This is a genomic window from Diaminobutyricimonas sp. LJ205, assembly GCF_009755725.1.
Taxonomy (GTDB): domain Bacteria; phylum Actinomycetota; class Actinomycetes; order Actinomycetales; family Microbacteriaceae; genus Ruicaihuangia.
In genome coordinates, this window is sequence record NZ_CP046619.1 from 2,336,287 (window position 1) to 2,392,383 (window position 56,097).

The following is a 56,097-nucleotide window of genomic DNA, read 5'->3' on the forward strand; positions in this document are numbered from 1 at the left end:
AGTTCCTGCAGTCCCCCGACGTCGCCGTCCTTGAGTGCGTCGAAGAAGCGGGACGCCAACGCATCGCGCTGAATCCGGTCCGCCTCGAACCGAGGTCGCCCGGTGTCCATGTGCCGCCTGGCCCGCACCGCGAGCTGCCGACAGGCGGCCTCGGACCGTCCCACCGCGGATGCGATCTCGGGGAAGCCGAACGCGAACACCTCGCGCAGCACGAACACCGCTCGTTCGAGCGGGCTGAGCCGTTCCAGCAGCAGCAGGGCCGCCATCGACACCGAATCGGCCAGCTCCGCCGACCGCGCCGGATCCTCGTACGGGTCGGCGACCAGGGGTTCGGGGAACCACTCCCCGACGTACTGCTCGCGCCGGGAGCGGGCCGAGCGCAGCACGTCGATCGAGATGCGGGTGACCACAGCAGAGAGGAAGGCCTTGGTCGAGGTGGGCTCGGTGACCGAGCTTTCGTAGCGCAGCCAGGTCTCCTGGACCGCATCCTCGGCCTCGCTCACGCTGCTGAGGATTCGGTAGGCGATGGCGAACAGCAGCGGCCGCAGCTCTTCGAACTCTTCGGCCCGGCTCATGCGAGCTCCTCCTTGACCCTCTGATTTCAGATTCATCTTCTCGTACTCAAGACGAGACAGCCCGGCCGTCTGTGACATCCGCTGTCCATGTCACAAAACGGATCCCGGGGGAGTCATACCTAGTGAGACGCTTTGGAGGGTTGTCATGCGGACGACGCAGAAGACCGGAAATCATCACGCACGAGGCTCGATCGCGGAGCGAGCCGGCGGCTACCTCCGCACCCGCACCGCACTGGGTGGCAGCCTGGTCCGGATCGCCGCCGAGCTTAGGAGTCGGCGCGTTCCTGTGCGCTGGAGCAACCTGTTCGGGGTGGTCGCGTTCGCCAGCGTCGCCGTGCTGTTTGTCTCCGGGGTCATCCTGATGTTCTTCTACACACCGTCCAGCGAGCCGGTCACCTACAACGGCAGCTACACACCGCTGACCGGCGCGGAAGTGTCCAAGGCATTCGACTCGACCATGACGATCTCGTTCGAGGTGCGCGGCGGGCTGCTGCTGCGGCAGCTGCACCACTGGGCGGCCTTGCTGCTGCCGGCCGCGATCATCATGCAGCTGCTGGTGATGTTCTTCACCGGCGGATTCCGTCGGCCCCGCCAGGCCAGCTGGGTGATGCTGTTCCTGCTCTTGATCGTGGCGCTCGCCGGCGGATGGAGCGGCTATGCACTGCCGGATGACATGCTCTCCGGCTCGGGGCTTCGAATCGTCGAGGGCATCGTCCTCGGCATCCCGGTCATCGGCAGCTGGATGTCGGCGCTGCTGTTCGGCGGGGAGTTCCCGGGTTCGATCGTTGAGCACCTCTACCCGATCCACGTCCTGATTGTCCCAGTGGCCCTGGTGGTGCTGCTGATCGGCCGGGCCTGGTCGTCCTACACCCACAAGCCGCCGCAGTTCGCCGCGCCCGGTCACACCGAAGACAACGTTGTCGGCGTTCCTATGCTCCCGAACGCGACGGCCCGCGCCGGCGGACTGTTCGCGCTCGTTGTCGGCGTGCTGATGCTGATCTCGGCGACGGTGACGATCAGCCCCATCTGGCTGTACGGGCCAGCCGACCCAGGCAACGCGTCGGCGGGAAGCCAACCCGACTGGTACACCGGATTCCTCGACGGCGCCCTGCGGCTCGTCCCTCCGGGATGGGAGTTCGAGTTGTTCGGCTACACCTGGACCCTGGCGGTTCTCGTGCCGCTTGCCGTGGTCGGCGTGTTCCTGACCATGGTGGCGCTCTACCCATACATCGAGGGCTGGATCACCCATGACCGAGAGGATCACCACATCCTCGACCGGCCCCGGAACGCGGCCACCCGCACCGGGATCGGCGTTGCCGGAATGGTGTTCTACGGTGTGCTCTGGGGAGCCGCCAGCGCCGACATCGCCGCGACCCGGTTCGGGCTCGGCCTGGAGTCGGTGATCATCGGCTTCCAGATCGCACTCCTCGTCGGGCCGCTGATCGCGTTCGAGCTCACCCGCCGCGCCTGCCTGGCCCTGCAGAAGAAGGACCGTGAGATCGCCCTGCACGGCTACGAGACCGGCCGAATCGTGCGCCTCCCCGGCGGCGAATACATCGAGGTGCACGAGCCGCTCGACAAGTACGACCGCTGGAAGCTCGTCGCGCACGAACACCCGAAGCCGTTCATCGCCCGACCCGACGACCGCGGTCGCATCCGGGCCACCCACCTGGTCAGGGCCAGGCTGGCCAAGTGGTTCCTCGAGGACCACATCCCGCCCGCCGATGACCCGGCCGTTGAGGCCGCGGCCCGGACCAGGGAGACGCTCCACTCCGGTGTGGAATTCACGGAAGTGAGTTCACGGAGGTGAGCGCACGGAAGTGAGTTCGCGAAGATGAAATCACGGCCGTGAAGGTCGGATCACGGCAGCCGCAATTCGGCCAGGTCAGTGACCGGAAGGTTGCACACGAACTCAGCGCAGAGGTAGGCGGTTGCCCGGCCGTCCGCCGTCTGCCGACCGTCGAACAGTTCGAACCCGGCCTCGGCGAACGCCTGGGCCTGCGGGCTGGTCACCGCAGTCGAGACCGTTCCACTGCGCATCCACCGGCGAGCGGCAGCCACCAGCGGAGAGTTCGGATCATCGCTCACGACGACGAGCTGGCTGACCGGCGCATTCAGCGCACTCATCAATCCGATCGCCGAGCCGAACGACACCGGAGCCTGCCGGGCGAGACCCGCAACCAGGGCCATCGCGCGCTCGCTGGCGTCGCGGTAGCGCCGGTCACCGGTGAGTAGGTACAGCCGGTACGCGGCCGAGGCGATGGCACTGGATCCGCTTGGATACGCCCCTTCGCTGGGGTCGTGCGCGAGCGCGGTGCCGTGCGCGGCGAGCACCGGATCCGGGCCGCCCGGCACGCCGAACGGCAGCGCTCCCCCTGTCAGCGCGGCGGCCGCATCCACGCCGCCAGAGCTCGTGTCCTCGCCGCCGACCAGGCACGCATCCACGAGTTCCCGTGCCACTATCGCGTAGCGAACCTCCCCGGTGGACAGCGCGAGTTCGAGGAGCCCGCCTGCGAGCATCCCATAGTCCTCCAGGGTGGCAGAGGCCTCCGACATACGATCGCCGGTCGATGCGCGGAGGAGAGTGCCATCCGCTCGCCGGTGCCGTTCCAGCAGTCCGTCGGCGACTTCGCGTGCAACATCGATCCAGCCCGGCCGATCGAGCAACCGCCCGGCGAGTGCCAGAGCTTCGATCGCCAGGCCGTTCCAGCCGGTCAGAACCTTGTCGTCGAGCGCCGGCGGTTCCAGCTCGGCCCGGTCGGTGTACCGGTAGTACTCGCCTTCGACCTTGCGCCCATCGATCACGCTCTCGGAGTCCTGTCCGCTTGCGAAGCCTCCCGGCAGCCGCAGCACCCCGGTCAGGAAATCAGCAATGCCCTCGGCTACCTCGATGCGACGATCGCGGGCGTAGGCCGCCAGCAGGAGCGCGTTGTCATAGAGCATCCGCTCGTAGTGCGGCTCCGACCAGTCGCGCTCGGTTGCGTAGCGGAAGAATCCGCCCTCGACCCGGTCCAGCAACGGCGAGGCGGCCATGGCGGCGAGGGTGCGTTGGGCGAGTGCCCACGCCTGGGCATCGCCGAGCGATCCGAGATCGAGCAGGCCGAGCAGCACGGTCGCCACCGGGAACTTCGGGGCTCCCCCGAACCCGCCGAACTGCTGGTCCTCGTGGCCAGCAAGGGTGCGCACGATGCTGGTGAAGTCGTCATCGCTGAGCAGGGGGTTCGAGTCGAACCGAGTGGATGCGGCGAGCGCCTGCGCCACGGCATCCCCGGTCGCCTCCACCTCATCCCGACGTTCCGCCCAGGCATCGGCCACCGCGGCCAGCACCTCGCCGAAGGAGGGCACGCCGCGCAGGGTCACCGGTGGGAAGTAGGTGCCCGCGAAAAAGGCCTTCCCCTCCGGCGTCGCGAACACGGTGAGCGGCCAGCCGAGCTGCTGCGTGAACGCGGACGCTGCGGCCATGAAGCTGGAGTCGACGTCAGGATGCTCCTCACGGTCGACTTTGATCGCCACGAAACGCTCATTCAGCGCGGCCGCGAGCGTGGGGTCGCTGAAGCTCTCGCGGGCCATGACGTGGCACCAGTGGCAGGTGGAGTAGCCGATTGACACCAGCACCGGCACATCGCGCCGCGCGGCCTCCGCGAAGGGTTCGGCGCCCCACTGCCACCAGTCGACCGGGTTGTCGGCGTGGGATCTGAGGTAGGGACTGACGGCGTCCCGCAGTCGTTCGGCCATGCGGCCAGCCTACGACCCCGTCTGCCAAGGGGTCACGTGTACTACTTCCCGCGCGACCGCAGCGCGCGCACCGCGAGTTGCACCGCAGTGAACAGCAGCAGCAATCCGAACAGGATGCTGCCGAGCAGCGGCGGCAGCCAGACCGCGAGCGCAACGCCGCCGAAGGATGCCGGGATCGCGAACGCTCCGATCGTCAGCGCCGTGCGCACGTCGGTGTTTCCGCGCCGGACATTGGCGATGGTGCCGGTGATCGAGGTGGGGATCATCATGATCAACGACGTGCCCTTGGCGACCAGGTCCCCCATGCCGAAGAACACCATCAGCGCCGGCACCACGATTACTCCGCCGCCGACACCGAGCAACCCGGACAGGATCCCGGTCACCACGCCCAGCCCGACCAGCGCGACGGCGGTCGGCGCATCGAGGGCCAGATCAGCATCGCGCTCGGGGACGAGGAAAAACAGGCGCACCGCCATCGCCACCTGGAATGCGATGAACATCCACCGCAGCACGCCCTGGGGGATGCGCTGCAGCAGCCAGCTGCCCAGCAGCGACCCGCCGATCGCGCCGACGGCGAGGCACAGGGCCACGCCCCAGTTCACCTGACCCTGCAGCAGGTAGCCGACGCTGCCGGCGACCGCGGTCGGCAGGATTGCGGTCAGCGAGGTGCCGCTCGCAAGGCGTTGCCCGAACCCGAGCGCGAGCGTCAGGAGCGGCACAATGAGAATGCCGCCGCCGACGCCGAATAATCCCGAGAAGAATCCGGCGATCAGGCCGATGACCGCGAGCGTGAGAAGCCCGGGGCGGCGCACCGCCTAGTTCACCTCGGCGGGGTGCGATGAAACACGTCCGCCGCGCTCGAGCGCGGTGATCGCAGCAACCTCATCCGCGCTCAGCTCGAAGTTCAGCACGTCGAAGTTCTCCGCCATCCGCTCGCGCCGGTTCGACTTCGGGAAGACGATGTTTCCGGTCTGCAGGTGCCAGCGGATGACCACCTGCGCAGGGGTCTTGCCGTGTGCTTCCGCGGCCGAGGCGACTGCCGGCTCACCGAACAGGTCGTACTTGCCTTGGCCTAGCGGGCCCCATGCCTCGATCTCGATGCCCTTCGACCGGGCGAACGCGGTCACCTCGCGCTGCTGGTACGCCGGGTGCAGCTCGATCTGGTTGACCGCGGGCACGGTGCCGCCCTCGGCGATGACCCGCTCCAGGTAGGGCACGAGGAAGTTCGACACCCCGATCGAGCGCGTCCTGCCCTCGTCGCGCAGCCGCTCCAGGCCGTGCCATGCCTCGAGGTAGGTATCGCGCTGCGGCGCCGGCCAGTGGATCAGGTACAGGTCGACGTAGTCCAGCCCGAGCTTGTCGAGGCTTTCCTGCATGGCCGCGGGCGAGCGGTCGTCGGCCTGGTTCTCGTACCACTGCTTGGTGGTGATGAACAGTTCCTCACGCGGAATCCCGGATGCCGCGATCGCCCGCCCGACGCCCTCCTCGTTGCCGTAGATCGCCGCGGTGTCGATGTGCCGATAGCCGATCTCGAGCGCATCACTGACGTTGCGTTCGGTCTCGGCCGGGTCCACCCGGAACACGCCATACCCGAGCTGGGGAATCTGGTAGCCGGAGTTCAGCTCGAGCATGGTGACGGTCATCTACAGGTGCCTTTCGTCAGCCCCCGTGTACTGGCTGAGCGGCCGGATCAGGGCGTTCGCCTCGAGCTGCTCCATGATGTGCGCAGTCCAGCCGGTGATGCGGCTGGCCACGAACAGGGGGGTGAAGGTCAGCGTATCGAATCCCATCAGGTGGTACGCGGGACCCGACGGGTAGTCCAGGTTCGGCTTGATGCCCTTCTTCTCATCCATCGCTGCGGCCAGGCGATCGTAGAGTTCGGCGAGGTCGGGCCGGTCGTACTCCATCACGAGCGTGTCGAGCGCCGCCTTCATCGTCGGCACGCGGGAGTCGCCGTGCTTGTACACGCGGTGCCCGAAACCCATGATCTTGCGCTTGGCGCCGAGGGCGGCTTCCAGCCAGGCCTCCGCCTTCGATGCGTCGCCGATCTCGTCGAAGATGTGCATGACCGCCTCGTTGGCGCCGCCGTGCAGCGGCCCCTTCAGCGCACCGATCGCGCCGGTCACCGCCGAGTACAGGTCGCTCAGGGTGGAGGTGATCACCCGGGCGGTGAACGTGGAGGCGTTGAACGAGTGCTCCGCATACAGGATCATCGACACGTCGAACGCGTTCACGACTGACAGCTGCGGCACTTCGCCGAAGGTCATGTGCAGGAAGTTCGCCGAGTAGGCCAGGTCGTCGCGCGGTTCGATGAGGTGCTCACCGCGGCGCCGCCGCTGGTCATAGGCGACGATCGCGGGCAGTTGGGCGAACAGCCGGATCGACTTGGTGAGGTTCGATTCGCGGTCGCTGGATGCGGCATCCGGATCATTCGCGCCGATCACGCTGACCGCCGTGCGCACCACGTCCATCGGATGTGCCGTGGTCGGCAGTTCGTCGATCACGCGCTTCACGAGCGGTTCCAGGTGGCGCAGCGAGCGCTCGGTGGCCTGGAATTCCTCGAGCTGCACCGGGGTGGGCAGGTCGCCGTACCAGAGCAGGTAGGCAACCTCCTCGAAGGTGCAGTTCGCGGCCAGCTCCTGCACCGGGTAGCCGCGGTACAGCAGCGAGTTGGTCTCGGCATTCACCTTGGAGATCGTGGTCGTGTCGACGACGACTCCAGCCAGGCCCTTGCGAATCTCTTCGTTCATAGTCACTCCTTTGTGGTTCTCGTCGCTCACTTCAGGCCTGGGACCTGGAAGTTGAAGACGCTGGTGTCGAAGGTGTTGTAGGCCTCGTAATCGAGCAACTCGTACAGCCGAGCCCTGGTCTGCATGCCTTCCACGGCCACTTGCTGGCTGCCGGTGCGCTGGATGGCGTCGAGTGTACGTTCAGCCTCCCCCATTGCACTGCGCAGCAGGGTCACCGGGTAGATCACGATGTTCACGCCGACGCCGGCCAGCTGGTCGGCGGTGAACAGTTCACTCTTGCCGAACTCGGTCATGTTCGCGAGCACCGGCACGTCGACCGCACGCCGAATGGCCTCGAACTCGGCGAGGTCCTTCATCGCCTCCGGGAACAGCGCGTCGGCGCCCGCGTCGACGAGTTGCTTGGCCCGGTCGATCGCGGCCTGCATGCCTTCAACACCGCGGATGTCGGTGCGAGCCATAATCAGCAGGTTGGGGTCGCGCCGGGCATCGGCAGCCGCGCGGATCCGCTTGATCGCGGTGTCCGCGTCGACGACATGCTTGCCGTCCAGGTGTCCGCAACGCTTGGGGTTGACCTGGTCCTCGATGTGCAGGCCGGCGACGCCGGCGTTCTCGAGTTCCTGCACGGTGCGGGCGACGTTCATCGGTTCGCCGAAGCCGGTGTCGGCATCGACGATCGTGGGCAGGTTGGTCATCCGGCTGATCGCGGCGCTGCGGCCGGCGACCTCGGTCAGCGTGGTCAGGCCGATGTCCGGCAGGCCCAAATCGGCGGCCAGCACGGCGCCGGAGATGTAGACCCCGTCGAAGCCCTTCTCCTCGATCAGCTTCGCGGACAGCGGGTTGAACGCGCCGGGAAGCTGCAACAACTCGCCGCTGGCGAGTCGCTCGCGCAGCCAGGCGCGCTTTTCGGCGGGAGCCTTCTCGGAGTACAGCATTAGAAAATCCCCTTCGTGGTGCCGCGCGGCAGGTCGGCGTTCACGGTCAACCCGGCGAGCTCGGCGGCGCTCAGCTCGGGCAGTCGCTGGGCGACGTCGAGGAAGCGTTCGATCTCGTCCTGCTCGAGCACGCCGGCGGCCAGGCCGCGGAACTTCTGCACGTACTGCTCGCGGGCGAACGGTCGGGCACCCAGCGGGTGCGCGTCCGCCACTGCGATCTCATCGACCACGCGGCGGCCGTCGGCGAGGTCGATCTCCACCCGTCCGCCGAACGCCTTCTCGGTGATGTCGTTCGAGTGGTAGCGGCGCGTCCACTCAGCGTCCTCAACCGTGGTGACCTTCTGCCAGAGCTCGACGGTGTCCGGCCGGTTCGCGCGGACCGGCGCGTAGGAGTCGACGTGGTGCCAGCTGCCGTCCTGCAGTGCGACCGCGAAGATGTACGGGATCGAGTGGTCGAGGGTCTCGCGGCTCGCGCTGGGGTCGTACTTCTGCGGGTCGTTCGCCCCGGAGCCGATCACGTAGTGGGTGTGGTGGCTGGTGTGCAGCACCACCCGGGTCACGTTCTTCGGGTCGCGGAGTTCCGGATGCTGCGCGCCCAACTTGCGCGCAAGGTCGATCCAGGCCTGCGCCTGGTACTCGGCGGAGTGCTCCTTGGTGTAGCTGTCGAGGATTGCCCGGCGGGCTTCACCGCGATCGGGCAGCGGCACCTCGTAGCGTCCCTCCGGGCCATCCAGCAGCCAGGCGATGACACCGTCCTCGCCCTCGTAGATCGGAGTGGGGCTGGTCTGGCCGCGCATTGCCCGGTCGACCGCTTCGACCGCCATCTTGCCGGCGAACGCGGGGGCGTGCGCCTTCCAGGTGGAGATCTCGCCCTTGCGCGACTGACGGGTCGCGGTCGTGGTGTGCAACGCCTGGCCGACGGCCTGGAAGATCGTCTCGGTGGGCAGCCCGAGCAGGGTGCCGATGCCGGCCGCGGCCGACGGGCCGAGGTGGGCGACGTGGTCGATCTTGTGCTTGTGCAGGCTGATCGCCTTGACCAGGTCGACCTGGATCTCGTAGCCGGTGACGATGCCGCGCAGCAGGTCGGCGCCGCTGCGGCCGGTGTGCTGCGCGACCGCGAGGATCGGCGGGATGTTGTCGCCGGGGTGCGAGTACTCCGCAGCCAGGAAGGTGTCGTGGTAGTCCAGCTCGCGCACCGCGACCCCGTTCGCCCAGGCAGCCCACTCCGGGCTGACCCGGGACTGGCTGCCGAACACGGTCGACCCGGGCTCGACCCCGGCATGCCGCTCGGCCTGCTCGCGGGCGGCCACCACCGGCGGCCGGGTGAGCGAGGCGGTGGCCACGGCTGCGTTGTCGATCACGCGGTTGATCACCATGTCGGTGACCTCGGCGGTCGGCTCGAGCTGCTCGGAGGCGACCTCGGCGATCTTCCAGGCAAGCTGCTGCTCGCGCGGCAGGTTCTCTTCGCTTCGGTAGGTGCGGACTGCGTGCTGCTTCACTGGGCGGGGTTCCTTTTCTTAGGGACTGGAGGTCTCAGGGACTGGAGAGTCTCAGGCGGACTGGAGCGACTGCGTGGTCGCGAGGGCATTCTGCAGGGCGTGGTGCAGGTGGACGTGGGTGGCGTGCTCGGCCAGCTCCGGGTCGCGGGCGACGATCGCCTGGACGATGAGCAGGTGCTCGGATGCCGCGGACCTCAGCCGCGCGACATCATCCTTGGCGAGCCGGCGCACCCGGGCGAGGTGTGTGCGCAGCCCGCGCAGCGCGCCCACCAGGTATGGGTTCCCAACGGCGTCGTCGAGTGCGTCGTCGAAGCGCTCGACGAGGTCGTAGTACCCGTGCCGGTCGGGGTCGTCGCTTTCGAGCAGGGTTGGCACGGCGAGGAACTCGGCTTCGAGGGCGCGGAACTCGTCAGCGTCGCCACGGACGGCAGCCAGTCGGGCGGCCTGCACTTCGAGGGCGCGGCGAACCTCGAACAGTTCACGGATCGTGCTCTGGGAGACATCCGTCACCACCAGTCCGCGGCCGGCCTGTTGGGCGACCAGGCCATCGGCAGTGAGACGCGACAGCGCTTCGCGTAGTGGGGTGCGGCTGACGCCCAGCCGGGTGGACTGCTCGACCTCTCCGAGCACGCTGCCCGGGCGGAGCTGCCAGCCGACGATCTCCTCACGCAGGGTTCGGTAGGCCTTGTCGCTTGCGCGCATACCGACTCCTTCCCCGCGATGTGACGATGCTTGCGGACGCTTCCGGATGCTTCCGGATGCCGAAAGCATCCCTTCATGTATACAGAACTCACGCAAGATTGGCAATAGACCCGAGTTATTGCACGTTTCGCCACATCTGTGTATACACGTCCGGATCGAAGGGAGTCGTGTGCCAGAGCTGCGGCGCGTTCCGCTCATGCCATCCGATCCGCCGCTGCCAAAGGTAATAGAGCCAGCCGCACTCGGCCGCGAGCGAGTCGAGCACCTCCACCCGAAGCGAGTAGTGACGTTCGGTGCGGTCCGGTCGAATATCCACCCAGTCGAGACGCACGAGTGTGGCCAAGTGTCGCTGAACCGCACTCCGACTGATGCGAAACTCGGTCATGACGGCTGCCGTGAGCATGCCCGAGGTGTGGGACCCGCTGCAGAGAATCTCGACCAGCCGGCGACGAACCGGGTTCCCGAGCACGGTGAAGGGATCCATGCGCGCATTCTCCGTCAGCGGGGTCGCCTCCTCGCCCGCTGATGAAACGCCGGTGAATGCAGGCAACCAAGCCGCTACTGCGGAGGAGAAGCCGGATGGAGGACCGACACCCGCGTTTTCCCTGTGTCACTCCAAGCTGACACACGTAAGACGCCACCCTGGTTTTCGCTATGTCACCCCCAAGGTGACACACGCAGGACCGGCACCCCAGATTTCGCTAGGTCACCCCTAAGTGACACACGCAAGACCGAGACCCCCGTTTTCGGTATGTCACCCCTGGGTGACACACGCAAAACGACCGCCGCGATTCCGCTATGTCACCCGAAAGTGACACACGCAAATCGACTGACCCCAGCTCCCGCTCGCGTGGCTGCTCAACCAACGGATGGGGCTATTGACACAACCGGGCGCGCGCCCGCAGGTTGGGTGGTAACCCAAAGGAGACCTCATGCCCACCAACGTGTTCGTCAACTTGCCCACCACCGATCTGGAGCGCTCGAAGGCCTTCTTCGAAAGCCTCGGCTGGACCATCAACCCGAACTTCACCGACGAGAACGCTGCCAGTGTCCAGATCGACGAGAACATCTTTCTGATGGTGCTCACCCGCGAGTTCTTCCAGACCTTCACCGACAAGCCGATCGCCGACCCGCGCACGACGCTGCAGGTGGAGACCGCGCTCAGCCGCGATTCGCGTGAGGAAGTCGACGCGCTCCTCGAGAAGGTGCTGGCTGCCGGAGGCACGGAGCACCGTGACGCACAGGACTACGGCTTCATGTACGCGCGTGACTTCGAGGACCCCGACGGCAACCTGTTCAGCGTGCTCTGGATGGACCCGAAGGCAGCCGAGGTCGGCCCCGAGCAGTGGGCGGCCGAGCAGGCCTAACCATCCGCTGATCGAGCTTGCCGAGATCTCGGCGATGCTCGATCCGCGACAGCTACTACTCCTCCGACGAGCCGCGATCCTTCATCGCGGACACGATCCGCTGCTGGATCACCGAATCGTGCAGTGCTGGTCGGCCAGCACTCTCCCCAGCCGTGTCGCCGTCTTCGGATGTCGCAGGCCTGCCCGGGTCGAGGAGACGCTGCATCCCCACGCGGAGCAGTCGCTGGTCGATTGCGGCACTACCGCTCAACGTGAGCAAGGCCGCGCCTTGATCCAACGCCGTGAGCAGGGCGCCCACCTCATTCGCCGACAGTTCTTCGTCGTCGGGCCGCGACTCTTGGGCGAGTGCCTCGTAGGCGTCGATCAGCCCTTGCATCCGCTTGCCCAGTTCGACCGCAAGCTCCTCATCGCGGCCTGCAGTGGCGATGAATTCGAGGGTGGCGAGGGCGAACCCCTTGATCGCTGCGACGACCTCCTCGCTGCCGAAGCGTCCCGTGTCCGGCTCGGCGGGTTCCTCGAAGACATCCCAGCCACCTTCGGCGAGCGCCGCTTCCATGTTCGCGTCCATGACCGCGAGAAACAGCGACGCCTTGCCGTCGAAGTTGGAGTACACGGCGCCCTTGGAAAAACCAGCCTCGCGCGCGATGAGCTCAAGGTTTGCGCCGTGATAGCCGTCCTGGGCGAACACGGCACGCGCCGCGCCGATCAGCGCCTCCCGCGTCTTCCGCTGGCTCTCCTGCCGCGAGAGAGGGGAAGGAAGCTCAGCCATAAGCAGATCTTACGCGTCGAGGCATTGACATACCGCTAGCATTCCAATACTTTCAGTATCCAGATACTGACAGTATGTTTGGAGCGCTAATGGATCACGACGTCCTGCACATCGCGGGCCTCAGCCGCCGTTTCGGCACGACCGTCGCAAACAACGACATCTCCCTGCGCGTTCGCCCGGGTGATGTGGTCGGGCTGCTCGGACACAATGGGGCCGGCAAGACCACACTCGTCTCGCAGATCGTGGGGTTGCTCCGACCGGATTCGGGATCCATTCGAGTCAACGGCATCGATGCGGTCGCCAACCCGGCGGCAGCCCGGCGGCAGGTCGCGATGCAGCCGCAGTCCCAGGCCCCCATCGACGGCCTGACCCCGCGCACCGCGATCGAGATCGCCGGGCGGATCCGAGGACTGTCCGCTCAGGATGCGCGCACCGCCGCGACCCGGCTGGCCGAAGAACTGGACATCGCCCAGTGGCTCGACCAGCGGGCACTGCCCGAAGGCGGCGGCCTGTCCGGAGGCATCCGGCGCCTCACCGCCTTCGCAATGACGGTCGTCGCGCCGACTCCCCTGCTCGTGCTGGACGAACCGACGAATGACATCGACGCCTCCCGCCGGCGCCTGCTCTGGGCGGCGGTTCGCCGTCGGGGCGACGAAGGCGCCGGCGTGCTGCTCGTGACCCACAACGTCGCCGAGGCCGAAAGGATCGTCGACGACCTCGTGATCCTGAACCACGGCAAGGTGGTCGCGTCGGGCTCCCCTGCTCGCCTGCGGGGCACAGACGACAGCGACCTGCGACTCGAAGTGCAATTGCCGCCGGATGCCATAGACCCAACCGCAGACCCGAGTGAGTTACCCATCACCGCGTTGCGCCGGGTGCGCACCGGTCGACGGGTGCTGCTGACCGTGCCCGCGAACCAGGCCGCGCAGGCTGTCACCTGGGCGACCGCGCTGCGAGAGCAGGGGCGCGTCGACGGTTTCTCGTTGGGACCAACGACCCTCGAGGACGCCTACCTATCCCTCACGTCGCGCGACAGCGACGGCACCGCCGTCGACGCTGCCGCCACCGTTTCCGTCGCCGCAGAACCCGCCCCCGAGGAGGCCTCCCATGTCTGATCCCACCGTTGCTGAGCCTGTCAGCCACGAACGAATCGAGCTGCGACCACCCGGGGTCGGCTTGTGGTCCAGCTATCGCACCCTGCTGCGCTGGCAACTGGCCCAGATCGGCAGCCTGCTGCCATTGGTGATCATCATCCAGGCGCTGCTCGCCGCCGGAATCATCGTCGGATTCGGGTTCCTCATCCCGGACATCAACCCGGCGACGGCGATGTTCCTCTCCACCGGTGCACCCACCGTCCTGCTGCTCACCATCGGGCTGGTGATCGTGCCGCAGGGCGTCTCCCGCGCGCGAACCGACGGCACGTTCAATTACATGCGCTCGCTGCCGCTGGCCCGCCCGATGCTCTTCGCGGCGGACCTGACAGTGTGGCTGATCATCGCCCTCCCCAGCGTGGCGGTCGCGGTGCTGGCCGGATGGCTTCGGTACGACCTCGCCTTCACCTTCGACTGGCCGGTGCTCGTCGCCTCCGCCCTGCTGATCACGGTGATGGCGACCTCGGTCGGCTATGCGATCGCGGTCAGTGTGCAGCCGATGCTGGCGCAGCTGATCACCCAGGTGTTGGTGTTCTTCGTGCTCCTGTTCTCTCCGATCACGTTCGGGGCGAGTCAGCTTCCCGACTGGTTCCAGACGGTGCACGATTTCCTTCCGCTGCGCCCCGGCGCAGACTTGCTGCGCGCGGGGCTGGCGGCCGACAGCTTCGATGCCAGCGGACGTGACCTTCTGGTGCTGACCGTGTGGTGCGTCGCGGGAATCGCGATCACCCTGCGGGCGCTCGTTCGGCGCCACTAGCTAGCGGTAGCGGCGCCCCTCATCCCGACGGAAGAGCACCAGGACCAGCACCAGCAGCGCCGCGGTCCACGCGATCAGGCCGAGCCATATCCACGGTTCCAGCTCGCCGCCCTGCACAGCCCAGATCACGAACTCCCTGGCCTGGCGCGACGGGAAGAACGTCGAGAGCGTGTCCAGCCATGGCGCGAACATCAGTGGCGGCAGGAACAGCCCACCGGCGAAGGCGAAGCCGAACATGACGATCTGCACCACCGCGATCGCGGCCTTGGAGGGCAGTGCGTAACCAATCGCGATCCCGATCAGCATGAACGGCAGCGCGGAGACGGCCAGCGCGACCAGTCCTAGCAGGATCCGACCGACGGATGCCTCGGCCGCGGTGAACAGGCCACCGATGACGATCACCGGCAGAATGGCGGCAACGCCGAGCATGCCGATCGAGAACACATAGCCGAGTACTCGCGCCAGCCCGGGCGCCGGCAGGGTGCGCAGGTATGGGTCCCACGGCTTCTCGCGGTCTTCCGAAATCGAGATGCCGAAGTTGAACAGCGAGTTCGACATCACCGCGAAGACCGACATCGAGATCACCGCCTGGGTGGCGAATAGCGGGTTGGCGGCCACGACCTGCTGCGGCACCACGAAGAACAGCAGGGCGAGCGAGGGGAACACCAGCGCTCCGATGACGGCAATCGGCACGCGCACGGTCTCGAGCAGGGAGTACCGCGCGTGCACGGTGGCAAGGCGCAAGGTGGTCATCAGATCAACTCCAGTTCGGGCTCAGCGGTGAGCGTGAGGAAGGCCTCTTCGAGGGTGGCCCCGCGCACGGCCAGGCCGCTGAATGGGATGCCGGCGCTGACGAGCGCGGTGACGGTCGCGTCGGCGTCACGACTGAAGAGGGTGTGAGTGCCGTCGTCCTCGGCTTGCACCGAGACGACTCCGGTCAGGGTGCCGAGGGCGTCCGGGACATCCGTCGCCAGCCGCACCATGCGCGTGCCCACCTGGCCGAGCACGGCGTCCAGACTGTCGTCGGCGAGCACCCTGCCGCGGCCGATGACGAGCACGCGTTCGGCGAGTGCCTCGATCTCCTCGAGGTAGTGGCTGGTGATCACGACGGTCGCGCCGTTCTCATGCTGAGCCCGGACGGCATCCCACAGGGCGCGGCGGGCGTCCACATCGAGGCCGGTGGTCGGCTCGTCGAGCAGCACGAGCTTCGGTCGCCCGACGAACGCGAGGGCGACGCTCAGCCGACGCTTCTGGCCACCGGACAACGAGCCGGTCTGACGCTTCAGCAGGTCGGTGAGCCCGAACTCGGCGGCGAGCTCACCGGTCGGCACCGCGTTCTCGAAGTGCTGGCCGATGAAATCGATGACCTCACGAACCCGCAGTGTGGGCGGCAGTGCGGTCTCCTGCGGGGTCGAGCCGAGGCCGGCGCGCACCCGATAATCGGACGGGCTGCCGCCGAACAGCTCGACGCTTCCGGCGGTGGGACGTCGGCGTCCCTGCAGCAGCGACAGCAGCGTCGTCTTCCCGGCGCCGTTCGGTCCGAGCAGGCCGACGATCCGGCCGGGCTCGATCTCGAGCGAGACGTCGTCGAGCGCGGTGACGTCGCCGAAACGGCGGGTCACGTGCTCGAGGCGGGCAAGTGCGGTCATTTCTGTGCTCCCAATACGGTTCGTAACGCTTCGGTGTAGTCCTCAAACGCGCGACGTCCGCGCGTTGTCAGGGCGAGGTAGGTAACGGGTGTCCGGCCTTGATGGGTCTTGGTGATCTCCACGTAGCTCGCGTCCTCGAGCTTGCGCAGGTGGGTGGAGAGGTTGCCCGCGGTCATCTCGAGCAACTCCTGCATCCGTGGAAACGACATCTTGTCACCAGGCGGGATGGACGCGAGTGTAGCGGTGATGCGCAGCCGGGCTGCGGCATGAATCACCGGGTCGAGTTCTTCCATCAGCGCCGCCGTTCCCGGGCGATTCGGCCGCGGTAATAGGCCGCCGCGAGCAGGAATGCTCCGCCAGCGCCGATCGCCATCACCAAGTTGTTGGCGGGACCGCCGAAGAATGGGGCGATTGCACCGACGGCGAGCAGGACGATGCCGAGCACCAGCTGGCTGCGCTCGTTCCACAGAGCCGCACCGGAGAGATAGAGGGCGCCTGCCATCAGCGCGTATGCCGACGGGAAGTACAGCGCGGCCAGGTCGCTGGACATCCCGTTCTGCAGCAGGCCGGCTCCGAGCGCGGCGAAGGCGATGCCGAGCAAGGTCCACGACATCCCGTACACGGCGCCCTGGAAATCGGATGCCCCGCGGATGCCACGACCGATGCGGATGCCCACCACGGCCGACACCGCGATCGACGCAATGATGAGCGCGCCGAAGGTGATGCGCGCCACTGACTCCGGCATCCACTCAGTTGTCGCGGCCAGCCACAGCAGCAGGAAACCCACCACCCAGGCCACACCCCAGACCGTGTACAACCAGCCGACTGGGCGCAGGTATGCCAGGTCGACGGCCCGTTTCTGCTGCTCGAGCAGGGCCAGCATGGCGGCCGGTTCGAGTGGTTTGTCGTCGTCTGCTTCGTTGTTCATGGTTGCTCCAGTCAGGCGGGAAGGACGAACGGAAGGATCAGAGCCGGCGCGCTGAAGCACAGGTTCACGATGGCGTGGGCGATGATCAGCGGCAGCAGCCGCCCCTGTCGCCGGTAGATGAGCGAGGAGCCGAAGCCCCAGACGAAGAACGCGACAGCGTAGACCAGCATCCCGGGGACCGTCAGCGCGAAGAACACGTGCTGCAGCCCGAAGGCGACCGAGGGCAGCAGGATGCCGAGAATCGGGCGGGTCTGCTGGAGGCCGCCCTGGCTGTAGCCGCGGAACACCAACTCCTCGGCCGGCGCGTTCAACGGCGCGAACGTCAGCAGTACGATCGCCGCGAATGCGATCGAAACACCGGCGCTCATCACCGGCGTCGTGCTCAGATCGGGCGCGAACACGGCCCCGAACTGCGAGAAGGCGTCGGCGCCGAACAGCACAGCCATCGTGCCGATGATCGCCAGCGCGAACGGCACGTAGAGCACCGCGATCCAAAGCAGACCCCAGAGGATGTCGCGGCCCAGGCGGTCGCGCCGGTAGTCGATCATCGACCGCAGGGTTCCGCCGTCGCGGTGCACGAGCCGGCGCACCGCGATGAGGCTGATGATGTTGACCGGCAGTAGGTACGCGGCGCCGAACACGGCGGCTGAAGCGGGCCCGACCTGCTGTCCGGTCGCGGCGATGAGTCCGGTGGTGGCCAGCGCGGCAAGGGCGACCAGCGCGATCCGGATGAACGGCAGCATCGCGGGCCACAGAACGCTTCCGGGCATCCAGTGCGCAACGCCGTGCGTCGTTCGTCGTCGTGTCATGGCTACTTTGTAACACAAACCACTTTGCGGTCACAACACCTTGGTTTCGAAACGCGGTCGCTCGTTCCTCGCGGCGCTGCTCAACCACCGGGATCAGGCGCAGCCGAATAGGATGGAGGGCTCATGTCGACCCCCGTCATCCACTACCCCGCCGAACTGCCGGTCAGTCAGAAGCGCGGCGACATCGCCGCCGCGATCCGCGACAACCAGGTCGTCATCGTTGCCGGGGCGACCGGGTCGGGCAAGACCACCCAACTGCCGAAGATCTGCCTCGAACTCGGCCGGAAATCGATCGGGCACACCCAGCCGCGCCGGATCGCCGCGCGCACCATCGCCGAACGCGTCGCCGAGGAACTCGGCACCGAACTCGGCGACCTCGTCGGCTACCAGGTGCGCTTCACCGACAAGGCGAGCGCGGCCACCCGCATCAAGCTGATGACCGACGGCATCCTGCTGAATGAACTGCATCACGACCGGATGCTGCGCAAATACGACACGATCATCATCGACGAGGCGCACGAACGCAGCCTGACGATCGACTTCCTGCTCGGCTATCTGAAGACGCTGCTGCCCAAGCGCCCCGAGCTCAAATTGATCATCACCTCGGCCACGATCGACCCGGAGAGCTTCGCCAAGCATTTCGCGGATGCCGCGGGCACGCCCGCCCCGATCATCGAGGTCTCCGGCCGCACCTACCCGGTGGAGATTCGCTACCGGCCGCTGGTCGCCGAAGTCACCGAGGAGGACGAGCTCGACGGCGAGATCTCGGAGGACCGGGACTACATCGAAGGCATCACCGCGGCACTGGACGAGCTCGCCCGCGAGGCGCCGGGCGACGTGCTGGTGTTCCTGTCCGGTGAGAACGAGATCCGGGATGCGGAAGAGGCGATCCGCGGGCGGGTCTCCACAGGCTCGACCAGCGGGAGCGGCTCGACCAGCGGGAGCGGCGACACCGAAGTCCTCCCCCTGTATGGCCGGCTGAGCGCGGCCGACCAGCACCGGGTCTTCGAAACCAAACGCCGTCCCGGCATCCGTCGCCGCGTCATCCTCGCGACCAACGTCGCCGAGACCAGCCTCACCGTGCCCGGAATCAAGTACGTGATCGACGCGGGCACCGCCCGGATCAGCCGGTACAGCGCCCGCTCGAAGGTGCAGCGGCTGCCGATCGAGGCGATCTCGCAGGCGTCGGCGAACCAGCGCTCCGGTCGCGCCGGCCGCACCAGCGACGGCATCGCGATCCGGCTGTACTCAGAGCAGGACTTCGACCGCAGGCCGGAGTTCACCGACCCGGAGATCATTCGCACCAACCTGGCCGCAGTCATCCTGCAGATGCTGGCGCTCGGGCTTGGCGATTTGCAGCGTTTCCCGTTCCTGCAGCCGCCGGACTCGCGCGGGGTCAAGGACGGCGTCGATCTGCTGCGCGAACTCGGCGCGGTGGAGGTCTCAACCAGCGGAGGGGGCTCGACCAACGGCTCCGGCGAACTTGAGATCACCCGGGTGGGCCGGCAGATGACCCGGCTGGCGATCGACCCGCGGTTCGCGCGCATGATCATTGAGTCGAAGACGCAGGGCAACACCCGCGAAGTGATCGCGATCGCCGCGGCGCTGTCAATCCAGGACCCCCGCGAACGGCCGCTCGAGAAGCGCCCGCAAGCCGACCAACTGCATGCCCGGTTCACCGATCCGTCGAGCGACTTCCTCAGCCTGCTGAATCTTTGGAACTACCTCAAGGACAAGGAGAAGGAGCTCTCCGGCAGTGCGCTGCGCCGTCTGTGCAAGGCGGAGTACATCAACTTCCTGCGCTTCCGTGAGTGGGAGGACGTCTACCGGCAACTGACTCGTGCCGCCAATCAGCTCGGCCTGCACATCGGCGAGCCGAGCGTGAACCCCGACGGCATCCACCGCTCGCTGCTGTCCGGGCTGCTCAGTCACATCGGCCTGCGCGACGCGCAGAAGAAGGACTTCGTCGGGGCGCGTAACCACCGCTTCCTGATCTTCCCCGGCTCTGGCCTGGCGAAGAAGCAACCCGCGGCGGTCATGGCTGCCGAGCTGGTCGAAACCAGTCGGCTGTTCGCGCGCACCGTGGCGGCGATCGATCCGGCCTGGGCCGAGGCACTCGCCGGCGACCTGGTCAAGCGCACCTACTCCGAGCCGCACTGGGAGAAGAAGCAGGGCGCGGTCGTCGCCTTCGAGCGGGCGACCCTCTATGGCGTTCCGATCGTGCAACGCCGACGCGTGCAGTACGCCCGGATCGACCCGGAACTCGCCCGTGACCTGTTCATCCGCCACGGGCTGGTCGAGGGCGACTGGGACCTCAGCCACGTCGACCGCCGCCTGTTCGCGTTCGACCGTGCCAACCGGGCGCTGCGCAAGGAGCTCGAACAGCTCGAGGAACGCAGCCGCCGCCGCGACATCCTGTTCGATGACGAAGCCATCGTCGAGTTCTACGACAAGCGCATACCCGCGGACGTATATTCGGTGCGTACCTTCGAGAAGTGGTGGCGGCAGGCCCGCCGCGATGACCCCGAACTGCTCACCATGACCGAGCAGAACCTAGCCGGGGAGACGGCGGTCGATGAGGACGCGTTCCCGACGACCTGGCAGCACGGTGAGCAGACCCTGTCCCTGTCGTACCGGTTCGAACCCGGCGCCGACGATGACGGCGTGACCGTGAACATTCCGCTGCCGCTGCTCGCGCGGCTCTCTCCCGCCGGATTCGACTGGCTCGTGCCTGGGCTTCGCGAAGACCTGGTTACCGCGCTGATCAAGACGCTGCCGAAGGCGATCCGACGCAACGTGGTGCCCGCCGCGGATTGGGCGCGCACGCTGCTCGAGGCGGTTCCGGATGCTGCGGACCTCAGTGAGCAGCCGTTGACCGAGTTCCTCGCCACCCAGATCCTGCGTAAGACGCACACGCCGACCTCCCCTGACGACTTCGAACCAGACCGGCTGCCACCGCATCTGCGGGTGACCTTCGCGGTGGTCGACGACCGCGGCCGGGTGCAAGCGCGCAGCAAGGACTTGATCGCGCTGCAGCACAAGCTGAAGTCCCGCGCCCGTGATTCGGTGGTGAAGGCGAGCGCGAACACCCCGCACGCCATCGAGCGCAGCGGCCTGACCAGCTGGGACCTCGACGAGTTGCCCCGGGTACTCGACATCCGCCAGTCCGGCAACGTGATCCGCGCCTACCCGGCGCTGGTCGACGAAGGTCAGAGCGTCGCGATCCGGCTGATGACCACGGCGGAGGACCAGGCAAAGGCTCACCCCCGCGGCATCCGTCGCCTGCTGATGCTGTCGATCCCGTCGCCGCTCGGCTACGTCAAGGACCACCTCAGCCAGGCCGAGAAGCTCACCCTGGCCGCGAGCCCGTACCAGAACGTGCAGGCCCTCTTCGACGATGCCCTGCTCGCCTGCATCGACGATGGGCTGCGCCGATCCCACGCGGATGGCCTGCTCTGGCGGCGGGACGAGTTCCAGTCCGTGCGTGACGCCGTGTCGGCCGGTCTCGTCGACGCGCTGTACGCGGCGGTGGGCGTGGCGACGAGCACCCTGTCCGCGGCCCGCGACGCCGAACGGTCGCTGAAGGCGGCCACCAGCATGACGGTGCTGCCGGCAGTCGCCGACGCCCGCGAGCAGATTGGCAACCTGGTGTACCCGGGTTTCATCTCCCGCACTGGGCTCGCCCGACTGCGGCACCTGCCGCGCTACCTGCAGGCGATCACTTCTCGGATGCAGAAGCTGCCAACGGATGTCGCGCGCGACCGGGTCTGGATGAACGAGGTGGCGAACGAAACCGCCCGATACCTCGCAGCCGGTGGAAAGCTGCCGCTCGCCCCGGACAGCCCGGACCGCCTGGTGCACGCCCGCTGGCTGCTCGAAGAGTTGCGCGTGAGCTTGTTCGCACAACAGTTGGGCACAGCCGAGCCGGTATCGAGCCAGCGCATCCGCAAGCTGCTCGGCTAGAGACTCCTGGCCGTCCCTGATCCATGTGTGGGCGGATTACCAGATGCTCGCATCCGCGATTCGCAGTACCAGTACAACGCCAGATAGCCGGCGAACGACGCCGCGATGCCCGCCACGAACAGCGTCGCAGAGAGCCGGGTCCAGTCCAGATCGTTGCGGGCGATCACCAGCGCGCCGATGATGAACGCCAGCGAGATCAGCTGCGCCTGGAACACCCACCGAAATGAACTCCAGCGGCCATCACGCAGGAACCACACGTCAACCATGCCCGGCAGGGTCAGCACTGCACCCACCACTCTGCTGGTCAACGGGGTCACCGGCCACGCCCAAACCTCGATCGCGAGCTGTGGAAAGAAGAACAACAGCAAACCCATGCCAAGCGCAGCAATACCGAACACCCCGAGCAGCACCCGCAGTCCTCGACCGATGACGTAATCCCGCGGCTCAGCGGTGCCCGGGTCTTCCCTCCAGTTGATCAGGATCGCGGCGATTGCGAGCAGCGGCGTCGTCAGGTACAGCGCCGTCCAGGTGATGAACGACACATGTCCCGGATGGAAGCGGTCCCAGTGCAGCAGCGTTGCGGCGCCCAGCAGGCCGGCGAACAGCGCCACCGCCGGGAAGCCGTATGCCACGCGGTGCCAGCGACGCAGGCGGATCACCTGGGCGAAGAACCAGATCCCGCCGGCGTACGCGGACGCCAGCATCATCGCGGTGAGCGACGGCGTGATCGTCCAGGCGAACAGGCGGTCGGTCTGGGTGGGCAGCAGGTAGAGAATGACGCTCGCCGCCAGCAGGAACGGGATCACGCCGATGGACAGGCCCAGCGTCAGCGGTTTCACCCGATCCCGGGCCGCGACCGCGACCGGGCGGCTCATGCCACGCCCGTCATCAGCGCCTCGGCAACAGCTTCATCGGTGGAGATGCGGCGCCCCTGCCTGAGAGCGGAATCGAATGCCGATGCAGCCTCCCCCGATCGGAACTGCTCAACGAAGCGCTCATGGAACGAGAAGGTGGGTACGTCGTACAGGCCGCTGCGTTCCCGCAGTCGCTGCGCAGCCCCGAACAGGGTGCCGGCTCGGAGCGGGTCGCCTGCGGAGGCGGCGAGCGCGACCATCCCTTCCAACCCGTAGGCGATGCCCTCGGCATGGCCAAGCTCTTCGGACAGCCGCAGGCTGTGTTCGAACGCCTCGTCTGCCCCCTCGCCGCCGGTCAGCAGTCTTGCCCATGCCAGGTGATGCAGGGCGATCGCCTCGCTCAGCCGGTCCTGTTGAGCGGAGGCGAACGCGAGGCTCTCCTCGAAGCAGGCTTTCGCCTCCTGGACACTCTGCCTGAGCAGGGCGACCCGGCCGCGAGTGACCAGCGCCATCGACTGTCCCCAGCGATCGCCGGCATCGCGGAAGAGCGTCAGGCTCACGTCGAGGTCGCGCTCTGCGGCGGTGGGATCCGGTGTGGCGGACGCCAGCCGCGCCAGCGCGAGGGAGATCAGGGCGAGGGCCTGGTTCGTCGGCCTGCCTGCCCGGCGGAACAGTTCGGCACTGCGCTCCAGCCCGGGGATGACGAGCCCATCAGGGTCCTGCCAGATCGTGATCGCGCGCGTGAAGTACAGCGCGATCGCCTCGGTGAGCTCGCCGAGCGGCTCCCCGGCGTCGAGCACTTCCCCCATCCAGCGCTTGACCTCGCCGAGGTGCCCGCCGATCCACCAGTAGATGTACAGACTCCACGCGAAACCGGCGGCGCGTTCCCAGTCGTGTTGGTCGAGCAGGTAACGCGCGGCCGCCCGCAGGTTGTTCCGGTCGTCGACGAGCTGGCTGATCCACGTGCGCTGCTCCGAACTTTCCAGCGGTCGCTCCGCCTCCTGACCGAACCGGATGAAGTACTGCGCGTGCCGCTCCCGGGCGGCCTCGAGTCGGTTCGTGGTCTCGAGTTGTTCGCGTGCGTAATCGCGCACGGTGGACAGCATCGTGAAGAACGGGCGTCCGCCGCTCTCGGCCTGGCGGACGAGGCTCGAATCGACGAGGCCGGCGAGCAGGCTGAGTGCGTCGCCCTCGTCTGGCAGCGCGACCGCCTCGACCGCGTCCAGCGAGAACCCGCCTTCGAATACTCCGAGTTCGACCAGCAGCGCCCGCTCGTCGCCGCCGAGGAGCTGGGCGCTCCACTCGATGGTGCCGCGCAGGGTCTGCTGCCGCTCCGGCCGGTCCCGCCCACCGCCGACCAACAGCTGAAGCTGTTGGTCGAGGCGGGCGAGAATCGCGTCCGGTGTCAGCACTCGCGTGCGCGCTGCGGCCAGCTCCAACGCGAGCGGCACGCCATCCAGCGTCCGACAGATCTGGGCGACCGCGGCGATGTTCGCGCCGGTCACCTCGAAGTCCGGTTTCACCGCTCGGGCGCGCTCGATGAACAGCGCAACGGATGCCACTTGGGCGATGTCGTCCGGGTCAGCTTCCACGGACTCGGCTGGCAGGGCGAGCGGGCCGACCGGGTAAACATGCTCGGCGCTCACGCGCAGCAACGACCGACTGGTGACCAGCAGGGTCAGGCCCGGGGCGCCCTCCAGCAGCCGGGTCAGGGTGGGTGCAGCGTCGACGATCTGCTCGAAGTTGTCGAGCACCAGCAGGATCCGCCGATCCTGCATGGCCATGAGCAGCTTGTCTTCGAGGGCGTTTCCCTCGCCGGTGTTCTGTACGCCGAGGGTTTCCGCGATCACGGTGGGCAGGATCGCGGCATCATGCACACCGCTGAGATCGGTGAAGGCGACCCCGCCGGGGAAGTCGTCCGCGGCGCCCGCCGCCACGTCCATGGCGAGTCGGCTCTTGCCGATGCCGCCGGGGCCGGTCAGGGTGACCAGCCGCACGGCCTCACGTCGGATCAACTGGTGCACTTCGGCGGCCTCCGTGTCCCGGCCGATCAGTTCGGTGAGCGGCGCAGGCAGTGGGCGCGGGCGAATGCGCGGCGCTGCGCCGGGCACGTCGGCAGCCACGCTGCCGGCCTCATCGAACCGTTCGGCGAGCAGCGTGGCCAGGTCGCTTTCCAGCAGCCTGCCGAGTTCGCGGGAATCGGCGAAGTACTTGAACGATGCCTGGTCGTCGTCGCGGATCCGCCCCAGCAACTCCTCGAGCCTGGGCTCGCGCTTTTCGCTCGTCTCCCGGATGTAGATCAGCTTCGGCATCCTGCCCGACAGGTTGTACTCATCCTCGAGCCCGGACACGCGCTCGTCGGGAGCCACCCAGCCATACCGTTCGGCATAGAGTCCCACGAAGATGTCGCTCTGCTCGAGGTAGGCGCGATACAACGCGCGCGGAGGATGCGGTCGGGCACCGAGTTCGAACATGACCGGCGCCAGATGGAGCCTCTCGATCGCCGTCCGAGAGGCCTTCCGTTCCGTAGCGAGTTCTTTGAGAGTCGAGCTGACGAAGACCCGCAACCGCTGATCGGGCGTCCTGATGGCACCCGGCGATCGGTCCATAGTCGAAGTCTTACGCACATCCGGCCCCCGTCCACCCCTCGGTTTGACCGGATGACACCGTCGGCATGCCGCGGGTACACTCGCCGCGAGACGGCTCGGCCGTCACTGCCGGCCGGCTCCTCAACTCAAGGGAGCGTTATGGATGCCGTCCCCCACCCCGCGGACCGGCCGATCATCCTTGTCGCGAGTGCGCCCGAACACGCCAGCGATACGGTCCGAGCCGAACTGGAACGCCGATACGGCGACGACTACGAGATTCTCGTCGTAGACCCTCCGAGCGCCGCGCCCATGCTGCAACAGGCCGTGGAGGCGAACAAGCAGGTTGCGCTTGTTCTCGCCGAGACCCCGGACACGGTCGCCGCCGGGCCGAGCACCTTCGCCGAGGCGAGACGGCTGTTCCCCGACGGCAAACGCGGCCTGCTTATCGGCTGGGGCGAGTGGGCAGCGCCGGAGACGGCCGAGGTGCTCTTCGGGCTGATGGCATCCGGTGAAATCGACTACTACGTGCTTCGACCGGGTCGTTCCCCGGACGAGAGCTTTCACCGGGTGGTCACCGAGTTCCTGCGCGAGTGGCAGGTCGCGGTGGGTAAACGCTCGCGTGACATCACCGTGATCGGAGACGTGGCGCAGGTCCGCACGCACGAGATTCGCCGCCTGCTGGAGCGCGGCAGCGTGCCGTTCGCGACCGCCGAGCCGGACTCCGAGGCGGCTCAGGATGCACTGCGGCGCGCGAGCGTCGAGTATGCCGGTGTGCCGCTCGTGCGTCTGCCGGATGGCGAGATCCTGCGCAATCCGAGCAACCCGGAGTTGCTGCGGGCGTTCGGCTTGAACACCGAGTTGCCGCGCGACGCGGTCGATCTGGCCGTCGTTGGAGCGGGACCCGCCGGGCTGGCGGCTGCGGTGTACGCGGCATCCGAAGGTCTTCGAACATTGGTGCTGGAACGCGACGCCATCGGCGGGCAGGCCGGCTCAAGTTCGCTGATCCGCAACTATCTCGGCTTTGCCCGGGGAGTGTCGGGGGCGGAGTTGTCGCAGCGGGCGTACCAGCAGGCCTGGGTATTCGGAGCGGTGTTCGCGCACGGTCGCGAGGTGGTTGGCATGTCGGTCGACGACGCCGGCTTTCGTCTGCAGATTGCGGGTGAAGAGCAGGTGATGGCGCGTTCGGTGATCCTGGCGTCGGGAGTGACCTATCGCCGTCTGCCCTTGGGAGAGCTCAGTGCGTTCGTCGGTTCGGCGGTGTTCTACGGTGCATCCGCTGTCGAGGCGCGCGCGCAGAAAGGTCACGTCGTCCATGTCGTCGGCGGTGGCAATTCGGCAGGACAGGCGGCGCTGCACCTGGCCCGCTACGCACGATCGGTGACGCTCGTCGTGCGAGGGAATCTTGCCGCAAGCATGTCCAAGTACCTGATCGACCAGCTCGATGCCGCGGGCGTTCGAATCGCCATGGGGATGAAGGTCGTCGGCGGAGGTGGTGACGGACGTCTTGAGAGCATTGTGCTGCACGACCTCGAGACCGGTGCCGAGACCACGGTGCCCAGTGACGCTGTGTTCATCACCATCGGCGCCCGGCCGCACACCGACTGGCTCGCCGCCGAGGTGCTGCGCGACCAGTGGGGGTATGTGCTCACCGGGGCGGACGTGCTCACCGAGGGCGGACGGCGAGCGTGGCCGCACGAGCGTCCGCCCGGTGCGCTCGAAACCGCGGTGCCCGGATGCTTCGCCGTCGGCGATGTCCGCAGGGGTTCGGTGAAACGGGTGGCATCGGCCGTCGGCGAGGGCTCGGTGGTGGTGTCCTCGGTGCATGTCTTCCTGGGCGCCCATCCGTGAGCCGGCGGGCTCGGTTCGGGTTGACGCACTACGCTCGACTCTGATCCGTCGGGGGAAAAGGGGATTTCTGCATGACCGTAGTACGACCGGCGGAAGTCAAAGCCAATCTGCCCACCCTGACGCTCACCATCCGCCTGGTCGTGGCGGTGCTGATCGTGATTGCGGTGGCCGGGACCTTCTTTGACACCGCCGCCCGTGGTCCGGTCAACCCGTTCAACTTCTTCGGGTATTTCACGATCCAGTCGAACCTGTTCTTTGCGGCGGCGCTGGTCGCGGCGGCGGTTATCGACGTGCGTCGCGAGCGCGTCGGTGACCTGATGCTGGTGGTCAGGGCGTCGATCACCACCTATCTGGTGATCGTCGGTTCCGTCTACGCGACGCTGCTCGCACCATTGGGCGTCGGCTCGATTGCCCCCGCTTGGGCGAACGTCGTGCTGCACATGATCACGCCGGTGTACGCAGTGCTCGACTGGCTGATTACCGCCGATCGTCGCCCCATCCCATTCAGCCGGCTCTGGCTGCTAGTGATCTACCCGCTCGTGTGGATCATCGTTGTCCTTATTCGTGGCGCGACCGACGGCTGGGTTCCCTATCCGTTCCTTGACTCGGCTGCCGGGTATGCGGTCCTGGGGATGTATGTGGTGGCCATCCTGGTCGCCATGCTCACCGTGGGCAGCCTGGTGATTCTGGCCAGCCGTGCGCCGATGCTGGCCGCTCAGCCTCAATCCCGCTGATCGAGCGATTCCCGCTGATCGAGCGATTTCCGCGGATCGAGCCTGCCGAGATCTGGCGTCCAGCCGCTGATCGAGCCTGCCGAGATCTCGCCTCCACCCGCTGATCGAGCCTGTCGAGATCTCGCCCGCTTATTTGAACGTGATCGGGCTGTCCGGGACATCGGTGGCGACGATCCCGTGCGGACTGGTCCACTCCAGCACTCCCGGACTGATCTGTCGCACCGTCCACCCGGGCAGGTGTTTCAGGGTGTGGCACCCGGTGCAGAGCAAGGCGAGATTATCGGCCGTGGTCTTGCCGCCGTGTTCCCAGGCGAGGGTGTGGTCGATGTCGCCCCGCGGCGCGGCGCGGGTGCACCACGGACATCGACATCGACGATCCCTCCCGCGGATGAATCGGCGCAGTTTCTTCGAGGGTCGGTAGGTGTCCGCGGCGAGCACCTGGCCGCTCACCGGGTCGGTGAGCAACCGGATCAGTGACGGTGCCTGCGCGGCCAGTCGGAGTGCCTCGGCCACGCCGATTGGGCCGCGGCCGGCGATGGTGGCCGGTTCCTGACCCTGTCCGAGCAGGGTGAGCATCGGGATCACGATGGACACCTCGGCGCGGATGCCGATTCCTGCGGCGTGCGGGGCGTCCGGGCAGCCGGATGGTTGCCCGGTGAGTACCAGCTCGCACATCAGGTCGGAGCGGATCTGGTCCAGGGTGCGTGGCTCGTCCGGGGTGGCGGCTTTGATGGCTTTGGCTTGTTCGGTGAGTCGGTCCAGCATCGGCACCGCGAACACGGTCGGCAGGGTGTGGATGATCTCGGACATGCCGTCCTCGAGTTCCTGCAGCCGCACCGCCCGGTCCTCGACGGCGAGCTGGTGCCGGTCTTCGAAGCTGACTTCCGCGAGCCGGGTCGCGGCCAGTCGGGCCTGTTTCCGCAACCGGCCGGGCGTGAGATCCACGGCGCGGTCGATGACCGCGGACTCATAGGTGGCCCGCAGTTCCGGGTCGCTGATCGGCTGGCCGCATTCGATGATCACCCGGGCATGGCCGACACCGATCGTCCCGGTTTCCAGTGCGGCCAAGGTCTGCGGGAACTTCTCGACCAGGGTCTCGGCATTGCTGATCCGGGCCTGGAAGGTGCGCTCGGACAGGTGGGCAGCCATCCCCAGTTCGGCGGCCAGCGATCGGTAGACCAGTCCCCGGTCGGCACCCTTGCCGGCTTCGGCGACACTCATTCGAGCCAGGTTGGCAAGCTCGCGGCTCTTCCTCGCCTCCAGCTCGGCCTGCTCCTGCTCCATCCGGACAATGCGTTGGATGCCCTCCGGGATCGAGCCGGCAACCGCCTGCGGGGTGAACGGGTCACGCGGGAGGTGTTCCACCAGCCAACCCGACGCGCGCAACTCCGCGACGCGCGCCTGGAACGCGTCTTCGATCTGCTCGGCGGACAACGAATCAAGAGGCGACTCGGCCAGAACAGGGGCTTGCGCTTCGCCCCATCCGTTGGCTTCGTTGCCCATGCTCGAAGTCAACATGAGACCACCGACATTCCCGCGACCAGGCATGCACGACCTGTGGATGATCCAGGGGCGGGGTTTCGATACGCCGCGTCGCTGCGCTCCGTGGCTACTCAACCACCGGTTTGGGCTCAGAGCACCTTCGACAGGAACGCCTGCGTGCGCTCTTGCTTCGGGTTCGCCAGCACCTCGCGGGGTTCGCCGGATTCGACGACGTACCCGCCGTCCATGAACACCAGCGAGTCCGCGACCTCCCGGGCGAAGCCGATCTCATGGGTGACCACGATCATCGTCATGCCGCTCTGTGCGAGTCCCTTCATCACGTCGAGCACCTCGCCCACGAGCTCCGGGTCGAGCGCCGAGGTGGGCTCGTCGAAGAGCATCAGCTTCGGATCCATGGCGAGCGCACGCGCAATGGCGACGCGCTGCTGCTGGCCACCGCTGAGGTGCGCCGGGTAGGAGTCAGCCTTCTCAGCCAAACCAACCCGGTCGAGCAGTTCCCGGCCGCGGGCGATCGCGACCGACTTCGACACCCCCTTGACCTGGGTGGGCGCCTCGATCACGTTCTCCAGCGCGGTCATGTGCGGGAACAGGTTGAACCGTTGGAAGACCATGCCGATGTCGCGGCGCTGCTGCGCGGCGACTCTCGGCTTCAACTCGTAGAGCTTGTCGCCGCGCTCCTCATAGCCCACCAGCACGCCGTCGACGCGCAGGCGTCCGGCATCCACCCGCTCCAGGTGATTGATGCAGCGCAGGAACGTCGACTTGCCCGACCCGGACGGGCCGATGATGCACATCACCTCACCCTTGTTCACGGTGAGCGTGATGCCCTTGAGCACGTGGTTGGCCCCGAAGCTCTTCGAAACGGCTTCGGCCTGCACCATCGGCGTTTCGGTCATCCCTTGCCTCCCGGGTTCTCGCCGATCGGTGCGATCACTTCGGCCTTCTTGTCCGGGCGGGCCTGGCCGACGCCGCGCGAGAAACGCTTCTCGAGGAAGTACTGGCCGACCATCAGGATGGAAGTGAAGAACAGGTACCAGGCGGATGCCACCAGCAGCAGCGGTATCGGGTCGAAGATCGCCGCGGAGATGTCGCGCTGCCGCCCATAGAGGTCGAAGCTGAACGGGATCGCCGCGACCAGCGACGTCGTTTTCAGCATCGAAATGACTTCGTTCCCGGTCGGCGGGATGATGATGCGCATCGCCTGCGGGATCACCACCCGGCGCATGGTCTGCAGCCAGGACATGCCGAGCGCGGTCGCCGCCTCGTTCTGGCCCTCGTCGACGGAGAGGATGCCGGCGCGCACGATCTCAGCCATGTAGGCGGCCTCGTTGAGCGACAGGCCGATCACCGCGAGCCAGAAGACGTCGATCGTCTCGCTCGTCTCGAACGACACCCACGGCGCGGTGAACGGGATGCCGATGTCGATCGTGCCGTAGATGGTGGCGAGCAGCCCCCAGAACACCAACTGCACGTACACCGGGGTGCCGCGGAAGATCCACAGGTACAGCCAGGAGACCGATTTCACCACCGGGTTCGGGGAGAGCCGCATCACCGCAAGGATCACGCCGAGCACGATCGCAATGATCATCGAGTAGATCGTCAGCAGCAGCGTGTTGACCGCCGCCTGCGCGATCCGCTGGTCGAACAGGTACTGGGCGAACGTGCCCCAGCCGTATGCCTCACGCTGCGCCGCATCGATGATGAACAGCAGCAGGCCGATGATCAGGATGACCGCGAAGACGTTCCGCCATGGGTGACGCAGCCGGATGGCCTTGATCGCCTCCGGCTGCGTTTCCTGTTGCATGATCAGCCTGCCGTGGCCGCGTTGATCGTGATCTCGTCGATGCCCCCGTCTTCGACGCCCCACTCCTCGAGAATCTCCATGTAGGTGCCGTCGTCAACGAGCGACTGCAGGGCAGCCTGCAGGGCCTTGGCGAGTTCGCTGCCCTTGTCCACGGCCATGCCGTACGGGGCCACGTCGAACGCCTCCCCTGCCAGCTCGATGTCTTCGCCCACCTGCGCCACCGCGTACTGGGTGATCGGCGAGTCGGCGCTCATCGCGTCGGCGCGGCCGAGGGCGAGGGCGTTGGTGGCCTCGTCCTGGGTCTCGAACTTGAGGATATTGATCGGCTCCTTGCCTGCCGCCACGCACTCCTCGGACTTCGCCGGCAGCTCATCGGTTTCCTCGTAGGTGGTGGCCTGCACGGCGACGGTCAGCCCGCAGCCGTTCGCCGGGTCGACGCTTCCGCCGGCCGGCTGTGCCCACTGGATGCCCGCCTCGTAGTAGTTGACGAAGTCGACGACCTTCTCGCGTTCCTCGTTGTCGGTGAATGAGGACATGCCGAGGTCGTAGCTGCCACCGGTGATGCTCGGGATGATCCGGTCGAAGCCAGACGGCCGATAGTCCGTGCTCACGCCGAGCTTCGCAGCCATCGCGTTGGTGAGTTCGACCGCCCAGCCGATGGGCTCGCCGGCCTCGTCCTTGTACTCGTTCGGCGCGTAGTTCGGGTCGATGCCGATGACGAGCGTGCCGGCGTCGGCGATGTCGTCGGGCAGAAGCGCGGCTGCCTCTTCATCGACCGCGATCTCCGATGCCCCCTCGGTGGTGGTGCCCCCCGGCTCGCTCGCTTCGTTGTTCGCACAGCCGGCGAGGGTCAATGCCGCGACCGCGGCGATGGCAAGAAATCCAGACTTGGTGCGCATGGTGCTCTTCCTCCAGGCGGGCGACTGCCATGTCGTCCTCGCATTCATGACCCTACAACAGGGGGCAATCCTCATCAGTCACGAATGGGATTCGGATGCCTCGCCGGTGCGCTCATAGAGCCAGGGCAACTGCCCGATGTCCAGCCGGTGCCGAGGGCCCGGGGCGTCCAGCAGGGAATCGTCGAGATAGGCGACATCCGGATGCCACAACAGCAACTTGCCCTTTGCACTGTTGGTGATCCGGGTGGTGTGTTCTATCGGGTCGGTGTGGCGAGCAGCGGCGAGCGCGCCGGCCACCGAGCCGTGCTGGCTCAAGGCGTGCAAGGTGACCCAAGTCGGTGGCAGCAGGTGCAGCACGCCGGCGCCGTGTTTGGCGAGCCCGTCGGCGGGTCGAACCCACGCTGCGGCGGTGAGTTCCTCGGTCGCCAGCACGATCTCGGCGTCGGGCGCCTGGGTCCAGTAGAACCAGGTCCGAAATCGCCGTGGCAGCGAGCTGTGCGGAGTCCAGAGTGCTGTGAGCGCCAGATCATCCGCGCCGACCACGAGCCCGGTCTCTTCGCGCACCTCGCGGATCGCCGCCCGGCGGGCGACGGTCTCGACCGGCTCATCGGTGGTGAGTCGATCCTCGGCGTCCACCGTGCCGCCGGGGAACACCCAGGCCCCCGCAAAGGCGCCGCGGTCGTTCGGCCGCTCCACGAGCAGCACCTCGAGGCCGGCATCCGAGTCGCGCAGCAGCGCGACCGTCGCGGCCAGCCGCATGGCCGGATCCGCGTCGGCCCGTCGAGTGGTGAAGCCGTCACTGGCCATCGAGCCTCACTCCCCATCGGACAGGTTCCGACCACACTAACGCCGCCCGCGCGACAGAGTGGTGTCGTGGTCGCCTAGGTTGCCTGCAACTCGCGGGGCCACGCGACGACGTCGACCAGCGCGCCGTTGCGCCAGACGGTGATCTCGATCCGCCGGCTGATGGCGTTCTCCACCATGAGCTTCTGCACCGCGGTCGTGGTGACCACCCGTTGTCCGTCCAGTTGCACGATCACATCGCCGCGGTGCAGGCCGGCTTCCTCGGCGGGGCTGTTGGCGACCACTTGAGCCACCTCGAGGCCGGTCGGTGAACCGACCTTCGCTGCGACATCCGGAGCCAACGGCACCTGCATGCTCGCAATACCCAACCAGGCGCGGCGCACCCGGCCGTGCGTCGTCAGCGATGAGATGATCTCGCGGGTGGTGTCGTTGATCGGCACCGCAAGTCCCAGGCCGATCCCGGCGACGGCGGTGTTGACGCCGATCATCCGGCCGGCGCTGTCGGCGAGCACCCCGCCGCTGTTGCCCGGGTTCAGCGCCGCATCCGTTTGAATGACCTCGTCGATCACGCGCCCCGACGGTGTCGGCAGTGACCGGCCGAGGCCGGAGACGATCCCCGCGGTCACGCTGCCGGCAAGGCCGAGTGGCGTGCCGACCGCGACGACGAGCTGGCCGACCCGCAGCGTGCCGGCATCACCGAGCACCACGGGCGGTGGAACCGGGCCGCGGGCGCGCAACACCGCCAGATCGGAGAGCGGGTCGCGACCGACCACGGCGGCGCTGCCCTCGGTTCCGTCGGTGAAGGCGGTCTGGACCTCCTGGACACCGGCGACCACGTGCGCGCTGGTCAGCAGGTAGCCGTCGCCGCTGATCACTCCGGCGCTGCCGCCGCCCTGTCCCATCGGCGTACGCACGCGCACGCTTGCGACGCTGGGCAGCACCGTCTGGGCCACGCGCATGACTGTTTGCGAGTATGCATCCAGCGGATCGGCATCGACCATGCAGATGTAACCGATGGGATGCACGGGTTATGCCGCCCTAGGATCAGGATCGTGCGCCTCGATCGATCCGGCTACGAACTCGAGTTCGCTGACGACTTCGACGGCATCGACCTCGACCGAACCAAGTGGATCCCGCACTACCTGCCGCAGTGGGCCAGTCGTGAGCGCAGCGCTGCCCGCTACTCGGTCGGCGACGGGATGCTGCGACTCAGGATCGACGCCGACCAACAGCCGTGGTCGCCTGAGCACAACGGGCCCTTGCGGGTATCGAACCTGCAGACCGGAGTCTTCTCGGGTCCGGTCGGCAGCAGCATCGGCCAGCACCACTTCGCGCCGGGGCTCACCGTGACCGAGGAGCAGGCGGCGCAGCGGCTGTACACCCCGCAGTACGGACTGATCGAGGCGAGGGTCGCCGCCATCGCGGATTCTCGGTCGATGGTGGCGCTCTGGATGATCGGCCTCGAGGAAGAACCGCAGCGCTCGGCCGAGATCTGCGTGTTCGAGATCTTCGGCACCGATGTCGGCGTGCACGAAACCGTGGTCGGCATGGGGGTGCACCCATTCGGTGATCCCACCATCGAGGACGAATTCCTCAAGGTGCCAGTGCCGATCGACGCGCGGGAGTTCCACACCTACAGCGCGGAGTGGACCCCGGCCGGGGTGACTTTCTTCGTCGACGGTGATTCCGTGGCATCCGTCGCCCAATCCCCCGCCTATCCCATGCAGCTGATGCTGGACATCTACGAGTTCGAGGCGGGTGCGAATGACGCCTACCCGAAGGAGTTCCTCGTGGACTGGGTGCGCGGGTACCGTCCTCGGCGCCCGGTAGTCGAGTAGCGCGTCAGTCCACCCGGTTGCCGTTGGATGTGCGTAGACAACGCCCGCATCGACTCGCCAGAAATAGCCCATGTTCCTGCTCGGCATGGGCATCTTCTGGCGAGTCGCTGCGAGGTCGGTGAGTAGCGGGCAGCGCATTCGTGTCGACTCGCCAAAAGACGCCCATGTTTCGTTCGACATGGGCACTTTTTGGCGAGTCGCCGGTCGCGTCGCGCGAGGGTAGGGCACTTGTGAGGCGTGGACAGCCTGCCCTAGGTTCTCCGTATGGAGCAGCCGCAGTTCAATGACGACGAGCGCACGCCCGACCACGACGGAATCGAGCCCGGGTCCGACCTGGATCTCGCGCTGGAGCAGGCACTGAAGGCTGCCAATCTCAAGCCGGATGGCGCGATCGCTCATGTGACGTCGCCGTTCGACCTCACCGCCGCCGAGTCCGGTGACGTCGGCACCGGAGGCGGTTTCAGCGGTGTCGACGGCGTCGGTGGCGCTGACGACTGACGCTTCGGCGACCTCAGGATTCGGTATGTCACTCGGTAGTGACATTCGTGAACTGGGGGTCGCGCCTCCCGAATCTGCGTGACTGTCAGTCGGCTTGGCGCGCCAGAAAGCTCCTCGACCATCGGAAGCCCAGCGTCACGCGTAAAGCAGGTCCTCCGCGACCGCCGCTGCCCACTCGGGCACCGCGAGTGACGCGGGGTCGTTCCACTGCCCCGATGTGATCGACTCGAACGCACCACGCCGCCCGAAGAGCTTCTCGATCGGCGTCGCATCGCTCTCGCCCGGCATGTGCATGTGCGTGCGCTCCGAGAGCACCCCGGGGTGGATTTCCTCGACCGCGGCGAGCAACCGCACCCCCGTGTGCACCGGGCGGAATACGCTCGCGTCCGTCACCTCGAGGATGATCCCCTCGCAGTCCTCGCCTGCCCAGTCGCGCACGTGCGGGGTGAAGCCGTACTCGAGCGCATGCACGCCCGGCAAGTCGAGTTCATTGAAGTGCGAGGCGAGAGCCGCGCCGTCGAGCCACGGCGCCCCGATCACGCGGAACGGCACCGCGGTGCTCCGGCCCTCCGAGAGATTCACGCCCTCGGCGAGACACGTGCCCGGATACAGCAGCGCGGTCGCTGCCGAGGGCATGTTGAGTGACGGCGGCATCCACGGGGCATCCCCTGACCAGCGGGCCGACCGGTCCCAACCGGACGCCGTCACAACGTCAAGCTCAACCGCGATCGACCGGGTGCGAACCCAGTGCCGCGCGGCCTCGCCAATGGTGAGCGAGTGACGGATCGGCATGCTCCAGCGCCCGACGAGCGAGTGACACGATTCGTCGAACATCGGCCCCTCGGCATCCGCGAGCGCACCGCCGATCGGGTTCGGCCGGTCGGCGATCACGACCGCGACTCCCGCCTCCGCACACGCCTCGAGCAGATGGCTCACCGTCCACATGTAGGTGTAGAAACGGCTGCCGACATCGGGCAGGTCCACGAGCACGGCGTCCAGTCCGGCCAGGTCTTCGGGTGTCGGGCGCACCCGATCGCCGTAGAGGCTGATCACGGGGATGCCTGTGGCGGGGTCCGCTCCGTTGCCGACCAGTGCACCCTCTTTCGCTCGGCCGCTCAGGCCATGTTCCGGGCCGAAGAACCGATCGATCCCGAACCCGGCCGCAACGATCCCGTCCCGCGCGCGCCGCGCATCGGCGGTGATTGCCAGATCATTCGTGAGGTAGCCGAGTCGGGCCGACTTCAGTCGGGCGACGAGGTCGCGGGGCTCACCGGCGGTGAGGCGGTCGATTCCGTGGTGCACGTGCGGATCTCCTATCCGAGAGGACGAACGAACTGACGGTGAGGCTGTAGGGCCAGGGCTAGTCCACCCGGTGCCCCTGCACCGCCTTGTAGGTCAGTTCGAGGTTGGTGGCCATGCGGTCGTAGTTGCGCTGCGCGATTCGCACGAGCAGGAAATCGATCACGGTGAGCTGTGCGATCCGGCTCGACATCGCGCCGGAGCGGAACGGGGTGTCGCTCGCAGAGGTCGTCAGCACGAGGTCGACGCGGGTCGCGAGCGGCGAGGTCGGCACGTTCGTGATGGCGGCGGTCATCGCGCCGGTGCCCGCCGCGACCTCCATCGTCTGCAGGATCTCAATCGTGCGACCCGAGTGCGAGATGCCGATTGCGACATCCGCGTCGGTGAGCAGCGCGGCGCTCGTCAGGGCGAGGTGATGGTCGCTCCAGCATTGCGAGAACAGGCCGATACGGTGCAACTTCTGCTGCAGGTCCATGCCCGAGAGCGCACTCGAGGCGAACCCGTAAATGTCGATGCGGCGGGCGTTCGAGATCCGCTCGGCGAGCGTGTCGAGCGCCACGAGGTCAAGGTCGCGTGCGGTCTGGTCAATCGCCGACGACTCCTCATACGCGATCTTTCGCACGGTCGTCTCGGCATCGTCGAGCGGACCCACTTCGCCATCGCCAACTTGAAAGCGCTCGCGCCCGGCCGTCGCGCGGTCGGCGTCGACAGCCACCGCGAGCCGGAACTCCGCGTAGCCCTGGAAGCCGAGCGTGCGGGCGAACCGCGCGAGGGACGCGACGGAGACATCGCAGCCGGCAGCCACCTGGGTGATGGATGCCCCGGCAACCGCTGCCGGATCGGCGAGCACGTACGCCCCGATCCGTTGCTCGGTGGGGGTCAATTCCGGCAGTCGTTGATGAAGCGTGGTCAAGGTGCTGGATGACACGACCGCCTCGCTTTCTCGGGATGTTGCTGGGTCGGGACTTCATCTTGGCACGATCTGTTTCGGTCCTGTAAAGAATTTCCAGAATGGGTTATGGTTCTGGTAACTCTTGTCATCACCGCCGATGTGGAGCCTGCTCGTTCGGCGGCACGACCTTCCGAGCGAACGGACAGCATGCACACCTGGGACACGGCGAACCTGCCACGGACCGAGAGCCGCCACCCGGCATCCATGGATCTCGATCGACTCGAGTCGATCGACATCCTGCGTCTCCTCAACGACGCGGACGCCGAGGTCGCCGGTGCGGTGCGCGCCGCGCTGCCCGACATCGCTCGTCTGGTGGATGCCGGCGAACGCGCACTCGCGGCCGGCGGTCACATTGCCTACTTCGGTGCCGGCACGTCAGGCCGACTCGCCGTTCTCGACGCCGCCGAGCTTGTACCGACATTCGATCTGGAACCCGGTCGCGTCGTCGCCCACATGGCGGGCGGCCCCGGGGCGCTCATCACTGCGGTCGAAGGCTCGGAGGACTCCGTCGAGCAGGGCGCCGAGGCGGCATCCACCCTCCAGCCGGGCGATGTGGCGATCGGCCTCACCGCCTCTGGCACCACCCCGTACGTGCGTGGCGCACTCGAGGCGGCCCGGCAGCGCGGCGCGGTGACGGCCCTTATCACGAGCAACCCGGAGTCGCCGCTGACGGAGCTTGCGGACATTGCCATCCTGCTCGACACCGGTCCAGAGGTGCTCACGGGCTCGACCCGTCTCAAGGCCGGCACCGCGGCGAAGCTCGTGCTCAACGGCTTCTCGACGGCTGTCATGGTGCGTCGCGGCCGCGCCTATTCCAATCTCATGGTCGCGCTCGTCGCCACCAATGCGAAGCTCCGCCGACGTTCCGTGCGGATCCTCGCCCATGCACTCGACCTCGACACTGAGGCCGCCACCGACCTGCTCGCCGAAAGCGACGGGCAGGTCAAAACAGCACTCGTACGGCACCTCGGCGCCGTCGAGGTCGAGGACGCTCGTGCCCTGCTGCGCACGAGCGACAACAACGTCCGCGAGGCACTCCGCCTCGCTGTGACCCGTGCACCACAGAAGGGAACGACATGAAGAAGAGGACTCTGATGCTCGTCGGCGGCGTTGCCGCGAGCGCACTCGCCCTCGTGGGCTGTGCGCCGGGTGAGGTCGGCGGCGGCGAGGCATCCGACGGCGAAGAAACCACCCTGACGATCTGGTCGTGGCAGGCGCAGAGCTCGGCCGACTGGGAGCGCGTCTTCGACGTTTACGAAGAAGCGAACCCGAACATCACGATCGAGTTCGAGGGCTTCCAGGCGACCGAGTACAACCAGCTGCTCTCCACCGGCCTCGCCGGTCGTGACGGCCCGGATGTCGCGGCGATCCGTGCCTACGGAGGGGCCCAGGGCCCGATCCAGGCCGGTCAGCTTGTGGCGATCGATGACATCGTCGACGGCCTCGACCAGTACGACCCGATCGTGCTGCAGGCGGCGCAGGGACGTGAGGATGGCGCCACCTACGGTGTCCCGTTCGCGTACCAGACCATGCACATGTACTACAACAAGGACATCTTCGACGAGCAGGGCCTCGAGGAGCCGAAGACCTGGGACGAGTTCATCGCGCTGCAGGAAGACCTGCTCGCGGCGGACATCACCCCGATGGCACTCGGCGCCCGCGAAGACTGGGTGCTGCCGATGTTCCACGACCTGGTGGGCTCCGCTCGCTACGGCGGCAGCGACTTCGCGGCCGAAGTGCAGGCCGGTACCAAGGACTTCACCGACCCGAACTACACCGCCTCGCTGCAGCTGGTGAAGGACATGCAGGAGTACCTCGACCCCAACGTGAACGCGATCGCCGTGGCGGATGCCACACTTCAGTTCACCTCGGGCCAGGCTGCGCAGTGGCCCGGCGGATCCTTCGACCTGAAGGTCTTCCAGGATGGCGCGCCCGACGCCGAGTTCGGCGTCTACCAGGTGCCGCCGGCACCCGGTTCGGTGCTGAAGAACGCGGTGACCCCGTCGTACGCCGACGGCAGCTTCGGCATCAACGCCGCAAGCGAGAACCAGGAAGCCGCGACCGACCTCCTCAACTGGATGACGACGGTCGAGTTCGGCCAGCTCGTCGCGGACGAGATCAAGCAGTTCTCGCCGCTCGAGGGCGTCGAATACTCCGACCCGCTGATGAAGGAGATGAACAAGCTGTACATGGAGAACCCTTCTCCGTACCTGCTGCTGGTCGACTTCCGTTACGGTGACCCGACCGGTACCGCGGTGCTCGGTCCCGACATCCAGGCGATGTTCCTCGGCCAGAAGACCCCGGAGCAGCTCGCCGCAGATCTTCAGTCCGGTGTCTCCACCTGGTTCACCCCCGGTTCCTGATCCATCCTTCCGCTGGTCGGGCGTGCCCGTCCGACCAGCGGAAGTCCCCCTTGTGAGGAGTAGCCGTCATGGCCATCGCATTACCGCCGCGCCGCTCGCGTCCGCGCCCGATCAGTAACACGGGCGTCCACCTGAGGTTCGGCACGAGCCTCGCGTTCGTCGCGCCAGCACTGCTGCTCTTCGCCGTGCTCATCCTGTACCCGATGGTCACCGCCCTCAGCTACTCGTTCTTCGGGTGGCAGGGCACGAGCCGCGACGGTTTCGTCGGGTTCGACAACTACACGACGCTGCTCACGGGCGAGCCGTACGCGACCGAATTGTGGCGCGGTTTCGGCCACAACATCCTGCTCTTCATCGGCGCCTTCGTATTCCAGAACTCGCTCGGGCTCGGAATCGCGACGCTGCTGCACAAGCGCAAGCGCACCAAGCGCTTCTTCCAGACGATCTTCGCGCTGCCCTATCTGGTGAGCCCGATGGTCATCGGCTACCTGTGGTCGCTCATGCTCTCGCCGCTGTTCGGCCCGATCAACGCGCTCCTGCGCGGCGGGGGCCTCGAGAGTCTCGCCCTGCCGTGGCTCGGCGACCCGAACCTCGCGATCTGGGTGGTCGTGTTCGTGACGGCCTGGCAGTGGATCGGTTTCCCAATCCTGCTCTACGGGGCGGCGCTTGCCGGCATCCCGGAGGAGCTCAACGAGGCGGCCTCCCTCGACGGCGCCAAGGGCTTCCAACGCTTCCGGTTCCTGACGCTCCCGCTGCTCACGCCGAGCATCGGCATCATCACGGTGCTCACCTTCATCGGCGCGATGGAGGCCATGGCCATCCCGTTCGCGCTCGGTGGTTCAAGCGGAAGCCCCGCCGGTGCCACCGACGTGATGATGCTGCTCTTCTACCGGACCGCCTTCGAGTCCGGTAACCCGAACTCGATCGGCATCTCGTCGGCTCTGGCCACCGTCCTGTTCTTCTTCATCCTCGCGATCTCGGTGGGCATCACCCGCGTGATCCGCCGCGCCGAGAGGAAGCTCTACTGATGAGCACGTCCACCATTGAGACCACCACCGCCCCCGTCGAGCGGAAGCCCGCGGCATCCGGCCCGCCCCCGCGTCGCCGGGCCGCGCGCGCCGAGGGCAGCTTCGTCGGCCGACTGGCAGCGAACGTCTTCCTCTGGGGCTACGCGATCATCGCGATTGGCCCGCTGCTGCTCATGGTCTCGAACGCGCTGCGCTCGCAGCAGCAAATCGCGACCGAGCCGCTTGGACTGCCGATCCCGCTGAACTTCACGTCCTTCCAGGAGGCGTGGATCACGGCATCCTTCGAGACCTATTTCATGAATTCGGTCGTTGTGACCGTGGGGTCGGTGCTGCTTTCGACGGTCGTCTCCGTGCTCGCGGCGTACGCGTTCGCGCGCACCAGGAGCAAGTTCTTCCAGGGCATCGAGGCACTGTTCCTGTCGGGACTCATGCTCCCGGTGCACCTGGCGATCCTGCCGCTGTTCTTCATGCTCGACCAGTTGCGGATGACCAGCAACATCTTCAGCCTCATCCTCGTCTACGGCGCGCTCGGCATTCCGTTCAGCACCTTCGTGCTCACGGTGTTCTTCCGGCAGTTGCCGCTCGAGCTCGAGGAGGCTGCCCGACTGGATGGCGCCGGGCCGTTCCGGGCCTTCTGGAACGTGATGCTGCCGCTCGTTCGTCCCGCGCTGGCGACCGTGATCGTCTTCCGGTTCGTGCCGATCTGGAACGACTTCTTCTACCCACTCATCCTCATGCGCGACCGCGACAGCTACACCCTGCCGGTCGGCCTCACCCGCTTCTTCGGCGAGTACTCGACGGACTGGCCGCAGCTCTTCGCGGGCCTGACGATCGCGACGCTGCCGCTTGTGGTGGTGTTCCTGTTCGCGACCAAGCAGATCATCTCGGGTCTCACCTCCGGCATGAGCAAGTGACCGCGTCAAGCGCTCCCTGGGTCGTCGGCATCGATGTCGGCGGCACGGGGTCACGCGCTCGCGCGGTGCACCTCGAGACCGGCGAGGTGCGCGAGCGCCGCTCGACCGGCACCAGCGCCACGTCGTCCGGGGCGCCGCGGGCGGTGGTCGAGGCTGCGGATGCCGCCGCCTCCGCCCTGCAGGACACCGGCAAAGTCGCGGCGGTGGTGGTCGGCGCCTCGGGATTCTCCACCATGGCCGTCGGCCTCGACAGCACGCGCGCACGCGTCGGCGAAGTGCTCGGATGCCATGTGATCGGGTTCGCCCCCGACATCTTCACCGCACATGTCGGTGCGCTCTCGGATGCCACGGGCGCGGTACTCGCGGTCGGGACCGGGTCGATCGCGATGTCCCGGTCGAGAACCGGAACCTGGTCGACGGTCGACGGTTGGGGCCATCTGCTCGGCGACCTCGGCTCGGCCTCGTGGATCGGCCGGCAGGGACTCGTCGAGGCACTGCGTCAGCTCGATCGCCGGACCACGGATGCCGCGGCCATGCTCGCGGCCGCGGTGGACCGCTTCGGCGACCCACTCACCTGGCCCCGGCAGTTCGCCGAGCGCACCGACCGTGCTGGCGTCTTCGCGACGTTCGCCCCCGAGGTGCTGCGGTGCGGGATCCAGGGGGATGCCGCGGCGATACGCCTGCGGGATCGGGCGATCGACCACCTCACCGACACCGCGGCGGCCGCGCTCGGCCAGCCCGACGTGCCACCGGTGCTCGCCCTCACCGGTGGGGTCTTCGACGACGCCGATTTCCGCGGTGCCCTGGCCGAAGCGGTCGTCGCGCGCACCGGAGCGCGGATCGTGCCCGCCCTCGGTTCGCCGCTCGATGGCGCGATCGCGATCGCACGGCGGGCAGCCGCGGGCGAGCAGCCGACCATCGACGGCCTCCTGGAGTGGGAGTGACCGAAGGCTGGTCCGCGCTCGCATCGGTCGTTCGCACCGCGTCGGGCGACGTGCTGCGTGACGGGCGGGGCACTCCCCACCGCGACGACCCTGAGGCGCTGCGGTCTGAGCATCTGTTCGACCTCGCCTCGCTCACCAAGGCGTTCACCGCGGTCGCCGTGCACTCCGCCATCGATGACGGACTGCTCGCCCTCGATCAGCCGATCGCCGAGATCGTGGATGCTGCGGCCGTCCGCGACGGCGTGACCCCGCATCACCTGCTCACGCACACGGCGGGGCTGCGCCCCAGCTCGCACATCTGGCGTTCAGGCGCCACCGGTGCAGCCGCGCTCGCCGACGTGCTCGACACCCCACCACTCGCCCCGCCCGGGGCAACCCACGACTACTCGTGCCTGGGCTTCATCGTGCTCGGCCTCGCGCTTGAGGAACTTTTCGGTGCTCCCCTCGATGACATCGTCCTCGAGCGAGTGGCCGGTCCGATTGGCGCGACCACGCTGCGTTGGGGGCCGGTCGCGCCCGAACTGGCGGTCGCCACCGAGCAGCAGCCGCACCGCGGGATGCTGCGCGGTGACATCCACGACGAGCTCGCCGCCTCGATCGGCCGTCCAGTCGGCAATGCCGGAGCATTCGGAACCGTCGACGACGTTGTCGCGCTCGCCTCGGCCGTCGCCAAGCGAAGGCTGCCGCTCAGCGAGCGTGCGTTCACGCTGCTCACGACCGCGGATGCGTCGGCGACCGCAGCCGGTTCGCTCGGTCGGCAGACCCACGGACTGCGCGTGGGCGACCCCAGGTTCATGACCGCGCGCCGGACGGTGGGTCACACCGGCTTCACCGGCACGTCCTTCGTGGCGGATACCGCCACCGGCGCCTGGGCGGTGCAGCTCACGAACCGGGTGCACGCCGGACGCGAAGGCACCTCCGTTGACGAGCGGCGCCGCGCCCTCGCGGCACAGATGAGCGGAGTCAGTCCTCGATGACCGCGAGCGCGTCGATCTCGACGAGCATCTCCTCGCGCGGCAATCCCGTGAACACGGTCGTTCGCGCGGGCAGGATGTCACCCTGCACGTGCTCATCCATGAACGCGGCGTACGCGTCGTTCATGATCGCGAAGTCCTCGCGCCTGGTCAGGTACACCCGCAACATGATGACGTCGTCGAAGCTTGCGCCGCCGGCACGCAGAATCGCGGCGACGTTGGAGAGCGTGAGCGTCGTCTGCGCGGCGACGTCGCCGACGTGGAGGTATTCACCGGTCGCGGCATCGACGGGGCCCTGGCCCGAGACCTGCAGCATCGGCCCCTTGCGGACGCCCTGCGAGAAGGTGTGGGCGGGTGCCGGGGCGTCGGTGGTGGAGATGCGCCGATGAATAGTCACGTCCTCCACCGTAACCTAGCGACGCGGGGCCGGTCGGCGGCCGCGCAAGAAGGAAGGAACCCCGGTGAACGACGAGCTCTCCGCGAGCCACAAGTCCATCCCGTCCGAGTTGTGGGGCACGCGCGCGGCCGATGCCGCGGCAGCGGCCGTGCCACTGTCACACTTCCAGACCCCCGTGATGGTGCTTGACCGCTCGGCCCTCGACCACAACACGCGCACGATGCTCGACTGGGTCGGCGCGCACGGCCTGGAGATTGCACCGCACGGCAAGACGACAATGGCGCCGGCACTGTGGAAGGACCTCTTGGATGCCGGGGCCGTCGCCCTCACCCTCGCCACCGGCTGGCAGGTGCAGGCCGCCCGCAGCGTCGGGGTGCACAAGATCGTGCTCGCGAACGAACTCGTCGATCCGGTCGCCGCCGCCTGGGTCGCCGCCGAGCTCGACGCCGACCCCTCCTTCGAATTCTGCTGCTGGGTCGACAGCCCTCAGTCGCTCGCCGCACTCGGCGCGACCACCGGGCACCGCCCCATCGACGTGCTCGTCGAACTCGGCGGTGCACACGGACGCACAGGGGCACGAGACATCCCGACCGCGCTCGCCGTGGCTAGGGCGGTTGCCGAGAACCCGCGACTGCGGCTCGTCGGCGTCAGCGGGTACGAGGGCGCTTTCGGCGGGTCTCGGGATGCCGCGGCATCCGCCGCCGTCGCCGGCTACCTCGCCGAGTTGGTGCGGCTCTTCGAGACAGTGTCGGCGGCTGGACTGTTCGCGGTTGAGCTGCCCGTCATCACCGCGGGCGGAAGCGCGTGGTTCGACCTCGTCGCGCAGGCGTTCGCACCGTTGTCCGGACGGGTTCGCCTGCTCATCCGGTCGGGAGCCTTCCAGGTGCACGACCACGGGCACTATCAGCGCGTCTCGCCGCTCGGCGACGCGGCGCCCGCGGCATCCGTTGCGTCCGTTGCGCAGGAGTCCCCGCACCTGCGCGCAGCCGCGACGGTGCACTCGCGGGTACTGTCGCGCCCCGAACCGGACCTCGTCATCCTCGACGCCGGCCGCCGCGACGTCGCCTACGACCTCGACCTCCCCGTGGTGGTCGATCGCAGCGGCGCGCTCGTTGCGAATGTCGAGGTCACCGCCGTCAATGACCAGCACGCGTTCGTCCGGATCCCGCGAGACTCGACGCTCGCAGTCGGCGACATCCTCCGCCTCGGCATCTCCCACCCGTGCACGGTCTTCGACAAGTGGCGCGCGATCCCGGTCGTCGCCGACGCGTCCGCCGCCGACCCGGTCGTGACCGAGATCGTCGAAACCTACTTCTGATGTGGATCCTCGGCGCCGACGTGATCGACGGACTCGGTGGCCCGCGCTACCGCGCCGACGTTCAGGTCGAGGACGACCGAATCGTCCGCATCGACCGGGATGACACCGTTCGCCGAGAGCCGCAGCCCGGCGACTTCCACGCCCCCAGCCGGATCGTGAGCCCGGGCTTCATCGACATGCACGCGCACGCCGACCTCGCCGTGCTGCGCGACGATGACCACCGGGCGAAGCTCGCCCAAGGCGTGACGACGCAGGTGATCGGTCAGGACGGCATCGGCTACGCGCCCGTCGACGACGCGATACTGCCGGACATCCGCCGCCAGATCGGCGCGTGGAACGGCGACCTGCCCGACGAGCGATTCACCTGGCACGCCATGCCGGAGTACCTCGCGGTACTCGATGAAGGTGTGCCGACCAACGTCGCGGTGCTCGTGCCGCAGGGCAACCTGCGCTGGCTGACGGTCGGGGCTGCTGCGCGGCAAGCGTCGGCATCCGAGCTTGACCGGATGCGCGGCATCCTCGCCGACGGCCTCGACGCCGGCGCCGTCGGGATGTCGTCGGGCCTCACCTACCCGCCCGGGATGTACGCCGACACCGACGAGCTCGTGGCGCTCACCGCAGTCGTCGCCCAGCGCGGTGGCTATTGGGCACCACACACGCGCGGCTACGGCGGTGGCGCACTCACCGCATACGCAGAGGCAATCGAGATCGCGAAACGCTCGGGCTGCGCGCTGCACCTCACGCACGCGACGATGAACTTCGCGCCGAATCGCGGGCGTGCCTCGGAGCTGCTGGCGCTGGTCGATGCTGCACTCGCGGACGGAGTCGATGTCACGCTCGACAGCTATCCCTACCTCGCCGGCGCGACCACCCTTGCGGCACTGTTGCCGAGCTGGGCGGCGTCGGGCGGACCGTCATCGACGCTCGAACGGTTGGATGATGCGGATGCCCGCGAGCGGATCCGCCACGACCTCGAGGTGCTCGGTTCGGATGGCGCCCACGGCGAGATCGTCGACTGGGATCTCATACAGATCTCGGGCGTCTCGCAAGACCACCTCGCGTGGAGCGTCGGCCTCAGCGTCGCGCAAATCGGGGCGCAGTCGGGTGTGGATGCCACAACCGCCGCCCTCGACCTCATGCGCGACGACGCGCTCACAACCGGCATTCTGATGCATGTCGGCGACGAGCAGAACGTGCGCGAGATCATGCGGCATCCGGTGCACTGCGCAGGCAGCGACGGCATCACGATCGGCGAGCGGCCGCACCCACGGGCGTGGGGTGCGTTCGCGCGCTTCCTTGGTCATTACGCGAGGGATGCCGCGGGGCTGAGTCTCGAGACGATGGTGCAGCACCTCACCGCGACCCCTGCCCGCCGCCTCGGTCTCGCCGATCGCGGTGTGCTGCGCGAGGGAGCCGTCGCCGATCTCGTGGTGTTCGACCCGAAGACGATCCGGGACACCGCCACCTACGAGTCCCCGCGCTCAGAACCGGTCGGCGTGGACCATGTCCTGATCGCGGGCACCCCCGTGATGGCCCGGGGTGCCCGCCTTCCCGGTCTGGCCGGCCGCGTGCTCCGCCGCTAGCGCGTCTCGTCGAGGAAGTCGGTGATCGCCTCGGCCATCGCTCCTGAGTGGGTGAAGTGCAGGTAGTGGTCGCCGTCGAGCACGACGATCCTCTGGTGCGGGACGTTCTGCAGCAGGTCGATGTTCCGCTGATGCAGTTCGTCATTCCAGGTCATCTTGTCGCTGGCGAGGAAGTTGAGCACGGGTAGATCCCTCGGGTAACGCATTTCGTAGATGGTGTGGCCGTTCTGCCCCATCCGATTCGTCTCATCGGCGACGGTGTTATTGCCGTAGTTCCAGTTCACGAGCCCGCGAAACTGCTCGCGTTGAGTTGGCGTGTACAGCTCCGGGTCCAGGTCAGAGAGCGCAGGTGCGATTGCGGTGACCCACCGCACCAGCCCTGTCGTCTGCAGGAGCTTCTCGAAGTTGATCCCGCTCGACACCTCGCCTGCGCCCGCCTCTGCGGCATCGGCGGTCGGCACCGTTGCATCGATCCCGATGACCGCCGAAACCTCGTCTGGGTACTGGTTCGCGTAGTAGAGCGTGTAGTACCCGGCAATGGAGTGGCCGGCCAGCACGTATGGACCGGCGAGGTCGAGTTGAGCCAACGTGTCGTGCAGTTCGGTGGTGATATTTTCAACCGTTCGTGGCCGATTGGTTTGGTCGCTGTGCCCGTAGCCGAAGCCTTCAACGACGATGACGCTGTAGCGGTCCTCAAGTTCGCGGATGAGGGGCGCGAACTCAATCGCCGGAGCCGCCGAGCCCAACCCGCTGAGCAGCACGATGGTCTCATCGCCGCTGCCGGCACGGTAGACGTTGATCTTGCCACCGTCGATCTGAATCTTCTCCCCGTACGGCACGACCGCGGCGCGTTCCGCCTGTTCGATGAGCAGGTTGGCCGCAGTGGACGCACCGACCAGGGCGGTGATGATGACGACGGCAGCGATCAGATTGCGGCGCCACCGGCGTCGACTCCGAGGTGGAGTGGGTGGATCCTCTCGCGACGGGGCTTCCTCGATCAAGGTCGGGTTGTGCGACATGGGATGCTCTCTGCTCATACTTCGACAGTAGAAAGAGCGTGCACGGCGCGGATCGGCCGAAGTAGTGCACCTCACGCTGGGAACGCGTACGCCCTTTGGCGTACTGCCTACGCTTTTCGCCGATCTCATCCTTCGCAGATGATGAGCACGCTCTTGCCGCGGCGGAAACTGAGCGAACGGATGAATCCTGAGGCGACGACGCTCGACTGAGTGGAGCCAGTGATGAGTGATGCTGAGGAGCTACAACGGATGAGAGCCCGTGTGGCCGAACTCGAGGCCGAGCGGGTCCACGCGGCGGGCACCGCGAATTCCCGCGGGAGGCATCGTTGGCGGTCCATCGCTTCGGCGATCCTACTCACCCTGTCGTGTGTACTCGCACCGGTAACGATCGCGGCGGTGTGGGCAAGCACCCAGGTGTCCGATACCGACCGCTACGTCGAAACCGTGAGCCCGCTGATCGATGAGCCGTCAGTGCAGGCGGACCTGACCGATGCGGTCACCGAGGTGATCTTCACCCACGTGGATCTGGAGGCGGTTACCGACGAGGCGCTAGGCGCAGTGTCCGACCTCGGTCTCGCACCGCGGGCCCAAGCTGCCCTCCAAGCCCTGCAGCAGCCGTTGATCTCGGGCATTGAGGACTTTGTTCACACGCGCGTTGCGGGTTTGATCAGCAGCCAGCAGTTCGCCACCGTCTGGGATCAGGCCAACGAGATTGCACACACGCAATTGCTGAACCTTCTTGAGGGCACTCAGGGCGGGGCGATCAGCGCCCAGAGTGACACGATCACGGTGAACCTCGGACCGATCGTCGCGCAGGTGAAGGAACGCCTGATCGCGGACGGCTTCGACTTGGCGTCGAACATTCCCGAAGTGGATGTCTCGTACGAGCTGGTGGAATCGGATGCCGTCACCCAAGCCCAGACCGCCTACCGGCTACTCACCGCGCTCAGTATCTGGCTTCCGATCATCACCTTGATCCTGTTCGTTGCGGGCGTGCTGCTGGCACGGTACCGCAGCCGCGCAGTCATGTTCGGAGCGCTCGGCATCCTGGCCTCGATGCTTGCGCTGGGAATCGCTCTCGCCGTTGCCCGCATCGTCTACCTTCAGGCCCTGCCCGGCACAGTACTGTCCAGTGAGTCGGCGGGGATGGTCTATGACACCCTGGTGCGCTTCCTTCGCGACGGGCTCCGCCTAGTCGCGGTCCTCGCGTTGGTGGTGGCAATCGCGGCGTACTTCTCGGGATCCTCACCCTCCGCTGTTCGCGCTCGCGCGGCCGCGTCGAGGGGAATCGCCCGCCTGCGCGGTCGTGCGGAGGGAGCCGGCATGCGTACCGGCGGCTTCGGGGTCTGGGTTTACAAGTACAAGCGACTGCTCTGGGTAGCGACTGTAATCATCGGGGGCCTCGTGCTGGTGTTCTGGTCGCGGCCGACCATCGCCGTGGTGATCACGACGACCATCGTCGTGATCGTCGTCATCGCGCTCATCGAGTTCCTCGCGCGTCCTCCGAGCGTTCCGCTGGTCGAGCCCGCCGAAGACGAACGTCTGCTTCAGCAGCGGTGACAAAGAAATCCGCTGGTCGAGGAATCGACCAGCGGACTGTCGGACTCATGCGCCCAGGATCTTCGCCTTCTGCGTGGCGAACTCTTCCTCGGTCAGAACGCCCTGTGCTTTGAGCTCCCCCAAGGTCTTCAGCTGCTCCAGCGGATCAGCTGACTCAGGCGCGGGCGCCGTTTGATAGACCGGCTGTTCTTCGTAACTGCCGGCCTGCTGAGCATCCTGGGCATTCCAGCGTTGTTGCTGCCGGCGCTGCACCCGACCGCTCACCGCCGATGCGGTGCCGGCGACCACCGCCGTGCGCGCTACTCCTCGAAGCAGTCCCATGTCGCTCTCCTCCTCAGACCGTCGACTCGGACTCGATGGCATCCAGCAAGGTCATGATGTCCTGCGCGGGAATGCGGGCACTCGCGATCATCTCGCCGCCGACCTCGCGCGCTGCGGCGACGAATGGGATCGCCCACAGGTTCTCGTACACAATGAGCGCGGCTGCAGTGTTCGGGTTCATGGCGGCGGCCGCTTCCTCAATGTCTTCGTCGCTGAGCATCCCCGACCGGACCGCGGCGAGCTGTGCGAATCCTTCCAGTCCTTCGCTGGAGTCTTCTTCCCACTCCATTCCGGCCACCGAGCCGTCAGCGTCTTTCGCGATGATCATGAGGTCGTAGACCCAGATCACCTTTCGCTGAATCAGGTCGAGCAGAGCCGCCGCGGTCTTACCGGTGCGCTTCTGGTCAAGTGGAAACTCGATCAACACAAAGTCGATCGGGCCGTGCACATCCGTTGATTGCATGAAACATCACCCTCACAAATTCCTGGCTCGGCGAGACTCGACAAGTGTCGATTCCCCCTGCCCGCGCTGCATCACCCCGGGCGGATGATTCGCGCGCGTGCAGGGGATGTGCGATCAAGCGCTGCCGCGCGTGAGATCGCGGGGGTGGGCGAGCACCGCCCACACGATGAGAACGTCGAAGGCGATGATGATGGTCGCCCACAACGGGTAGTACGGCAGCCACATGAAGTTTGCGATCGCGCTGAGCACCGCGAGCACCACAGCCACGATCCGCGCCCAGAGCGCACCACGGAACACCGCAGCCCCGGCAAACACCAGGAGAACGCCTCCGAGTAAGTGGATCCAGCCCCACGAGGTGAGGTCGAACTGGAACGTGTACTCCTCGCCTCTGACATAGAACTCATCGTTGAGCAATGCCACGAGGCCCTGGGTGACCTGGAAGGCGCCGGCCATGATCATGATGATCCCGGCGACAAGAATCGTACCCGCCGCCCCGGTGCTGTAATCCTGATCGGCGAATCGCCCGGTATCGGTAGTCCGCCCCGCTGAACCGGTTGTCATGGTGGTCTCCCTCGTTGCGGTGAGCCGTTGGCGACTGCGTTGTGTCACCGTTCACTCGGCTCTCCCTCAGGAAATGCCTACTCTGGGCCGTTCGTGACTTCCTCATCCTCGCGGGGTGATCCTCATCCGCCGGCACGTGCGTATTTTGGGGCGAGCGGCAGCAGCACATCACGCACGGATGGGACGCGAACATGACCGAGCAGACGGCCAAGACTCAGGCGCGGGGTGTGCTACTTCCGCTCGCGCTCGCGCAATTCATCTGCAGCTTCGCCGGCTCGAACATGAACGTGATGATCAACGACATGAGCGAGGACCTGGACACAACTGTGCAGGGCATTCAGGTCGCGATCACGATCTTCCTGCTGGTCATGGCCGCGCTGATGATCCCCGGCGGAAAGCTCACCGACAAGTACGGCCGCAAGCGGCTGTTTCTTCTTGGATTGATGATCTATGGCGTCGGCGCGCTGATCAGCGCGGTGGCGCCCGGGCTTCCCATTCTCATTCTCGGGAACTCCATCCTCGAGGGCATCGGTACCGCGCTGCTCATCCCGCCGGTCTACATCCTCACCACCATGCTGTTCCACGATCTGGGTTCCCGAGCCAAGGCGTTCGGAGCGATCAGCGCCGCGGGAGGCATCGGCTCCGCGGCGGGTCCGCTGATCGGTGGCCTGATCACCTCAGCGATCAGCTGGCGCGCGGCGTTCGTCTTCCAGGCGCTCATCATCGTGGCGATCGTGCTGCTCAGCCGCAACATCAAGGATCCGCTCCCGCCGGATCCGACTCGGGAGTTCGACGTGCTGGGCGCGGTTCTCTCGGCCGGGGGTCTCATCCTGATCGTGCTGGGAATCCTCGCCACCGACAACAGCCTCGTACTGATGCTTGTCCTGGTCGCGTCCGGCGCACTCGTGCTGGTCGGGTTCTTCCTGTCGGTGCGGGCCAAGGAACGGGCGGGCAAGGAACCGCTCCTGTCGACGAGCCTGTTCCGCAACAAGACGTCCAACCTTGGGCTGATCACCCAGAACGCGCAGTGGCTGATGCTCCTGGGGTTCTCGTTTGTAGTCGCGAGCTTCCTACAGGTGGTGCGCGGCTACAACGCCATCGAAACCGGGGTGATCTTCACCGCCGCGACTATCGGCCTGCTGGCCTCTTCGCTGGCGGCCGGACCGCTGTCGAAACGGTTCGCGCAAAAGACCCTCATTGTGGCCGGCTTCGTGATGACCACCGCCGGGATGCTACTGGGCCTCTGGCTCGTGCCGGGAACGGAGACCGGCTGGGCCTTCGCACCGGGACTGCTGCTCACCGGACTCGGCGTGGGTCTGATGCTCACCCCATCGGTGAACGTTGTGCAATCCAGTTTCTCCGAGTCCAAGCAGGGGGAGATCTCCGGCCTTTCCCGCAGCGTGTCCAACCTCGGGTCGTCGCTCGGCACGGCGATCGCCGGCACCGTCCTGGTTGCCGGGATCGCGTCGACCCCCGGGCGAAACTATGCACTGTCGGTGATCGTGCTCGCGGTGGTGGGCCTGGTCGGTCTGGCGGCGGCCCTGTTCATCCCGCGCAAGATTCCCGCACCGGTCGAGGAACCGGCCGCCTGAGTTCGGTCAGCGGCGCGCCGCCCGGCGGGTCAGCCGCTCATCCAGCGTGACGGCCGCGTTGATCAGGGCCAGGTGGGTGAACGCCTGCGGGAAGTTGCCGATCTGCTCACCGGTCAGCGCGATCTCTTCGGAGTACAGCCCCAGATGATTGGCGTAGGTCAGCATCTTCTCGAAGGTGACCCGCGCCTTATCGAGGTGGCCGGCCCCTGCCAACGCCTCCACATAGGTGAACGTGCACAGCGAGAAGGTGCCCTCGGAACCGCGCAGACCGTCCGGTGAGGCTTCAGGGTCGTACCGGTAGACGAGGCTGTCGGTGACCAGTTCGCCATCCATCGCTTCCAGCGTGGACTGCCACATTGGATCGGTCGGGCTGATGAACCCGAGCGCCGCCATGCGCAAGAGCGAGGCATCCAGAACATTCGTCTGGTAGTGCTGCACGAAGGCCTGACGCTCCTCGTTCCAGCCCTTCTCCATGATCTGCTGGAAGACCGCGTCCCTGGCCGCCATCCATTGGTCAGCGGATGCCGGGCGCCCATGCTTGGCGGCGAGGCGGATGCCGCGGTCGAAGGCGACCCAGCACATCAGCCGGCCGTAGGTGAAGTCCTGCCGTCCGCCGCGGGTTTCCCAGATGCCCTCCTCGGGCTGGTCCCAGTTGTCGACGAGCCAATCGAGCACGGCGCACACCTTGACCCAGCCGACATAGTTCATCTGGAAGCCGCGTGCGTCAGCGGAGTACAGGCTGTCCATCATCTCGCCGTAAATGTCGAGCTGCAGTTGATCGGCGGCGCCGTTGCCGACCCGAACAGGGAACGACTTTCGGTACCCCTCCCAGTGCTCCAGGCTCTCCTCGCTGAGATCGCTGGATCCGTCGATGCGGTACATGATGTTCAGCGGGGTTCCGCCGTCCGGGTGCGTGTCGATGACTCGTTCACGCATCCAGGCGCCGAAGGCCACCGCTTCCTCGATGAAGCCCAGTCTGAGCAGGGCGTACACCGAGAACGACGCATCCCGGACCCAGGTGAAGCGGTAGTCCCAGTTGCGTTCGCCACCGACTTGCTCTGGTAACGCGGCAGTGGGGGCGGCGACCAGTCCTCCGCTCGGTGCGTAGGTCATCAGCTTGAGGGTGATTGCCGAACGGTTCACCATCTCCCGCCAGCGACCGGTGTAGGTGCACTGCTCGAGCCAGGTCGTCCAGAACTTCACAGTGCCGTTGAAGAGACCCCACACTTCGCCGACGCTGGTCCGTCGCGCCTCGGTCCCGCCGACGTCGAGGATCATGCCGCGCATCTCCCCCATGTTCAGGGTCACTTCGGCGTGCACGTCCCCGGCCTCGTCGGCCGCGCCGCGGCCCAGCTGTTCGTCCTCGGGCTCCCGAACGAGGCTGACCGCCATCGTGGTGCGCGCGCCCCTAAAGACCGCGCCGCCCTCGGTGATCTGCGTCTCGTGCGGCTCGCGTCCGTAGTCGAAGCGCGGGGCGATGTCGATCTCGAAGGACATTTGGCCTCGGATGCACCGCAGCATCCGCACGATCCGGTGATGCTCGGTGGGCACCCGCGCACTCGTCACCGGCATGAAATCAACCACCTCGCCGACGCCGGATTCGGTCAGGTATCGGGTGACCAGCACCGCGGTATCGGGAAAGTAGAGCTGCTTCGTGGTGAAGGCGTCCGCGGTCGGCCGGACGCGGCAGAACCCGCCCTTCTCCCGATCGAGGAGCGCCCCGAACACACTCGGCGAATCGAATCGTGGAGCGCAAAACCAGTCGATCGACCCATCTGTCGACACGAGAGCTGAGGTCTGGAGGTCTCCGATCAGCCCGTGGTCTTCGATGAGCGGGTATCCGTCTTTCATGACGCGCCTCCTCAGCTACTCCCCGATTGTTGGGCGAGCCTTCGCGAGGCGTCATCATCCTGACCGGATGAACCTGCACGCGCGGGCCAGACCCTCGACGGGGGCCGTCTTAAAGTCGTCCCATGACGCTCAGTCGCTGGCAGCAACTGATCGAGTGGCCCATGGTCGCGGCTGCCGTGGTCTTCACGGCCCTGTACGCCTGGGTCGTGATCGCGAATCTGCAGCCTCCCGCCGATGCCATTCCGCGATTGATCCTCGCCATAATCTGGCTGATCTTCGCCGCGGAGTACATCGTGTGCATCGTGCTGGCCCGGCCCCGAGGTGAATGGTTTCGGACGCATCTGATGAATCTGGCCGCTGTCCTCGTGCCGATCCTGCGGCCGCTACTGCTGCTGCGGTTACTGCGGCTGATTCCATCACTTCGCCCGGAAGTCGGGAGTGCCGTCCGGAGCCGGTTCGCGATCTATGCGGTGGCGACCTCGATCCTGCTGATGTTCATGGGAGCGCTGGCGGTGCTCGACGCCGAGCAGAACGCGCCCACGGCCAATATCACCGGTTTTGGGGATGCCGCGTGGTGGGTCGCGGTCACGGTCGCCTCAGTCGGGTACGGCGACTACTACCCGGTCACCGCCTCGGGCCGATGGGTGGCGGTGGGACTGATGCTCGGTGGCTTGGCACTGCTCGGCACCGTGGCCGCGACGCTTTCGTCGTGGTTGATCGACCGGGTGCGCAGCAGGCACGGCGGGACGGACCAATGACAGAGACTAAGCGCGCGACGGGCGGACTTCGGCCGCTCGCCCGGCTACCAACCGCCGCGGGTCGGCGTGTGCCCCTCACGCGCGTCCTCGGGCATCGGCATCTCGGCGCGCAACCCGAGCAGTCGGATCGGCCGGTCGATCTCCCGCTTGTTTGCGAGTTCCAGGGCGCGGGCCAGCACGATCTCGCGGTCGAACACCGGCGGGATCTTCTTCGCGAAGGTCTTGGTGACGAATGGCGCGTACCGCACCTTGAGCGTCAGCCCGATGACCGGGCGGCCCTCGGCCTCCACGTCTTCGAGCACCCGGGCGACCAGTTCCCGCACCGCGTCCTCGACCTCCGCCGGCTCGGTGAGATCCCGCTGGAACGTAATCTCCCGGCTGTGGCCGCGGGCAACCCATGGGGTGTCGTCGACGACCCGGGCACCGTCGCCCCGGCCGAGCTGGGCGAACCACGGTCCCATTCGCGGGCCGAACTCGGCCGCCAGGACGTCCGGCTCGGCGTAGGCAAGTTCGGTGACGGTGGTGATGCCGCGGTCTGCGAGACGACGCGAGATCTTTGGGCCCACTCCCCACAGGTCGATGGTCGGCCGGTCCCCCATCACCTGGAACCAGTTCTCGGCCGTGAGCCGGAAGACCCCGCGAGGCTTTCCGAATCCGGTGGCAACTTTCGCCCGGATGAGCGTGTCCCCGATGCCGACGCTGCAGTGCAACCGGGTCCGGTCGAGTACGGCGTGCTGCAATTGCCGGGCATACACTTCCGGATCCTCGGTCTCGATGCCGACGAACGCCTCGTCCCAGCCGAGCACCTGCACGGTGGCTCCCGGTTGGGCGCGGAGTGTGGCCATCACCGCTTCGGATGCCGCAAGGTAGGTCTCCGCGTCGACGGGCAGGATCACGGCATCCGGAGCCTTGCGGGCGGCGATCCGCAACGGCATCCCGGACCCGACGCCGAACTCGCGTGCCTCATACGACGCTGTCGAGACCACCGCTCGCTCGGTGGGGTCGCCGCGTCCGCCGATGATCAACGGTTTGCCCGCGAGCTCGGGATGTCGCAGCACTTCGACGGCCGCGATGAACTGGTCGAGGTCAACGTGCAGCACCCACGGCGTTGGGAGGCTACTCACACGAACAGTTTGCTGCCGGCCTCAGCGATTGCCCAGCGCCGCGACCGCAGACGGCTTGAAGCCCTTGACCACGAGCCAGACGCCCAGTGAGAACTCCCACGCCGCGAGCAACGCCGCGCC

General features: G+C 67.0%; 53 protein-coding genes (2 of these 53 cut by a window edge). 20 read left to right on the forward strand and 33 right to left on the reverse strand.

Translation table 11 applies throughout. The features are described from left to right. Positions 1-575, reverse strand: the 5' portion of a protein-coding gene (locus GO591_RS11345) for an RNA polymerase sigma-70 factor (RefSeq protein WP_157156916.1). The gene continues 349 nt to the left of window position 1, outside the view; the window shows 575 of its 924 coding nt (coding positions 1-575); the start codon lies at positions 573-575; its stop codon lies off the left edge, out of view. 145 nt (positions 576-720) lie between these two features. Between GO591_RS11345 and qcrB the strand changes: the two genes are divergently transcribed. Continuing rightward, positions 721-2,385, forward strand: a complete 1,665-nt coding sequence (gene qcrB / locus GO591_RS11350) for a cytochrome bc1 complex cytochrome b subunit (protein ID WP_157156917.1) — start codon at positions 721-723, stop codon at positions 2,383-2,385. A gap of 50 nt (positions 2,386-2,435) precedes the next feature. Here qcrB and GO591_RS11355 read toward each other — a convergent pair whose 3' ends face one another. The 8 genes from GO591_RS11355 to GO591_RS11390 form a co-directional block, all read right to left on the reverse strand. Further along, the gene (locus GO591_RS11355) at positions 2,436-4,310 is read right to left on the reverse strand and encodes a thioredoxin domain-containing protein (protein ID WP_157156918.1); all 1,875 of its coding nucleotides are present in this window, start codon (positions 4,308-4,310) and stop codon (positions 2,436-2,438) included. A 41-nt stretch (positions 4,311-4,351) separates the two neighbouring features. Next, a complete protein-coding gene (locus GO591_RS11360) occupies positions 4,352-5,122 on the reverse strand; it encodes a sulfite exporter TauE/SafE family protein (protein ID WP_157156919.1) in 771 nt (256 codons plus the stop codon). Positions 5,123-5,125: 3 nt separating this feature from the next. Next, on the reverse strand, positions 5,126-5,953 hold the full coding sequence (locus GO591_RS11365; RefSeq protein ID WP_157156920.1) for an aldo/keto reductase: 828 nt from the start codon (positions 5,951-5,953) through the stop codon (positions 5,126-5,128). Next, complete coding sequence (locus tag GO591_RS11370) at positions 5,954-7,060, reverse strand: bifunctional 2-methylcitrate synthase/citrate synthase (RefSeq protein WP_157156921.1); 1,107 nt, start codon at positions 7,058-7,060, stop codon at positions 5,954-5,956. It lies immediately after the preceding gene. A 26-nt stretch (positions 7,061-7,086) separates the two neighbouring features. Beyond that, positions 7,087-7,992, reverse strand: coding sequence for a methylisocitrate lyase (gene prpB, locus GO591_RS11375; RefSeq protein ID WP_157156922.1), 906 nt, complete (start codon positions 7,990-7,992; stop codon positions 7,087-7,089). Then, complete coding sequence (locus GO591_RS11380; protein WP_157156923.1) at positions 7,992-9,491, reverse strand: MmgE/PrpD family protein; 1,500 nt, start codon at positions 9,489-9,491, stop codon at positions 7,992-7,994. The genes prpB and GO591_RS11380 overlap by 1 nt, the downstream gene beginning before the upstream one ends. Before the next feature lie 51 nt (positions 9,492-9,542). Then, the gene (locus tag GO591_RS11385; RefSeq protein ID WP_157156924.1) at positions 9,543-10,193 is read right to left on the reverse strand and encodes a GntR family transcriptional regulator; all 651 of its coding nucleotides are present in this window, start codon (positions 10,191-10,193) and stop codon (positions 9,543-9,545) included. A 115-nt stretch (positions 10,194-10,308) separates the two neighbouring features. Then, positions 10,309-10,677, reverse strand: a complete 369-nt coding sequence (locus GO591_RS11390; protein ID WP_157156925.1) for an ArsR/SmtB family transcription factor — start codon at positions 10,675-10,677, stop codon at positions 10,309-10,311. A gap of 448 nt (positions 10,678-11,125) precedes the next feature. Here GO591_RS11390 and GO591_RS11395 point away from each other — a divergent pair, with 448 nt between their 5' ends. Next, a complete protein-coding gene (locus GO591_RS11395; RefSeq protein ID WP_157156926.1) occupies positions 11,126-11,560 on the forward strand; it encodes a VOC family protein in 435 nt (144 codons plus the stop codon). Between the two features lie 55 nt (positions 11,561-11,615). Here GO591_RS11395 and GO591_RS11400 read toward each other — a convergent pair whose 3' ends face one another. Then, the gene (locus tag GO591_RS11400; protein ID WP_157156927.1) at positions 11,616-12,329 is read right to left on the reverse strand and encodes a TetR/AcrR family transcriptional regulator; all 714 of its coding nucleotides are present in this window, start codon (positions 12,327-12,329) and stop codon (positions 11,616-11,618) included. 89 nt (positions 12,330-12,418) lie between these two features. Here GO591_RS11400 and GO591_RS11405 point away from each other — a divergent pair, with 89 nt between their 5' ends. Together GO591_RS11405 and GO591_RS11410 are read left to right on the forward strand one after the other, a co-directional pair. Further along, complete coding sequence (locus GO591_RS11405; protein ID WP_157156928.1) at positions 12,419-13,444, forward strand: ABC transporter ATP-binding protein; 1,026 nt, start codon at positions 12,419-12,421, stop codon at positions 13,442-13,444. Next, positions 13,437-14,237: an ABC transporter permease gene (locus GO591_RS11410; protein ID WP_157156929.1), complete on the forward strand. Its 801-nt coding sequence runs from the start codon at positions 13,437-13,439 to the stop codon at positions 14,235-14,237. The genes GO591_RS11405 and GO591_RS11410 overlap by 8 nt, the downstream gene beginning before the upstream one ends. On the opposite strand, the gene GO591_RS11415 is transcribed toward GO591_RS11410, so the two are convergent. The 5 genes from GO591_RS11415 to GO591_RS11435 are packed head-to-tail and all read right to left on the reverse strand — an operon-like array spanning position 14,238 to position 17,623. Beyond that, positions 14,238-14,990, reverse strand: a complete 753-nt coding sequence (locus tag GO591_RS11415) for an ABC transporter permease (protein ID WP_157156930.1) — start codon at positions 14,988-14,990, stop codon at positions 14,238-14,240. Then, positions 14,990-15,886, reverse strand: coding sequence for an ABC transporter ATP-binding protein (locus tag GO591_RS11420; RefSeq protein ID WP_157156931.1), 897 nt, complete (start codon positions 15,884-15,886; stop codon positions 14,990-14,992). The genes GO591_RS11415 and GO591_RS11420 overlap by 1 nt, the downstream gene beginning before the upstream one ends. Further along, positions 15,883-16,179 (reverse strand): transcriptional regulator, encoded by a 297-nt coding sequence (locus tag GO591_RS11425; RefSeq protein WP_157156932.1) that lies wholly within the window; start codon positions 16,177-16,179, stop codon positions 15,883-15,885. Before GO591_RS11425 ends, GO591_RS11420 begins: the two co-directional genes overlap by 4 nt. Beyond that, positions 16,179-16,814, reverse strand: coding sequence for a hypothetical protein (locus GO591_RS11430; RefSeq protein ID WP_157156933.1), 636 nt, complete (start codon positions 16,812-16,814; stop codon positions 16,179-16,181). Before GO591_RS11430 ends, GO591_RS11425 begins: the two co-directional genes overlap by 1 nt. An 11-nt stretch (positions 16,815-16,825) precedes the next feature. Then, a complete protein-coding gene (locus GO591_RS11435; RefSeq protein WP_157156934.1) occupies positions 16,826-17,623 on the reverse strand; it encodes a CPBP family intramembrane glutamic endopeptidase in 798 nt (265 codons plus the stop codon). A 123-nt stretch (positions 17,624-17,746) separates the two neighbouring features. On the opposite strand from GO591_RS11435, the gene hrpA reads away from it, so the two are divergent. Continuing rightward, positions 17,747-21,586: an ATP-dependent RNA helicase HrpA gene (gene hrpA / locus GO591_RS11440; protein WP_157156935.1), complete on the forward strand. Its 3,840-nt coding sequence runs from the start codon at positions 17,747-17,749 to the stop codon at positions 21,584-21,586. On the opposite strand, the gene GO591_RS11445 is transcribed toward hrpA, so the two are convergent. Both GO591_RS11445 and GO591_RS11450 read right to left on the reverse strand, forming a co-directional pair. Next, on the reverse strand, positions 21,583-22,461 hold the full coding sequence (locus tag GO591_RS11445; protein WP_232466159.1) for a hypothetical protein: 879 nt from the start codon (positions 22,459-22,461) through the stop codon (positions 21,583-21,585). The genes hrpA and GO591_RS11445 overlap by 4 nt on opposite strands. Continuing rightward, complete coding sequence (locus GO591_RS11450; protein WP_157156936.1) at positions 22,458-25,049, reverse strand: ATP-binding protein; 2,592 nt, start codon at positions 25,047-25,049, stop codon at positions 22,458-22,460. Before GO591_RS11450 ends, GO591_RS11445 begins: the two co-directional genes overlap by 4 nt. Positions 25,050-25,187: 138 nt before the next feature. Between GO591_RS11450 and GO591_RS11455 the strand changes: the two genes are divergently transcribed. Next, positions 25,188-26,876: an NAD(P)/FAD-dependent oxidoreductase gene (locus tag GO591_RS11455; RefSeq protein WP_157156937.1), complete on the forward strand. Its 1,689-nt coding sequence runs from the start codon at positions 25,188-25,190 to the stop codon at positions 26,874-26,876. Positions 26,877-26,947: 71 nt separating this feature from the next. Further along, positions 26,948-27,610, forward strand: coding sequence for a Pr6Pr family membrane protein (locus tag GO591_RS11460; RefSeq protein ID WP_157156938.1), 663 nt, complete (start codon positions 26,948-26,950; stop codon positions 27,608-27,610). 129 nt (positions 27,611-27,739) lie between these two features. Here the strand turns inward: GO591_RS11460 and GO591_RS11465 are convergent, their stop codons facing one another. The 6 genes from GO591_RS11465 to GO591_RS11490 all read right to left on the reverse strand — a co-directional run bounded on the left by GO591_RS11465 (position 27,740) and on the right by GO591_RS11490 (position 33,621). Further along, positions 27,740-29,113 carry an HNH endonuclease gene (locus GO591_RS11465; RefSeq protein ID WP_198295464.1) on the reverse strand — a complete coding sequence of 458 codons (1,374 nt, stop codon included), beginning with the start codon at positions 29,111-29,113 and terminating at the stop codon, positions 27,740-27,742. A gap of 128 nt (positions 29,114-29,241) precedes the next feature. Next, positions 29,242-30,009, reverse strand: coding sequence for an amino acid ABC transporter ATP-binding protein (locus GO591_RS11470; RefSeq protein WP_304506148.1), 768 nt, complete (start codon positions 30,007-30,009; stop codon positions 29,242-29,244). Further along, positions 30,006-30,917: an amino acid ABC transporter permease gene (locus tag GO591_RS11475; RefSeq protein WP_157156940.1), complete on the reverse strand. Its 912-nt coding sequence runs from the start codon at positions 30,915-30,917 to the stop codon at positions 30,006-30,008. The genes GO591_RS11470 and GO591_RS11475 overlap by 4 nt, the downstream gene beginning before the upstream one ends. A gap of 2 nt (positions 30,918-30,919) precedes the next feature. After that, the gene (locus GO591_RS11480; RefSeq protein WP_157156941.1) at positions 30,920-31,816 is read right to left on the reverse strand and encodes an ABC transporter substrate-binding protein; all 897 of its coding nucleotides are present in this window, start codon (positions 31,814-31,816) and stop codon (positions 30,920-30,922) included. 78 nt (positions 31,817-31,894) lie between these two features. Further along, on the reverse strand, positions 31,895-32,623 hold the full coding sequence (locus GO591_RS11485; RefSeq protein ID WP_157156942.1) for an NUDIX hydrolase: 729 nt from the start codon (positions 32,621-32,623) through the stop codon (positions 31,895-31,897). 74 nt (positions 32,624-32,697) lie between these two features. After that, positions 32,698-33,621, reverse strand: a complete 924-nt coding sequence (locus tag GO591_RS11490; RefSeq protein WP_157156943.1) for a S1C family serine protease — start codon at positions 33,619-33,621, stop codon at positions 32,698-32,700. 51 nt (positions 33,622-33,672) lie between these two features. On the opposite strand from GO591_RS11490, the gene GO591_RS11495 reads away from it, so the two are divergent. Together GO591_RS11495 and GO591_RS11500 are read left to right on the forward strand one after the other, a co-directional pair. Further along, positions 33,673-34,458 carry a glycoside hydrolase family 16 protein gene (locus GO591_RS11495; protein WP_198295465.1) on the forward strand — a complete coding sequence of 262 codons (786 nt, stop codon included), beginning with the start codon at positions 33,673-33,675 and terminating at the stop codon, positions 34,456-34,458. 264 nt (positions 34,459-34,722) lie between these two features. Then, on the forward strand, positions 34,723-34,956 hold the full coding sequence (locus tag GO591_RS11500; RefSeq protein ID WP_157156945.1) for a hypothetical protein: 234 nt from the start codon (positions 34,723-34,725) through the stop codon (positions 34,954-34,956). Between the two features lie 135 nt (positions 34,957-35,091). Here the strand turns inward: GO591_RS11500 and GO591_RS11505 are convergent, their stop codons facing one another. Further along, positions 35,092-36,258, reverse strand: coding sequence for an exo-beta-N-acetylmuramidase NamZ family protein (locus GO591_RS11505; RefSeq protein ID WP_157156946.1), 1,167 nt, complete (start codon positions 36,256-36,258; stop codon positions 35,092-35,094). A gap of 58 nt (positions 36,259-36,316) precedes the next feature. Then, positions 36,317-37,183, reverse strand: coding sequence for a MurR/RpiR family transcriptional regulator (locus GO591_RS11510; protein WP_232466160.1), 867 nt, complete (start codon positions 37,181-37,183; stop codon positions 36,317-36,319). Positions 37,184-37,273: 90 nt separating this feature from the next. Here GO591_RS11510 and murQ point away from each other — a divergent pair, with 90 nt between their 5' ends. The 6 genes from murQ (at position 37,274) to GO591_RS11540 (ending at position 43,433) form a co-directional block, all read left to right on the forward strand. Continuing rightward, a complete protein-coding gene (murQ, locus tag GO591_RS11515) occupies positions 37,274-38,287 on the forward strand; it encodes an N-acetylmuramic acid 6-phosphate etherase (RefSeq protein ID WP_232466161.1) in 1,014 nt (337 codons plus the stop codon). Next, positions 38,284-39,570, forward strand: coding sequence for an ABC transporter substrate-binding protein (locus GO591_RS11520; RefSeq protein ID WP_157156947.1), 1,287 nt, complete (start codon positions 38,284-38,286; stop codon positions 39,568-39,570). Before murQ ends, GO591_RS11520 begins: the two co-directional genes overlap by 4 nt. A 68-nt stretch (positions 39,571-39,638) precedes the next feature. Continuing rightward, positions 39,639-40,598: a carbohydrate ABC transporter permease gene (locus GO591_RS11525; RefSeq protein WP_157156948.1), complete on the forward strand. Its 960-nt coding sequence runs from the start codon at positions 39,639-39,641 to the stop codon at positions 40,596-40,598. Next, entirely contained in the window at positions 40,598-41,512 is a 915-nt protein-coding gene (locus GO591_RS11530; RefSeq protein WP_157156949.1) for a carbohydrate ABC transporter permease, read from the forward strand. Before GO591_RS11525 ends, GO591_RS11530 begins: the two co-directional genes overlap by 1 nt. Further along, positions 41,509-42,456 carry an N-acetylglucosamine kinase gene (locus GO591_RS11535; protein WP_157156950.1) on the forward strand — a complete coding sequence of 316 codons (948 nt, stop codon included), beginning with the start codon at positions 41,509-41,511 and terminating at the stop codon, positions 42,454-42,456. Before GO591_RS11530 ends, GO591_RS11535 begins: the two co-directional genes overlap by 4 nt. Then, positions 42,453-43,433 (forward strand): serine hydrolase domain-containing protein, encoded by a 981-nt coding sequence (locus GO591_RS11540; protein WP_157156951.1) that lies wholly within the window; start codon positions 42,453-42,455, stop codon positions 43,431-43,433. Before GO591_RS11535 ends, GO591_RS11540 begins: the two co-directional genes overlap by 4 nt. Here the strand turns inward: GO591_RS11540 and GO591_RS11545 are convergent. Continuing rightward, positions 43,420-43,827: a RidA family protein gene (locus tag GO591_RS11545; protein ID WP_157156952.1), complete on the reverse strand. Its 408-nt coding sequence runs from the start codon at positions 43,825-43,827 to the stop codon at positions 43,420-43,422. The two genes, GO591_RS11540 and GO591_RS11545, sit on opposite strands and share 14 nt — an antisense overlap. Positions 43,828-43,891: 64 nt before the next feature. Here GO591_RS11545 and GO591_RS11550 point away from each other — a divergent pair, with 64 nt between their 5' ends. Both GO591_RS11550 and GO591_RS11555 read left to right on the forward strand, forming a co-directional pair. Further along, positions 43,892-45,145 (forward strand): type III PLP-dependent enzyme domain-containing protein, encoded by a 1,254-nt coding sequence (locus GO591_RS11550; protein ID WP_232466162.1) that lies wholly within the window; start codon positions 43,892-43,894, stop codon positions 45,143-45,145. After that, the gene (locus GO591_RS11555; RefSeq protein ID WP_157156953.1) at positions 45,145-46,728 is read left to right on the forward strand and encodes an N-acyl-D-amino-acid deacylase family protein; all 1,584 of its coding nucleotides are present in this window, start codon (positions 45,145-45,147) and stop codon (positions 46,726-46,728) included. Before GO591_RS11550 ends, GO591_RS11555 begins: the two co-directional genes overlap by 1 nt. Here GO591_RS11555 and GO591_RS11560 read toward each other — a convergent pair. After that, positions 46,725-47,765, reverse strand: coding sequence for an alpha/beta fold hydrolase (locus GO591_RS11560; RefSeq protein ID WP_157156954.1), 1,041 nt, complete (start codon positions 47,763-47,765; stop codon positions 46,725-46,727). The genes GO591_RS11555 and GO591_RS11560 overlap by 4 nt on opposite strands. A gap of 231 nt (positions 47,766-47,996) precedes the next feature. Between GO591_RS11560 and GO591_RS11565 the strand changes: the two genes are divergently transcribed. Then, positions 47,997-49,307 carry a hypothetical protein gene (locus GO591_RS11565; protein WP_157156955.1) on the forward strand — a complete coding sequence of 437 codons (1,311 nt, stop codon included), beginning with the start codon at positions 47,997-47,999 and terminating at the stop codon, positions 49,305-49,307. A 45-nt stretch (positions 49,308-49,352) separates the two neighbouring features. Here GO591_RS11565 and GO591_RS11570 read toward each other — a convergent pair whose 3' ends face one another. The 3 genes from GO591_RS11570 to GO591_RS11580 form a co-directional block, all read right to left on the reverse strand. Continuing rightward, the gene (locus GO591_RS11570; protein ID WP_157156956.1) at positions 49,353-49,628 is read right to left on the reverse strand and encodes an SHOCT domain-containing protein; all 276 of its coding nucleotides are present in this window, start codon (positions 49,626-49,628) and stop codon (positions 49,353-49,355) included. A 13-nt stretch (positions 49,629-49,641) separates the two neighbouring features. Then, entirely contained in the window at positions 49,642-50,091 is a 450-nt protein-coding gene (locus GO591_RS11575; protein ID WP_157156957.1) for a DUF6325 family protein, read from the reverse strand. A gap of 114 nt (positions 50,092-50,205) precedes the next feature. Beyond that, positions 50,206-50,652 carry a DUF7144 family membrane protein gene (locus tag GO591_RS11580; RefSeq protein WP_198295466.1) on the reverse strand — a complete coding sequence of 149 codons (447 nt, stop codon included), beginning with the start codon at positions 50,650-50,652 and terminating at the stop codon, positions 50,206-50,208. 191 nt (positions 50,653-50,843) lie between these two features. Between GO591_RS11580 and GO591_RS11585 the strand changes: the two genes are divergently transcribed. Further along, positions 50,844-52,244 (forward strand): MFS transporter, encoded by a 1,401-nt coding sequence (locus tag GO591_RS11585; protein WP_157156958.1) that lies wholly within the window; start codon positions 50,844-50,846, stop codon positions 52,242-52,244. Between the two features lie 6 nt (positions 52,245-52,250). Here the strand turns inward: GO591_RS11585 and GO591_RS11590 are convergent, their stop codons facing one another. After that, complete coding sequence (locus GO591_RS11590; RefSeq protein ID WP_157156959.1) at positions 52,251-54,095, reverse strand: glycoside hydrolase family 15 protein; 1,845 nt, start codon at positions 54,093-54,095, stop codon at positions 52,251-52,253. A 122-nt stretch (positions 54,096-54,217) separates the two neighbouring features. Here GO591_RS11590 and GO591_RS11595 point away from each other — a divergent pair, with 122 nt between their 5' ends. After that, positions 54,218-54,853, forward strand: a complete 636-nt coding sequence (locus tag GO591_RS11595; protein ID WP_157156960.1) for a potassium channel family protein — start codon at positions 54,218-54,220, stop codon at positions 54,851-54,853. A 44-nt stretch (positions 54,854-54,897) separates the two neighbouring features. Here the strand turns inward: GO591_RS11595 and GO591_RS11600 are convergent, their stop codons facing one another. Beyond that, the gene (locus GO591_RS11600) at positions 54,898-55,977 is read right to left on the reverse strand and encodes a DNA polymerase IV (protein WP_473964362.1); all 1,080 of its coding nucleotides are present in this window, start codon (positions 55,975-55,977) and stop codon (positions 54,898-54,900) included. A gap of 21 nt (positions 55,978-55,998) precedes the next feature. Beyond that, positions 55,999-56,097, reverse strand: the 3' end of a protein-coding gene (locus GO591_RS11605) for a DUF4386 domain-containing protein (RefSeq protein WP_232466163.1). The gene runs 618 nt beyond the window's last position; only the last 99 of its 717 coding nucleotides appear in the window; the start codon falls outside the window, past its right edge; the stop codon is at positions 55,999-56,001.

What these genes read in the sequence shown, in the direction of transcription:
- qcrB (WP_157156917.1), top strand. Translation starts at nt 721, where the DNA reads ATGCGGACGACGCAGAAGACCGGAAATCATCACGCACGAGGCTCGATC.
- GO591_RS11355 (WP_157156918.1), bottom strand. Translation starts at nt 4,310, where the DNA reads ATGGCCGAACGACTGCGGGACGCCGTCAGTCCCTACCTCAGATCCCAC.
- GO591_RS11365 (WP_157156920.1), bottom strand. Translation starts at nt 5,953, where the DNA reads ATGACCGTCACCATGCTCGAGCTGAACTCCGGCTACCAGATTCCCCAG.
- GO591_RS11370 (WP_157156921.1), bottom strand. Translation starts at nt 7,060, where the DNA reads ATGAACGAAGAGATTCGCAAGGGCCTGGCTGGAGTCGTCGTCGACACG.
- prpB (WP_157156922.1), bottom strand. Translation starts at nt 7,992, where the DNA reads ATGCTGTACTCCGAGAAGGCTCCCGCCGAAAAGCGCGCCTGGCTGCGC.
- GO591_RS11385 (WP_157156924.1), bottom strand. Translation starts at nt 10,193, where the DNA reads ATGCGCGCAAGCGACAAGGCCTACCGAACCCTGCGTGAGGAGATCGTC.
- GO591_RS11390 (WP_157156925.1), bottom strand. Translation starts at nt 10,677, where the DNA reads ATGGATCCCTTCACCGTGCTCGGGAACCCGGTTCGTCGCCGGCTGGTC.
- GO591_RS11395 (WP_157156926.1), top strand. Translation starts at nt 11,126, where the DNA reads ATGCCCACCAACGTGTTCGTCAACTTGCCCACCACCGATCTGGAGCGC.
- GO591_RS11400 (WP_157156927.1), bottom strand. Translation starts at nt 12,329, where the DNA reads ATGGCTGAGCTTCCTTCCCCTCTCTCGCGGCAGGAGAGCCAGCGGAAG.
- GO591_RS11405 (WP_157156928.1), top strand. Translation starts at nt 12,419, where the DNA reads ATGGATCACGACGTCCTGCACATCGCGGGCCTCAGCCGCCGTTTCGGC.
- GO591_RS11410 (WP_157156929.1), top strand. Translation starts at nt 13,437, where the DNA reads ATGTCTGATCCCACCGTTGCTGAGCCTGTCAGCCACGAACGAATCGAG.
- GO591_RS11415 (WP_157156930.1), bottom strand. Translation starts at nt 14,990, where the DNA reads ATGACCACCTTGCGCCTTGCCACCGTGCACGCGCGGTACTCCCTGCTC.
- GO591_RS11420 (WP_157156931.1), bottom strand. Translation starts at nt 15,886, where the DNA reads ATGACCGCACTTGCCCGCCTCGAGCACGTGACCCGCCGTTTCGGCGAC.
- GO591_RS11425 (WP_157156932.1), bottom strand. Translation starts at nt 16,179, where the DNA reads ATGGAAGAACTCGACCCGGTGATTCATGCCGCAGCCCGGCTGCGCATC.
- GO591_RS11430 (WP_157156933.1), bottom strand. Translation starts at nt 16,814, where the DNA reads ATGAACAACGAAGCAGACGACGACAAACCACTCGAACCGGCCGCCATG.
- GO591_RS11435 (WP_157156934.1), bottom strand. Translation starts at nt 17,623, where the DNA reads ATGACACGACGACGAACGACGCACGGCGTTGCGCACTGGATGCCCGGA.
- hrpA (WP_157156935.1), top strand. Translation starts at nt 17,747, where the DNA reads ATGTCGACCCCCGTCATCCACTACCCCGCCGAACTGCCGGTCAGTCAG.
- GO591_RS11445 (WP_232466159.1), bottom strand. Translation starts at nt 22,461, where the DNA reads ATGAGCCGCCCGGTCGCGGTCGCGGCCCGGGATCGGGTGAAACCGCTG.
- GO591_RS11450 (WP_157156936.1), bottom strand. Translation starts at nt 25,049, where the DNA reads ATGGACCGATCGCCGGGTGCCATCAGGACGCCCGATCAGCGGTTGCGG.
- GO591_RS11455 (WP_157156937.1), top strand. Translation starts at nt 25,188, where the DNA reads ATGGATGCCGTCCCCCACCCCGCGGACCGGCCGATCATCCTTGTCGCG.
- GO591_RS11460 (WP_157156938.1), top strand. Translation starts at nt 26,948, where the DNA reads ATGACCGTAGTACGACCGGCGGAAGTCAAAGCCAATCTGCCCACCCTG.
- GO591_RS11465 (WP_198295464.1), bottom strand. Translation starts at nt 29,113, where the DNA reads ATGGGCAACGAAGCCAACGGATGGGGCGAAGCGCAAGCCCCTGTTCTG.
- GO591_RS11470 (WP_304506148.1), bottom strand. Translation starts at nt 30,009, where the DNA reads ATGACCGAAACGCCGATGGTGCAGGCCGAAGCCGTTTCGAAGAGCTTC.
- GO591_RS11475 (WP_157156940.1), bottom strand. Translation starts at nt 30,917, where the DNA reads ATGCAACAGGAAACGCAGCCGGAGGCGATCAAGGCCATCCGGCTGCGT.
- GO591_RS11480 (WP_157156941.1), bottom strand. Translation starts at nt 31,816, where the DNA reads ATGCGCACCAAGTCTGGATTTCTTGCCATCGCCGCGGTCGCGGCATTG.
- GO591_RS11485 (WP_157156942.1), bottom strand. Translation starts at nt 32,623, where the DNA reads ATGGCCAGTGACGGCTTCACCACTCGACGGGCCGACGCGGATCCGGCC.
- GO591_RS11490 (WP_157156943.1), bottom strand. Translation starts at nt 33,621, where the DNA reads ATGGTCGATGCCGATCCGCTGGATGCATACTCGCAAACAGTCATGCGC.
- GO591_RS11500 (WP_157156945.1), top strand. Translation starts at nt 34,723, where the DNA reads ATGGAGCAGCCGCAGTTCAATGACGACGAGCGCACGCCCGACCACGAC.
- murQ (WP_232466161.1), top strand. Translation starts at nt 37,274, where the DNA reads ATGGTTCTGGTAACTCTTGTCATCACCGCCGATGTGGAGCCTGCTCGT.
- GO591_RS11520 (WP_157156947.1), top strand. Translation starts at nt 38,284, where the DNA reads ATGAAGAAGAGGACTCTGATGCTCGTCGGCGGCGTTGCCGCGAGCGCA.
- GO591_RS11525 (WP_157156948.1), top strand. Translation starts at nt 39,639, where the DNA reads ATGGCCATCGCATTACCGCCGCGCCGCTCGCGTCCGCGCCCGATCAGT.
- GO591_RS11530 (WP_157156949.1), top strand. Translation starts at nt 40,598, where the DNA reads ATGAGCACGTCCACCATTGAGACCACCACCGCCCCCGTCGAGCGGAAG.
- GO591_RS11555 (WP_157156953.1), top strand. Translation starts at nt 45,145, where the DNA reads ATGTGGATCCTCGGCGCCGACGTGATCGACGGACTCGGTGGCCCGCGC.
- GO591_RS11560 (WP_157156954.1), bottom strand. Translation starts at nt 47,765, where the DNA reads ATGAGCAGAGAGCATCCCATGTCGCACAACCCGACCTTGATCGAGGAA.
- GO591_RS11565 (WP_157156955.1), top strand. Translation starts at nt 47,997, where the DNA reads ATGAGAGCCCGTGTGGCCGAACTCGAGGCCGAGCGGGTCCACGCGGCG.
- GO591_RS11570 (WP_157156956.1), bottom strand. Translation starts at nt 49,628, where the DNA reads ATGGGACTGCTTCGAGGAGTAGCGCGCACGGCGGTGGTCGCCGGCACC.
- GO591_RS11575 (WP_157156957.1), bottom strand. Translation starts at nt 50,091, where the DNA reads ATGCAATCAACGGATGTGCACGGCCCGATCGACTTTGTGTTGATCGAG.
- GO591_RS11580 (WP_198295466.1), bottom strand. Translation starts at nt 50,652, where the DNA reads ATGACAACCGGTTCAGCGGGGCGGACTACCGATACCGGGCGATTCGCC.
- GO591_RS11585 (WP_157156958.1), top strand. Translation starts at nt 50,844, where the DNA reads ATGACCGAGCAGACGGCCAAGACTCAGGCGCGGGGTGTGCTACTTCCG.
- GO591_RS11590 (WP_157156959.1), bottom strand. Translation starts at nt 54,095, where the DNA reads ATGAAAGACGGATACCCGCTCATCGAAGACCACGGGCTGATCGGAGAC.
- GO591_RS11595 (WP_157156960.1), top strand. Translation starts at nt 54,218, where the DNA reads ATGACGCTCAGTCGCTGGCAGCAACTGATCGAGTGGCCCATGGTCGCG.